General features: G+C 65.6%; 64 protein-coding genes (1 of these 64 only partly in view). 35 read left to right on the forward strand and 29 right to left on the reverse strand.

Features of this window, described 5'->3' with window-relative positions:
• The first annotated feature begins 171 nt into the window (after window positions 1-171).
• Window positions 172-708: a hypothetical protein gene (locus ITJ57_RS18565; RefSeq protein ID WP_194671541.1), complete on the forward strand. Its 537-nt coding sequence runs from the start codon at window positions 172-174 to the stop codon at window positions 706-708.
• A 110-nt stretch (window positions 709-818) separates the two neighbouring features.
• Here the strand turns inward: ITJ57_RS18565 and ITJ57_RS18570 are convergent, their stop codons facing one another.
• The 3 genes from ITJ57_RS18570 to ITJ57_RS18580 form a co-directional block, all read right to left on the reverse strand.
• The gene (locus tag ITJ57_RS18570; RefSeq protein ID WP_194671542.1) at window positions 819-956 is read right to left on the reverse strand and encodes a hypothetical protein; all 138 of its coding nucleotides are present in this window, start codon (window positions 954-956) and stop codon (window positions 819-821) included.
• A 17-nt stretch (window positions 957-973) separates the two neighbouring features.
• Window positions 974-1,342, reverse strand: a complete 369-nt coding sequence (locus ITJ57_RS18575; RefSeq protein WP_194671543.1) for a hypothetical protein — start codon at window positions 1,340-1,342, stop codon at window positions 974-976.
• A gap of 92 nt (window positions 1,343-1,434) precedes the next feature.
• Window positions 1,435-2,286, reverse strand: a complete 852-nt coding sequence (locus ITJ57_RS18580; protein WP_194671544.1) for a hypothetical protein — start codon at window positions 2,284-2,286, stop codon at window positions 1,435-1,437.
• Window positions 2,287-2,976: 690 nt separating this feature from the next.
• Between ITJ57_RS18580 and ITJ57_RS18585 the strand changes: the two genes are divergently transcribed.
• The 5 genes from ITJ57_RS18585 to ITJ57_RS18605 all read left to right on the forward strand — a co-directional run bounded on the left by ITJ57_RS18585 (window position 2,977) and on the right by ITJ57_RS18605 (window position 6,420).
• A complete protein-coding gene (locus ITJ57_RS18585) occupies window positions 2,977-3,291 on the forward strand; it encodes a hypothetical protein (RefSeq protein WP_194671545.1) in 315 nt (104 codons plus the stop codon).
• Window positions 3,288-3,614 carry a hypothetical protein gene (locus tag ITJ57_RS18590; protein ID WP_194671546.1) on the forward strand — a complete coding sequence of 109 codons (327 nt, stop codon included), beginning with the start codon at window positions 3,288-3,290 and terminating at the stop codon, window positions 3,612-3,614. Before ITJ57_RS18585 ends, ITJ57_RS18590 begins: the two co-directional genes overlap by 4 nt.
• A 340-nt stretch (window positions 3,615-3,954) precedes the next feature.
• Entirely contained in the window at window positions 3,955-4,797 is an 843-nt protein-coding gene (locus tag ITJ57_RS18595; RefSeq protein WP_194671547.1) for a ParA family protein, read from the forward strand.
• Window positions 4,794-5,204 carry a hypothetical protein gene (locus ITJ57_RS18600; protein ID WP_194671548.1) on the forward strand — a complete coding sequence of 137 codons (411 nt, stop codon included), beginning with the start codon at window positions 4,794-4,796 and terminating at the stop codon, window positions 5,202-5,204. The genes ITJ57_RS18595 and ITJ57_RS18600 overlap by 4 nt, the downstream gene beginning before the upstream one ends.
• Window positions 5,205-5,952: 748 nt before the next feature.
• On the forward strand, window positions 5,953-6,420 hold the full coding sequence (locus ITJ57_RS18605) for a hypothetical protein (RefSeq protein WP_194671549.1): 468 nt from the start codon (window positions 5,953-5,955) through the stop codon (window positions 6,418-6,420).
• Between the two features lie 67 nt (window positions 6,421-6,487).
• Here ITJ57_RS18605 and ITJ57_RS18610 read toward each other — a convergent pair whose 3' ends face one another.
• From ITJ57_RS18610 to ITJ57_RS18670, 13 genes are all read right to left on the reverse strand, one after another.
• Window positions 6,488-7,213, reverse strand: coding sequence for a hypothetical protein (locus ITJ57_RS18610; protein WP_194671550.1), 726 nt, complete (start codon window positions 7,211-7,213; stop codon window positions 6,488-6,490).
• The gene (locus ITJ57_RS18615) at window positions 7,210-8,817 is read right to left on the reverse strand and encodes a hypothetical protein (RefSeq protein WP_194671551.1); all 1,608 of its coding nucleotides are present in this window, start codon (window positions 8,815-8,817) and stop codon (window positions 7,210-7,212) included. Before ITJ57_RS18615 ends, ITJ57_RS18610 begins: the two co-directional genes overlap by 4 nt.
• Before the next feature lie 24 nt (window positions 8,818-8,841).
• Window positions 8,842-9,759 carry a hypothetical protein gene (locus tag ITJ57_RS18620; RefSeq protein WP_194671552.1) on the reverse strand — a complete coding sequence of 306 codons (918 nt, stop codon included), beginning with the start codon at window positions 9,757-9,759 and terminating at the stop codon, window positions 8,842-8,844.
• A 369-nt stretch (window positions 9,760-10,128) separates the two neighbouring features.
• Window positions 10,129-10,404: a hypothetical protein gene (locus ITJ57_RS18625; protein WP_194671553.1), complete on the reverse strand. Its 276-nt coding sequence runs from the start codon at window positions 10,402-10,404 to the stop codon at window positions 10,129-10,131.
• Between the two features lie 76 nt (window positions 10,405-10,480).
• Window positions 10,481-12,403 (reverse strand): type IV secretory system conjugative DNA transfer family protein, encoded by a 1,923-nt coding sequence (locus ITJ57_RS18630; protein WP_194671554.1) that lies wholly within the window; start codon window positions 12,401-12,403, stop codon window positions 10,481-10,483.
• Between the two features lie 173 nt (window positions 12,404-12,576).
• The gene (locus ITJ57_RS18635; protein WP_194671555.1) at window positions 12,577-12,873 is read right to left on the reverse strand and encodes a hypothetical protein; all 297 of its coding nucleotides are present in this window, start codon (window positions 12,871-12,873) and stop codon (window positions 12,577-12,579) included.
• 73 nt (window positions 12,874-12,946) lie between these two features.
• Window positions 12,947-14,122: a M23 family metallopeptidase gene (locus ITJ57_RS18640; RefSeq protein WP_194671556.1), complete on the reverse strand. Its 1,176-nt coding sequence runs from the start codon at window positions 14,120-14,122 to the stop codon at window positions 12,947-12,949.
• Window positions 14,119-16,146 carry a hypothetical protein gene (locus ITJ57_RS18645; RefSeq protein WP_194671557.1) on the reverse strand — a complete coding sequence of 676 codons (2,028 nt, stop codon included), beginning with the start codon at window positions 16,144-16,146 and terminating at the stop codon, window positions 14,119-14,121. Before ITJ57_RS18645 ends, ITJ57_RS18640 begins: the two co-directional genes overlap by 4 nt.
• The gene (locus ITJ57_RS19700) at window positions 16,143-18,710 is read right to left on the reverse strand and encodes an ATP-binding protein (RefSeq protein ID WP_304609477.1); all 2,568 of its coding nucleotides are present in this window, start codon (window positions 18,708-18,710) and stop codon (window positions 16,143-16,145) included. Before ITJ57_RS19700 ends, ITJ57_RS18645 begins: the two co-directional genes overlap by 4 nt.
• Window positions 18,710-19,336 (reverse strand): hypothetical protein, encoded by a 627-nt coding sequence (locus ITJ57_RS18655; RefSeq protein WP_194671558.1) that lies wholly within the window; start codon window positions 19,334-19,336, stop codon window positions 18,710-18,712. Before ITJ57_RS18655 ends, ITJ57_RS19700 begins: the two co-directional genes overlap by 1 nt.
• A gap of 3 nt (window positions 19,337-19,339) precedes the next feature.
• On the reverse strand, window positions 19,340-19,681 hold the full coding sequence (locus tag ITJ57_RS18660) for a hypothetical protein (protein WP_194671559.1): 342 nt from the start codon (window positions 19,679-19,681) through the stop codon (window positions 19,340-19,342).
• 20 nt (window positions 19,682-19,701) lie between these two features.
• Window positions 19,702-20,700, reverse strand: coding sequence for a conjugal transfer protein (locus tag ITJ57_RS18665; RefSeq protein WP_194671560.1), 999 nt, complete (start codon window positions 20,698-20,700; stop codon window positions 19,702-19,704).
• Window positions 20,697-20,963 carry a hypothetical protein gene (locus ITJ57_RS18670; protein WP_194671561.1) on the reverse strand — a complete coding sequence of 89 codons (267 nt, stop codon included), beginning with the start codon at window positions 20,961-20,963 and terminating at the stop codon, window positions 20,697-20,699. Before ITJ57_RS18670 ends, ITJ57_RS18665 begins: the two co-directional genes overlap by 4 nt.
• Before the next feature lie 263 nt (window positions 20,964-21,226).
• Here ITJ57_RS18670 and ITJ57_RS18675 point away from each other — a divergent pair, with 263 nt between their 5' ends.
• The 19 genes from ITJ57_RS18675 (at window position 21,227) to ITJ57_RS18765 (ending at window position 37,289) form a co-directional block, all read left to right on the forward strand.
• A complete protein-coding gene (locus ITJ57_RS18675) occupies window positions 21,227-21,952 on the forward strand; it encodes a hypothetical protein (RefSeq protein WP_194671562.1) in 726 nt (241 codons plus the stop codon).
• A gap of 104 nt (window positions 21,953-22,056) precedes the next feature.
• Entirely contained in the window at window positions 22,057-22,446 is a 390-nt protein-coding gene (locus ITJ57_RS18680) for a hypothetical protein (protein WP_228507582.1), read from the forward strand.
• Window positions 22,446-23,750: an IS607 family element RNA-guided endonuclease TnpB gene (gene tnpB / locus ITJ57_RS18685; protein WP_370582506.1), complete on the forward strand. Its 1,305-nt coding sequence runs from the start codon at window positions 22,446-22,448 to the stop codon at window positions 23,748-23,750. The genes ITJ57_RS18680 and tnpB overlap by 1 nt, the downstream gene beginning before the upstream one ends.
• Before the next feature lie 247 nt (window positions 23,751-23,997).
• On the forward strand, window positions 23,998-24,351 hold the full coding sequence (locus tag ITJ57_RS18690; RefSeq protein WP_194671563.1) for a helix-turn-helix transcriptional regulator: 354 nt from the start codon (window positions 23,998-24,000) through the stop codon (window positions 24,349-24,351).
• 209 nt (window positions 24,352-24,560) lie between these two features.
• On the forward strand, window positions 24,561-25,280 hold the full coding sequence (locus ITJ57_RS18695; protein WP_194671564.1) for an SAF domain-containing protein: 720 nt from the start codon (window positions 24,561-24,563) through the stop codon (window positions 25,278-25,280).
• A gap of 46 nt (window positions 25,281-25,326) precedes the next feature.
• The gene (locus ITJ57_RS18700) at window positions 25,327-26,118 is read left to right on the forward strand and encodes a hypothetical protein (RefSeq protein WP_370582507.1); all 792 of its coding nucleotides are present in this window, start codon (window positions 25,327-25,329) and stop codon (window positions 26,116-26,118) included.
• Window positions 26,118-27,740 carry a CpaF family protein gene (locus tag ITJ57_RS18705; RefSeq protein WP_194671566.1) on the forward strand — a complete coding sequence of 541 codons (1,623 nt, stop codon included), beginning with the start codon at window positions 26,118-26,120 and terminating at the stop codon, window positions 27,738-27,740. Before ITJ57_RS18700 ends, ITJ57_RS18705 begins: the two co-directional genes overlap by 1 nt.
• A complete protein-coding gene (locus ITJ57_RS18710) occupies window positions 27,737-28,609 on the forward strand; it encodes a type II secretion system F family protein (RefSeq protein WP_194671567.1) in 873 nt (290 codons plus the stop codon). The genes ITJ57_RS18705 and ITJ57_RS18710 overlap by 4 nt, the downstream gene beginning before the upstream one ends.
• Window positions 28,606-29,490 carry a hypothetical protein gene (locus ITJ57_RS18715; RefSeq protein WP_194671568.1) on the forward strand — a complete coding sequence of 295 codons (885 nt, stop codon included), beginning with the start codon at window positions 28,606-28,608 and terminating at the stop codon, window positions 29,488-29,490. Before ITJ57_RS18710 ends, ITJ57_RS18715 begins: the two co-directional genes overlap by 4 nt.
• A 14-nt stretch (window positions 29,491-29,504) precedes the next feature.
• Window positions 29,505-29,726: a hypothetical protein gene (locus ITJ57_RS18720; RefSeq protein ID WP_194671569.1), complete on the forward strand. Its 222-nt coding sequence runs from the start codon at window positions 29,505-29,507 to the stop codon at window positions 29,724-29,726.
• Between the two features lie 8 nt (window positions 29,727-29,734).
• A complete protein-coding gene (locus tag ITJ57_RS18725; RefSeq protein ID WP_194671570.1) occupies window positions 29,735-30,151 on the forward strand; it encodes a hypothetical protein in 417 nt (138 codons plus the stop codon).
• Complete coding sequence (locus ITJ57_RS18730) at window positions 30,148-30,594, forward strand: hypothetical protein (protein ID WP_228507584.1); 447 nt, start codon at window positions 30,148-30,150, stop codon at window positions 30,592-30,594. Before ITJ57_RS18725 ends, ITJ57_RS18730 begins: the two co-directional genes overlap by 4 nt.
• Window positions 30,594-30,977 carry a hypothetical protein gene (locus ITJ57_RS18735; RefSeq protein ID WP_194671571.1) on the forward strand — a complete coding sequence of 128 codons (384 nt, stop codon included), beginning with the start codon at window positions 30,594-30,596 and terminating at the stop codon, window positions 30,975-30,977. The genes ITJ57_RS18730 and ITJ57_RS18735 overlap by 1 nt, the downstream gene beginning before the upstream one ends.
• 24 nt (window positions 30,978-31,001) lie before the next feature.
• Complete coding sequence (locus ITJ57_RS18740) at window positions 31,002-31,637, forward strand: hypothetical protein (RefSeq protein WP_194671572.1); 636 nt, start codon at window positions 31,002-31,004, stop codon at window positions 31,635-31,637.
• Window positions 31,638-31,924: 287 nt separating this feature from the next.
• The gene (locus tag ITJ57_RS18745; protein ID WP_228507585.1) at window positions 31,925-32,623 is read left to right on the forward strand and encodes a hypothetical protein; all 699 of its coding nucleotides are present in this window, start codon (window positions 31,925-31,927) and stop codon (window positions 32,621-32,623) included.
• Between the two features lie 2 nt (window positions 32,624-32,625).
• Window positions 32,626-35,508, forward strand: coding sequence for a LysM peptidoglycan-binding domain-containing protein (locus ITJ57_RS18750; protein WP_194671573.1), 2,883 nt, complete (start codon window positions 32,626-32,628; stop codon window positions 35,506-35,508).
• Window positions 35,509-35,624: 116 nt separating this feature from the next.
• Complete coding sequence (locus ITJ57_RS18755) at window positions 35,625-36,086, forward strand: A24 family peptidase (protein WP_194671574.1); 462 nt, start codon at window positions 35,625-35,627, stop codon at window positions 36,084-36,086.
• A gap of 289 nt (window positions 36,087-36,375) precedes the next feature.
• Window positions 36,376-36,729: an Lsr2 family protein gene (locus ITJ57_RS18760; RefSeq protein ID WP_194671575.1), complete on the forward strand. Its 354-nt coding sequence runs from the start codon at window positions 36,376-36,378 to the stop codon at window positions 36,727-36,729.
• Window positions 36,730-37,106: 377 nt separating this feature from the next.
• Entirely contained in the window at window positions 37,107-37,289 is a 183-nt protein-coding gene (locus tag ITJ57_RS18765; protein ID WP_194671576.1) for a hypothetical protein, read from the forward strand.
• Window positions 37,290-37,321: 32 nt separating this feature from the next.
• Here ITJ57_RS18765 and ITJ57_RS18770 read toward each other — a convergent pair whose 3' ends face one another.
• From ITJ57_RS18770 to ITJ57_RS18805, 8 genes are all read right to left on the reverse strand, one after another.
• Entirely contained in the window at window positions 37,322-37,711 is a 390-nt protein-coding gene (locus ITJ57_RS18770; RefSeq protein ID WP_194671577.1) for a cytidine deaminase, read from the reverse strand.
• A 296-nt stretch (window positions 37,712-38,007) separates the two neighbouring features.
• Window positions 38,008-41,301, reverse strand: coding sequence for a DNA polymerase III subunit alpha (gene dnaE / locus ITJ57_RS18775; RefSeq protein ID WP_194671578.1), 3,294 nt, complete (start codon window positions 41,299-41,301; stop codon window positions 38,008-38,010).
• Window positions 41,298-41,570, reverse strand: a complete 273-nt coding sequence (locus ITJ57_RS18780) for a hypothetical protein (RefSeq protein ID WP_194671579.1) — start codon at window positions 41,568-41,570, stop codon at window positions 41,298-41,300. Before ITJ57_RS18780 ends, dnaE begins: the two co-directional genes overlap by 4 nt.
• Window positions 41,571-41,690: 120 nt before the next feature.
• Window positions 41,691-42,068, reverse strand: coding sequence for a hypothetical protein (locus ITJ57_RS18785; RefSeq protein WP_194671580.1), 378 nt, complete (start codon window positions 42,066-42,068; stop codon window positions 41,691-41,693).
• Window position 42,069: 1 nt separating this feature from the next.
• Window positions 42,070-42,261, reverse strand: coding sequence for a hypothetical protein (locus tag ITJ57_RS18790; RefSeq protein ID WP_194671581.1), 192 nt, complete (start codon window positions 42,259-42,261; stop codon window positions 42,070-42,072).
• 278 nt (window positions 42,262-42,539) lie between these two features.
• Window positions 42,540-43,118, reverse strand: a complete 579-nt coding sequence (locus ITJ57_RS19555; protein ID WP_228507587.1) for a hypothetical protein — start codon at window positions 43,116-43,118, stop codon at window positions 42,540-42,542.
• Complete coding sequence (locus tag ITJ57_RS18800; RefSeq protein WP_194671583.1) at window positions 43,115-43,366, reverse strand: hypothetical protein; 252 nt, start codon at window positions 43,364-43,366, stop codon at window positions 43,115-43,117. The genes ITJ57_RS19555 and ITJ57_RS18800 overlap by 4 nt, the downstream gene beginning before the upstream one ends.
• A 9-nt stretch (window positions 43,367-43,375) precedes the next feature.
• Window positions 43,376-43,594 carry a hypothetical protein gene (locus ITJ57_RS18805; RefSeq protein WP_194671584.1) on the reverse strand — a complete coding sequence of 73 codons (219 nt, stop codon included), beginning with the start codon at window positions 43,592-43,594 and terminating at the stop codon, window positions 43,376-43,378.
• Between the two features lie 133 nt (window positions 43,595-43,727).
• On the opposite strand from ITJ57_RS18805, the gene ITJ57_RS18810 reads away from it, so the two are divergent.
• Window positions 43,728-44,594: a hypothetical protein gene (locus tag ITJ57_RS18810; RefSeq protein ID WP_194671585.1), complete on the forward strand. Its 867-nt coding sequence runs from the start codon at window positions 43,728-43,730 to the stop codon at window positions 44,592-44,594.
• Between the two features lie 33 nt (window positions 44,595-44,627).
• On the opposite strand, the gene ITJ57_RS18815 is transcribed toward ITJ57_RS18810, so the two are convergent.
• The 4 genes from ITJ57_RS18815 to ITJ57_RS18830 all read right to left on the reverse strand — a co-directional run bounded on the left by ITJ57_RS18815 (window position 44,628) and on the right by ITJ57_RS18830 (window position 47,517).
• Window positions 44,628-45,515 (reverse strand): hypothetical protein, encoded by an 888-nt coding sequence (locus ITJ57_RS18815; RefSeq protein ID WP_194671586.1) that lies wholly within the window; start codon window positions 45,513-45,515, stop codon window positions 44,628-44,630.
• A gap of 43 nt (window positions 45,516-45,558) precedes the next feature.
• A complete protein-coding gene (locus ITJ57_RS18820) occupies window positions 45,559-46,374 on the reverse strand; it encodes an HNH endonuclease family protein (protein ID WP_194671587.1) in 816 nt (271 codons plus the stop codon).
• Window positions 46,375-46,495: 121 nt separating this feature from the next.
• Window positions 46,496-46,765, reverse strand: coding sequence for a hypothetical protein (locus ITJ57_RS18825; RefSeq protein WP_194671588.1), 270 nt, complete (start codon window positions 46,763-46,765; stop codon window positions 46,496-46,498).
• A 131-nt stretch (window positions 46,766-46,896) separates the two neighbouring features.
• Complete coding sequence (locus ITJ57_RS18830) at window positions 46,897-47,517, reverse strand: hypothetical protein (RefSeq protein ID WP_194671589.1); 621 nt, start codon at window positions 47,515-47,517, stop codon at window positions 46,897-46,899.
• 97 nt (window positions 47,518-47,614) lie between these two features.
• Here ITJ57_RS18830 and ITJ57_RS18835 point away from each other — a divergent pair, with 97 nt between their 5' ends.
• Complete coding sequence (locus ITJ57_RS18835) at window positions 47,615-48,043, forward strand: GIY-YIG nuclease family protein (RefSeq protein WP_194671590.1); 429 nt, start codon at window positions 47,615-47,617, stop codon at window positions 48,041-48,043.
• On the opposite strand, the gene ITJ57_RS18840 is transcribed toward ITJ57_RS18835, so the two are convergent.
• On the reverse strand, window positions 48,040-49,131 hold the full coding sequence (locus ITJ57_RS18840; protein ID WP_194671591.1) for a hypothetical protein: 1,092 nt from the start codon (window positions 49,129-49,131) through the stop codon (window positions 48,040-48,042). The genes ITJ57_RS18835 and ITJ57_RS18840 overlap by 4 nt on opposite strands.
• 62 nt (window positions 49,132-49,193) lie before the next feature.
• Between ITJ57_RS18840 and ITJ57_RS18845 the strand changes: the two genes are divergently transcribed.
• From ITJ57_RS18845 to ITJ57_RS18880, 8 genes are all read left to right on the forward strand, one after another.
• Complete coding sequence (locus ITJ57_RS18845) at window positions 49,194-49,664, forward strand: hypothetical protein (protein ID WP_194671592.1); 471 nt, start codon at window positions 49,194-49,196, stop codon at window positions 49,662-49,664.
• 28 nt (window positions 49,665-49,692) lie between these two features.
• Window positions 49,693-50,214, forward strand: coding sequence for a DUF1643 domain-containing protein (locus ITJ57_RS18850; RefSeq protein WP_194671593.1), 522 nt, complete (start codon window positions 49,693-49,695; stop codon window positions 50,212-50,214).
• Between the two features lie 111 nt (window positions 50,215-50,325).
• Window positions 50,326-51,300, forward strand: coding sequence for a DNA-processing protein DprA (locus ITJ57_RS18855; protein WP_194671594.1), 975 nt, complete (start codon window positions 50,326-50,328; stop codon window positions 51,298-51,300).
• A 216-nt stretch (window positions 51,301-51,516) separates the two neighbouring features.
• Entirely contained in the window at window positions 51,517-52,053 is a 537-nt protein-coding gene (locus ITJ57_RS18860; protein WP_194671595.1) for a DUF6611 family protein, read from the forward strand.
• The gene (locus ITJ57_RS18865; RefSeq protein ID WP_194671596.1) at window positions 52,050-52,571 is read left to right on the forward strand and encodes a hypothetical protein; all 522 of its coding nucleotides are present in this window, start codon (window positions 52,050-52,052) and stop codon (window positions 52,569-52,571) included. The genes ITJ57_RS18860 and ITJ57_RS18865 overlap by 4 nt, the downstream gene beginning before the upstream one ends.
• A complete protein-coding gene (locus tag ITJ57_RS18870) occupies window positions 52,564-52,893 on the forward strand; it encodes a hypothetical protein (protein WP_194671597.1) in 330 nt (109 codons plus the stop codon). Before ITJ57_RS18865 ends, ITJ57_RS18870 begins: the two co-directional genes overlap by 8 nt.
• Window positions 52,890-53,615 (forward strand): ATP-binding protein, encoded by a 726-nt coding sequence (locus tag ITJ57_RS18875; protein ID WP_194671598.1) that lies wholly within the window; start codon window positions 52,890-52,892, stop codon window positions 53,613-53,615. Before ITJ57_RS18870 ends, ITJ57_RS18875 begins: the two co-directional genes overlap by 4 nt.
• Window positions 53,616-53,800: 185 nt before the next feature.
• Window positions 53,801-54,279, forward strand: partial view of a hypothetical protein gene (locus ITJ57_RS18880; protein WP_194671599.1) — the 5' portion only. It continues 13 nt past the right edge of the window; 479 of the gene's 492 nt are visible here — the first part of the coding sequence; it begins with the start codon at window positions 53,801-53,803; its stop codon lies off the right edge, out of view.

Raw genomic sequence — 54,279 nt, forward strand, 5'->3', positions numbered from 1 at the left:
AACCCAACACCCGAAACAGAAGTAAAAGCAACCCCAAAAACAGAAGTGAACGAACCAAAAAAACGGCGGCAGGTCCGCACACTGCAGGGCCGGGAGCGGAGGCACGAGGGGCAGCCGACCGAGCACGCCGGCAAGCTGGCGAACCCGACGTCCCTCCCCCACAGTTGTCCCATGGATCTCACCGCCATCGTCGTAGACCTCATGCCCAACCTCGTCAACCTCGCCCTCAGCCTCGTCGGCACCGTTCTAGGCATCCTCGTCGTCTACGCCACCTTCACGCCCATGGTGCGGTTCGAGTCCAGAGTGCGCTGCGTGAAGACGCCCCAGGGCGAAGCTCAGTACAACGTCGTCTACTGGCGCAGCCGCTTCCTCGCTCTCCAAGACGTTCGAGTCCGAGCCTTGTTGAGCGTTCCGCCACTCTCAGGTAGCACCCATCGAAATCTCATCGACGTCCCCGTCGACGACGATGCCATTCCCCGGATCTCCGGACGAGGGAAGCAGCTGCCGCTATTACTCCTGGAACGGGTCGATTGGTCTCCCCTGGATCAGACGCGTCGACCCTCCGCGTCCGACGACCTCCGACTGACCATGTCCGAGCTCCAGGCTGACTTGCACGTGTTCGTCACAGCCACAGCGACAATTGGCGGGGTATCTCGCTCCTTCTACAAGGTGTACCGGCCCCACGAGATCGCCTTGCCGCTCAACTAGCCGCGTCCACGACCAGGGAGAATACCCGCGTAGGTCGGACAGATCCGTGACCACTCGACCAACACCCGCAATACTGGGGATAGAAGCTAATCAGGGAATGCGCAGCGGACTCAGGCTCGCTTAGCTTCGCGACGCGTGCCGGGTTCTTTCCCGAACCGGTTCATGTACACCTGCCGGAGTTCCTTGAGCTGCGCCCGCTCGCGATCGCTGATCGGTTCGGCCTTGCCCGCCGCGATACGACGCTGCAAGCTGCTTGCTCTCCTCGTCACTTCACCCACGGTGGCCACCTCCATTTGCTACTAGTTTCCGCCGATTCGGGCCCAATGTCTACGCCGCTCGCGTCCTGCAAGTTCTCGATCGTGCGGTAGATCATCGCACCCTCCGTCTCGGTCGCGTCGTTCAACAGAGCCACAAGTGCATCGTTGGCGACCTCGCGGTCAGTCTGATTGTCTGAACCGGCTTGGCCGAGCGCCCATTCCGCCCGCTTCCACCACTGCTCCCGTGCGGCATTCTCTCGCGCGATCAACGTCGACCGGTAGGCGGGGAAGAACGCGACCGCGGCCGCGACGATGGCGAACAGGCCAGCCACTGGCGGGCCCGACCAGAAGTCCCGCCAGAACGGGTCGTCGAGCACAAACGGCGGGAGCACGCTCCGCACGCTGGCCCCGACGATTGCCGCGCCCACTCCGACGGCAGCGAACTGGCCGACGCGCCTTCCGCGGCCAGTCAACTTGGATCCCAAGCTGCGGGCCGGAACGCGACCTTGGACAGGCTGTCAACACGCACGTACGGGCCCACTGCACTGCGCTTCCGTGTCCCGAGCACCAACAGCCGGCCTCCGCGCAAATCCTGCGGGTCCTTCACGCCGCACCAAGCGAGGAAAGACTTGATCTTGCCCTGGGTGACGAGAACTCGGAAATCACTGTCGTCGTGGCGCCCGATTCCCATCCACAGTTGCCCGGTCTTGGGGTTGATCCTCGCCCAATGGAGCTCACCCCACCAGCCCCGGGCCGCCTCGTCGTACCGCTCGTCCGAGCCGGCGTCGAAAGGTACGAAGAACCGCCGGACGGGAAGCTCGAGGTACCCGGCGATCACCACGATCTGGTTCGAAGCCCTGTAGTTGGCGCTCCGCACGACGTCGCGGAACAACGGCATGAGCTTTCGATGGCTGACTGCGTTGCGCTGACCGCCCTCGGGATGATCGACGACATGCCGCGGCGTGGCGTCACCTGCGCGCGACAACGCGTCGGGAGCGCCGTGACGCTCAACCTCGACGTCGGCATCGAGCTCGACCACAATCCGCTGTCCAGCGTTCCTTACGACGTCGACGGGATGCCCCATGTCCCCACCGACCTGCTCGCTCGGTGCCGACCTGTACTCGCAGTCCTCGCTGTGCTTCGCGCTGAAGTGAGCGCCTCGTCCGTCCGAACTCTGACGGACGAAGCTCGCTTGCGCCCTGCATGCGTCACTCGGGCAGATCAGCGAACGACGTCGTTTCGCAATCCCTGTAGCCCCGAGCGCGAGGAAGCCATCAGCCGTGTACTGCGTGCCGTCCGGGACGTAGATCGCGGTCTGCATCAGACATCCCGCCCCACAGGACACGAGCCAACCCCTCGGCCCCCTGCACCATCGCACCCCACGAAATCGGTCATGTTCGAGAGTGGCACGAACTCGGCGCACTTACACAACCCCCGGTTTGGTTCTATTCGAACCGAATCGGGGGTTTCGGCTTCTCAGAGTCTTGACGACCCGAAGACTCGAAGCGCCGCGCTACCGTGGTCGGGTGGCAGGGTCAGCGAAACGAAGGTTCGAGCTGGTCTGGGATGATTCGACTACCGCTCGAGTGCGTCGTGCCGACCCGCTGATGACGCGAGACCGTCCGCTCGCTTGGTTCAGGGCGACGAGGAACGAGCGTGGCGATGTCGTCCGCTTCGACATCTACGCTGACGCAGCTGCGATCGCCGATCGCGTCTGGATGGGCAGGGCCAGCACGACCCAGTCTGCTGTCGAGTTCTGCGCAGAGCGAGAAAGCCCGCTGCAGGAGATGGCGGAAGTTGCCGTGTGGAATCGCCTCGTGAGCGCGTCTGACCGAGGGGACTATCGCCGTCTCATCGAGGAAAGCCACCAGGAGCGCCTCGCGGGTTACGAAATGTTCTCGTGGCGCCCATGCACGCGGATCACGGTCGTTGATCCCGACGCAGAGCCCCTCTAGGGGGATCACTGCATGACGGGCCACAGCCGGCGGAAGCACAGAGCACCACGCATTTCATGATCGAGCCTGTTGTGGGTCGCTTTTTGTGGTACTCTTTTCCTATGGCAATCAGGTGGGCGGACAGCGCAGCGAAGCACGGTATCTCTCGCGAGGATGCTCTGTACGCGATGACGCACGCTGAGAAGGTTGCCGAGCTGGATGGTCAGCCTGGGGAGAAGGTGATGGTCTACCTTGGGCACCCCCACGGACAGACGGATCGCTACCTCGAGGTGATCGCTGCACACCGCCAGCCACGCGACGTCTTCGTGTTCCACGTGATGGAGCTCACGGACGTCTTCCGCTACCTGCTGAACGAAGGAGAGACGAAGTGACCAACTACGACGAGCTGTCCGCTAGGGCGGAGGCTGGCGAGCTTCAGGTGAAGCCTGGCACCACACTGAGCGGGGATGCAGCCGCAGAGTACGGCCGGCAGGCGCTGATGGACGCAACGGGCGCCGCGACCGTGGACGAGGCCGTGACGATCGCTCTCGGCCGGCCGCGCCTCGAGGCGGCCGAGAGCCCCGCCCCGGTGACGTGGAAGGTTCGCACGACGGCTGGGCTGGATCAGGCGGCCAAGGCGGCTGCTCAAGAGCGAGGCGTCTCGGTCTCGCAGCTGGTGCGGGATGCCGTCGCCAGCTACGTCCGCGCGAGCTGATTCACATCCACTGACGTAGTCCTCGGCCGCTGCGGCAGCCTGGCTCTCGTCGGCCGTCGTGGCTACGCTGAGCGGAAGGCGCGAGGCCACCCCCGTTTCCGCCCCATTGCTCCCGGTTGACCTTCCCCCCGATGGTCAGCCGGGGCATTTTTCTGCGTCCGGCGATGAGTCCGGTACACGCTCACCCAACCGCAACGTGGCATGTGGCACACCCTGTCCTGCGTGTACTGAGCGACAAGTTCCCCGGATTTCCGCGGATCTAGTGTGTACTGGTGCTTTACTTCTATTCCCTCTATTGGTAGCATTAGAAGTAATTACCGACTTAGGAGGTCTCGTGCCAGTGAACAGATCGAAGCTCAACGGCTTCGGGTGGAGTGAAGCGGCCGTTGTCGCCACCTGCCAACAGAAGGGCGGCGTCGGCAAGACGTTCCTCACGCTGAGCGTTGCCGACCAATTCGAGCAGATGGGGTACCGAGTGCTCGCGCTCGACCTTGACCCCCAAGCGAATCTCACCGAAGCACTGCAGCCCGATGCGCGTCCAGAGCTGACGATCAATGACGTGCTCGTCGGAGATCGCAGTCGCGGGGGAGAGGTGATCCCAGGAAGCATGAGGGACGCCATCTCGGACGCCGCGCCACAGTGGGGGACCATGCGCTATGTCCCGGCCGAACTGGCGCTTGCCGCTCGCGAGCAGGACCAACTGCTCGGCCGCGAATTCCGCATTCGCGAGGCACTGGACGGGGTGAAGGGTGACTACGACGTCGTTCTCATCGACTGCCCGCCCTCGCTCGGCCAGCTCACCATCAGCTCGCTCGTCGCAGCCGACTACGCCTTGCTCGTCACCGAGCCCCGCGCCGCGAGCGTGCAGGGCCTGGCTGAGATGACTGGCACGCTCGCATCAGTCCGCAAGCACTTCAACCCGTCGCTGCGGACCGCCGGCATCATCGTGAACCGGCACCGGGAATCCAGCAGCGACCGCCGCGAGCAGCTGGGGTACCTCAGGGAGGACTACGGGGACCGGATCCTCGAACCCATCCTGCACGAGCGGGAGGTCGTCCCTCAGGCGTACAGCGCAGCAAGGCCGCTGTCGTCGTTCAAATCGAAGTCGAAAGACATCACGGGGCCGCTCGGTGAGCTCACGGATCAGATCATCGCCACGTTCAGGAAGGACGCCAAGTCATGAGCGCCGAACCCACCCGTTCCCGTCGGAAGCCGAACCTGGAGGGCCTCGACGGCCCGGCGCCCGAGGAGCAGACACGGAGGGTCGAGAAGGCAACTGCGGTCGACCCGGTGATCGGTGTGACAACGGGAGGACGGAGCGAGCCTGAGTCGGTTGAGGTGCCGGCCGCTCCGCCGGTACCGGTCGACAAGGTCAAGAAGCAGTCCTACGACCTCCGGGAGTCGGTTGTGAATGCCGCTCGAGGCACGTGGGCGCTCACGCAGTTCCAGACCGGGTACCGCTCATTCAGCGCTTTCGTCGAAGCCGCGATCGAAGCCGAGACCGCCCGTGTGGCCGAGCGCTACAACGAGGGCAAGCCGTTCCCGCCGATGGAGCCGGGGAAGATCCCGGTGGGGCGGCGACTGGGCTGATGAGCTCGACGTTCGGTTCGGTTCCCTCGATCACTTCGGTTCGGGGGAACCCCTCGAACGCCCCGGTTCCCTCGAATGCTGCAGTTCCCCACAACCCCAACATTCCCTCTAATGCTTGCCCCTCGCTTGACAGCCCCGGTAGGATTGGCCACGCCTCGGCCGTAGGTTCAGAGGTTGGCCAAGTCCTCCCAGGTCTATCGCTCAGTACACCCTCGCGCTCGCCCCGTCCCGGCACCGTCTTGCAGCGTAGGAGTCGGCGACCAGGTCGACTTCGGCCGGCGTCCATCACGCCGACAGTCGGCCGCAGCACAGTGGTTCTTCGTCGCCAGTCTGCGCAGTTCCGCTCGGCTGCATCGGCAGCCGGCACCCCGCGGGGGAGCAGGTACCGGCACTTCCGAAGGCCCGCTGCCATCAGTCAGGTGCACCACCTCACCGCGGTTCCCGTCGACGAGCGTGTACTGGATCGACAGACGCCGACCAATGAGCGCTCCGACCGTCCTGAGTGGTGGGAGGTGATGGTGTGGGTCGCACAGCAACATCGTCTGGGTCTCGCGTAGGCCTGGTGCCCGCTCCCTGGTGGCGCTCGTTCCAGTTCGCAAGGATCTTCGCGTCCGGGTTCACACAGCACCGGGCGTCACCGTGGGGGCGCCGCGTGGCCCTGTTGCAGCTGCCCGTCGTGGCGCCCACGCTTGCGACGTCGGCTCTGCGCCGGCGGTTGTTCTGGAATGGGAGCTCAGCGATCGTCACGATGGCTCCGGTCGACGACCGACGACGCTCACGCCAGCTGTGGTCGGGATTGCTGACGATCATCCTCATGTACCTGCCTCTCGCGGTACTCGTCCCGGCCGTGATGTCGCTATGGGGCCCTGCTGGGCTTCTGGTGTTACTCGCCCTCTTCGCGGTTGTGTTGATGGGAGGGGCGCTCGGTCTCGCGGCTTCGTCGCGGCCTCGTTCGAAGGAGTCGATCGCGGATGAGCGCCAGGTGCTCGAGGAGCACTCGGGTACGCCGACGTGGATCCTCGCCAATCTGGTTCGGGATCCATCGGCACCGGCCGGGGCCGGTGTTGCACTGCTCTCCGCCGCGCTCGTCGACGAGCGGTTCCAGGGTGGGTTGATCGTGGCCACGGCCGCGGTGGAGAAGCTGGCAGCGCAATACGTGTCTGCCGGCATGACTCGAGCTCGGCCGGGAAGCCTCGTCGTCTACAAGCTGACCTGATCGCTGTAACACCACGAATCCCCCCAATGGAACCGTTGGGGGGATTCGTGGTGTCGGTGAGTGCGGATCAGATCATCGTCTTGGGGCGGACGGGGGAGAAGACCGTCATGGTGACGCCGGTGATCGGTGTGGAGTCGACGTCGAGGTTGGTGTAGCCGCGCTTCTTCGATTCGTTAACGAGCCAGGCGATCGGGTCGTTGGTGAACTCGGGGTGTTTCTTGTCCTCTCCACGAAGCTTCGACAGCAGGTCGCTGACGGCGTAACCACCCTTGGTGCCGACCTCCATGGTTCGCCCATTGGCGTAGGTGAGCTGGAACTTGATCTGCTTGTTGCTCCAGCGCTGGTTGCGGGCAGCTGCTCGCACCTTGCTGAGGATCTCCTCGCCGGCCTTCGCTCGCCCCTTCGCCTTCTTCGTCTTGGGCAGGGTGATGTCGTGAAGGCGGCCTCCCTCTGCGAGGTAGCTCGTTGATGTGAAGCGGCCCCGCTTGGGCTGTGAGACGTACCGTCCGCCGGTGTCTTCGGGAACGACGGATTTCGCTGGGCCCCCCTTCGGTGCCCGGACCGGGACGATCTTCCCTGCCTTTGTCCGACGCCGTGGCGGCACGGTCATGGCGTGGCCGGTGTCGACGAGCTCCTGCAGGGTCTTCACGTATGCGTCGCCGCGTGCCTCGCCGCGCAGGATCTTGCTGACCATGCGTGGGTCGCGCTGCAGCTCGTCGGCGATCTCCCTGGCGCTGACGCCTGAGGCGCGGAGCTCGCGAACGAGCTCCTGCGCGGTGAGCTTGGGACTCACGAGGCCATCTCCATTTCGAACGCCGATTCGGGGCCGGCCTTCTCAGCGCGCTTCTTCAGGCTGTCGCGTGCCCGGAGCGATGCCGGCGTGATCATGTTGCCCTCGACCACGCCTTGGAGGCGGAGACGGCCGGTCTTGCCGTCGTCACCGCCTCCGAAGCGTTCGGGGAGCGCCCAGCGGGGAACCTCGGTCGTGTAGATCGCGTCACCGTTGATGCCGATGAGGGTCTTCGGGTTCACCGAGAGCGCCCCACCGCGGGCATTGCCGTAGCTTCCCGCGAGGGGGGTCTCCAGGACCTTCGCTCGTCCTCGTGCCCAGATCTGCGATGCGAACTCGGGGTGGTAGAACGGGCGATTGCGCTCGGAAATCTGTCCGGGAATCGTGTAGGTGAACTCGTTGCCGTAGCGTTCGACGCTGCCCTGGTACTCGACGGGGATCTCGCGCGCTGATGAGACGCGGATGACGCGGTCGAGGCCTCGGGATGCGAATGCGCCAATCGCTTGGATCACCATGGCACGCAGTGCGGCGGAGACAGCCTTGCGCAGGAGGGCGGGCAGCTCGAGGTTGGAGTCGACTCGGTCTCGGGCGCGGATGATGCGCTCGGCGAAGGTGTCGAGGGGGCGCGCTTTCTGGAACTGGACGGCTTCGAGCGGTTCGACGGTCCATCCGTGACGGCGGGCGATGTCGATCTCTGCGGCATCGGCCCAGGTGTCTCCTCCGGTGCCGGGGATGTTCGGGTAGTACCAGCCGTCGGCGACCTTGAGGTGCTGCAGGGCGAAGATGCCGACGTGCTCCCAGTCCTGAGGGACGGTGAAGCGGACGAGGTACCGGGCGCGTGCGTAGCGATCGTTCTCGAGGAGGTCGAACGCTGCCGCGCGGTTGAGGCGACGCCCGGGTCCGATGCCGAGTTCGCGGCACAGCGAGGCATACATGAAGCGGCCGTCGACGTAGGCGAACTTGTCGATGTTCGGTGTCGTCTTCGGGTCGATGAGCGGCTGGCACATGGGCGAATTGGAGAAGTTCTCACCGGCGACGAGGTGCTCGAGGTGGTGCTGGCCGGCGGTCTTGTGGATCTCTTCCGCGATGTCGGCGCTGACCGGCTCGAGGTCGACGTTCTTCGGCAACGACAGGGCCCAGAGGTTACGGCCGGTGGCGGAGGGGCTGAGGAACATCGTGGCGCGTTCCTCGACGTTGCGCAGCGTTGTTGCGACCATGTCCCACGACTGCCGCGCCTGTTCGGGGGAAAGGTGGATGTCTCCGAACCACTCGGCCGCGGTTCGGACTTCGACCTTCTGCAGGGTCGTCTGACGGATGAAGGTCGCCGCGTCTCCCTTGGGGAACACGTTCGCTGCATCCCAGCCCTTCGTCGAGGCCATCAGCCAATGCGCCTTCCCCGGCTCACGGTCGGGGAGCTTGCCGGTGAACATGATCCGGCCGGCGCCGAGATGGGCGGCGGTTTCGAGCATGTCCAGCAGGTTCGGCTTCACACGGCCGCCGGCGATGCGGGGCTTCACTTCGGCGCCGGCTCCAGTGCGTCCGTAGCCGGTGGTGTAGTCCACCCAGATCGTCGGGATCTCCTGAGGGCTCCAGGGCTGGGGTCTCATGTTGGTCTCCTTGGTTCCGTCGCGTCAGGACGCGATCGCCGTCGCTGCAGCTCGAGGCGAGTCACAGCGAACGCAGAATTCGTAGTCGTCGAAGAACTTGTGGCCAGCGGTGGCACACAGCCCGGCGTTGGTTGCGATCGCGCTCGGTTTGGGCGAGCGTTGCCAGCTCGTCGGCGTCCGTTCGATCGACGCCGCGACGAACGAGATCGGATTCGCAACTGGGCCGCTGCGTCGCGCCCAGATTTCAGTTGCCGCTGCGGCGAGGTCCAGGGTGTCCACGGACACCACGCGACCGGCGCGCAGTCGCTCTCGGAGATCGTCGACGTCCAGCCGAGGATCCAGTCCGCTGAGGACGGCCCGGGTCACTCTTTCGATGACAACTTCCGGATCATCATCATCATCGCTGTCCGAGGGCGCCTGCGCCTCTTCAGGTACCTCAGGTACTGATGATGACGGGGGGTTAAGTCTTCTTAAAAGATCGTCTTCCTTAAGCACCGACGGAAAACCCGTCGTCTGGATACCCGTCCTACGGTCGCTCTCGGAGGCGTCCGAATTGTGCGTTTCTCCGGACGACGGGTTTCCCGTCATTCGGGAGTTATCCACAGGCTCGACACCGGACGACGGGTTTTCCGTCATCTGGTGATCTTCGATGCCTTCGACACCGGACGACGGGTTTTCAGTCGTCCGGCTGAAACGCCCAGAATCGGCCCTCTGAGCATGCTTACCCCCGTTTGGCTGGTCCAGGTCAAGCGCAGCCAAACGTGCCCGCTCCGCGACGTCTGCGGGGTCCTGGACGATCCAATCGATCTCTCCCGTGAATGCACCGGACTCATCGCGGATCGCCTGCTTGTGGAGGTAGCCGAGCGCGTAGAGCTCGTTCTTGATCCGTCGCAGCTTGTCCCGACCGACCTTCTTCGCGCGCATCAGCTGCGCCTCGGTCATCGTGAAATCGAATCGGTGCGAGCAGATGTACCAGAGCAGGCCTGCAGCCTCGAGACTGAGTCGCGGGTCCCGAGCCCACGCGTTAGGCATGGGCTCGTAGTCCCGTGCAACGCGCCACTCACCCTTGCGAATCGCCATCAGCGGTCACCCCCGAACGGTCGGCGGAGACCTCGTGTCGATTTCGAAAACAGAAAACGAAATGGGGTATGATCCATCTGATCGCTCCTAACGGACGCATCAAAAACGGCCCTCCTGGGGTCCTGGTTGAACAACTGAATGGGGCACCCGAGATTCGTGGTCGGGGGTGTTCCACCGAAACTCTCTGAGAGCCTCCACTGCTTGCCGGCAGTTGGAGGCTCTCGAGTTTTGCTAGGCGCTGCGTGCCATGGTGGGCAACTCCTCTTGCTGTCGAATGAGTCGCGCGCGTCGTTCCGCGCGTTCGATTTCCTCCAGGACGTACTGGGGAGGTTCTTCGTTGTGCGCTTCCGCCAGCTTGAGCGCGAGATAGCTCCCGAGTGGGATGCCGAGATCGCGGGCGCTGGACTCGTACGCCTCGTAGGTGTTTTCCGGAAGCCGGACGGTCGCTGCCTTGCGCGTTCCCCGAGGCTGTTGACCTGGTTTGGGTGCTGGAAGAAGAGCGGACATGGGATATGTCTAACAGAAAGATGATGCTGCATCAGCATTGAGCGCGTGCGTGTCGCGTGTCCGAACATAGTGGTTCCTACTTCTCGGGAGTTCTGATGGTGATGGGTTCGTCTTCGGGGAGCGAGATCGAGCTGGGCTCACCTGTGCCGAGGTCCCGATAATCGAGCGCGACGTACCCTTCGTCGAGGTCGGGTTCGACACCGTCGATGAGTCCCCAGATGCCGTTGTCGGCGTCGACGAGCGCGATCGCCCCGTTGAAGCCTTCCTCGGAGTCAACGAGGTCGACGAGCGAGATGCTGGAGCTTGCGCCGTAGCCGGCGAACAGATCGGTGTCGTCCTCTTCGACCTCCTGGCTCGCGATCTGTAGCTTGGTCAGCTCGCTGGACTTCTTGCGCGCATAGACGCCGGCGGCCTTCCTGACCGGCATCTCGTCAGCTGCGGACGCGGCGATGATGCGGGTCGCCATGTAGTCGTTGTAGTTCGGGGCGTCCTGGTCGCTCTCACCGTCGAGGTCGACGAAGTCGTCTGGGTCCACGATCTGTTTGAGCTGGTGGATGGTGACCCGTGGGCGCATCCGCTCGACGATCTCCAGGTCGCCGGGGGTGACCCAGTTCTCCGGCGTGGCAGGGTCCGTCTGGTAGGGGTCGGGCGTCCAGTACGCCTGTACCTCGACGGGGATCCCTTCCTGGTTGTACGCGGTCCCACGGCCGATGGCTTTGAGCGGAACGGTGACGCCGATGTTGTACGAATCCCACATCATCTTCGCGCCGTCGGGGGAGAGGCGGCCGAGGGAGATCCGGCAGCCGAAGTTGTCGCGCATGTCGCCGGTGAGGAACTCGGCGTCGGGACGTTGGGTGCCGAGCACGCAGTGCATGCGCACCTTCCGGGCGAGGCTCATGAAGTCGGAGATCTCGTCGAGAGCCGGCGGTGTGGCGAGGCCTCCCTTGGGCTTCACCGATCGGTACCAGCGCGTGAGCGCGTTGCGGAAGGTCTTGTATTCGTCGATGAAGAACAGCACCGGCACGAAGTCCTCGAGCCTGACACGGCCCGCCTCGTAGTCCTCGAACCGTTGCTGCATCATCGTGTAGACCTGGTGGGCGACCCTGGCCTGGTGGTCGATGCGGCCCGCGATGAGGCTGACGTTGGGGTAGCTGCGCAGGCCGAGGAACTCGATGCGCTTCCCGTCGATGCCCCAGATCTCCCAGCCCATCGCTGCGAGGTAGCCGACGATGCCGAGCTCGACGACGGTCTTGCCCTTACCGGTCTTGCCGACGATGAGCATGTGCGGGTCGCGCTTCGGCCGCCAGGTGAGGACGTTGCCGTCCTCGTCGACGGCGTAGGGCACCTCGAGGGAGTCGTAAGTCGCGAGCGGATCCACTTCCTCCGGCGCGACGGACGGGTTCGGGATAATCCCGGGGAGCGCCGGCCGGACTTCGAAGCGGACGCGATCGTGCTGCAGATCCCAGTGCGCCCGCCAGCGGCCGTCGAGAGCGGAGGACAGGTTCATCTCCACGCGATGACGGAGCGCTGAGGAAGCCAGCCGCGGCGTCACCTCGTAGCCGACGGTGATGTCGTGAAGGCCGTCCTTGTCGAAGCCGGTTTCCACCTTGCATCCGGGGCCGAAGATCTTCGCCACCATCGTCTTCACGCGCTCGATCTGGAAGTCCTTGCTGCCCGCCTCGACGACCTTCTCCACGAACGTGACGTAGGTCTTCCTGGCGTCGTGCTTCTCGACGGCGTACGTGGTTCCGAGGCGTCGCTTCGCGTGAGTCGCGATGTCGGGCAGGAACGTGGGGGAGGTGTCATCGAGCACCTCGCTGTAGTGCACACGGAACTTGGTGGGGTGGCCGATCCATCGGCTCGACCACTTCTTGACGCGCAGGACGTCACGAGACGGTTCCCGCCATCCGAGAGTCGATGACACGGCCAGGATGAAGCGATCCGTGAGCTCGGCGCGCCGGCGCGTCCTGATGCCTGCAGTGATCGCTGCAGCGCTCATGAACGGAACACCCACGACACAGCCGGCCAGGAGCTCCCGTTGATCCGTCAGGACGGCGACCCCGCCCACGACAATCCCCAGCAGCGTCGACGTCGCTGTCACCGACACCGCGTGAGTGCGGACAGGTGGCAGCGACGCGTTGGTTGCGGTCGGGCGTTGGGTTGTGAACGGGTTCATCGGGCGCTCCGCGCTGCACGGCGTTCCTTGGCGCGACGGAGGACGAGGACCGTCAGGAAGATCACCAGGGCGAAGAATGCGCCGACGATCACGATTCGGAGGACGTCGAGGCCGGCCCCATTGCCGATCGGAATGATCACGCCGGTGGTGGTGATGATGCCGTGTCCGATCAGCCACACCTGGACTGGGGCGAAGAACGATCCGGCGAGCGCCGGCAGGGCCGGTAGGAGGAATACGCCGAGGAGCAGGTAGGCGAGGACGTCGTTGTCGTCTGTGGCGTTGGTGGTTGTCATGGTGATCTCCTTCGTGTGCGTCTACCTAGGAGGGGTACACGTGGGGCGTCGTTTGGGACATCGGGGGGTGAAGTTAGTAGTTGCGGGCGCAGTCGGGGCCGCAGAGTTCGAGGCCCCAGACCTTGGTGAAGAGTTCTGGGTTGACGTAGCCGGCGCCGTTGGCGTCGAGGGGGAGTGCGGCGACTTGGGGGTTGGTGTTGCCCTGGACGTTGATGCGGACGTCGAGGTGGCAGCCGGTGCTGGGGGCGACGTTGCCGGTGACGCCGATCTGTTGGCCGGGGACGACGGTGGCGCCGACGTCGACGAGGCGTTCGGACTTGTACATGTGGAGGTAGCTGACGACGAAGCCGTCGGGGTGTCTGATCGAGAGGTAGAGCTCGCTGCTGAGGGTGACGGTTCCGGGGAGCATCGCGTAGACGGGGCGGCCGCAGGGGTTGGGGTAGTTCTGGAGGTCGACGGCGGGGTGCCAGGTGCTGGCGCCGGTTCCGGTGTCGGAGCGGGGGCCGAAGTCGTCGGTCATGCTGAATGGCACGTCGAGGGGCATTGCGATTTCGCCGGTGGGGCCGGAGGTGCAGCTTGAGGCGGATCCGCCGAGCTGCTGCAGGAGTTGCGTGGCGGCGGGTTCGTAGTTGGCGTAGCGCTCGGGGTGGGCGCTGACCTGGACGGTTTGTGCGAGCTCGCCGACCGGCATGGTCTCCCAGCCGGGGATGTCGAGCAGGCCGCGCGGGGATCCCGCGTTGGGTCCGTTGGGTCCGCCGAGGAACGCTCTGGTGGCGTAGGAGACATCCATGAGTTCGGCGACGGTTCCCCATCCGCTCTCTACCCGCTGTTGGAAGGGGTTGAGGCTGTCGTGGTCGGATCCGTCGCCATCGTTTGGGTAGTTCGCGGACTCGGGGTAGGCCTTCACGTTGGACAGGTTCCGGCCCTTGGCCTCGACGAGCGTCGTCGCGAACATGGTGATGATGCCGTGGTCGGAGATCTGCTGGGAGTTGGCGACGCCGAGCATCGTGCGCAGGTTGGACAGCTGCGCCTGGTCGAGCGTGAAGCTCGTACCGTCGGCCGTAGTGAGGGTGGTGGTCCCGTCAGAGGTGCCGGCGGGCTGCGCGTTGGTCTCGGAGCTGGGAGCACATCCGCCTCCGGAGAGCGAACTGACGGCACCCACTATCGAGAGGGCCATGAAGGACCCGAAGCCGCCCAGCGGCAGCGCGACCGCGAGCACGCATGCGGGGATCAGCAGACGCTTTTTCATGATCCGTTGGGTCGGGCGATGCGGGCGAGCTCGTTGCGTAGCGGCGACGGGCGGGCGGGTGCTGGTCGGCGGGGCGGCAGGGAGGAGATGTCGTGGACGACCTCGTTCCGTTCAGCCTGGCGTTCGATGTGTCCGTGACCTTCGGCGTCGACGATGATGCGCCGGCCGAAGGGCTGTGAGGCGGGAGCGTCGCCGATGATGTCGATCGGCTGCCGGCCGGCGGGCTCCTCGACGGACGAACGCTGAGCGATGTGACGCTGCAGGATCGTCTGACCCGCCATCGTGGTCGCTCGGAGCGCAACGGAACTGGTGCCACCGGTCGCTGCCGCAGTTGCGAGCTCGGTGGCCGCGAGCGCCGCGCCGAGCATCTTCGATCCGGTGCGGCCTCCGGCAGGGCGTGCCCCGTTGCCTCCGGTGGGTGCGTCCGAGGGGGAGCCTGCTTCCAGCGCTGCGGGACTGGTGTTGTCGCGAGTGGCGTGCATGTAGCCGGCGTCGGCGGTGGGAGCTGGTTGCTTGGCTCGTGGGGCAGCCGGTGCGAGTTGGCGGTCAGCAGTGGGCTTGCGGCTGCTGCGCAGCGCGCTAGCGACGTAGTGTTCGCCGACGCGCATGGCGGAGGAGAGGACCGGTGAGGGGCCGGCGCCGAGCTTGGCGTTGCCGAGGCCGATCTTGGAGAGACGTTCGGCGAGGGTCTCGCCGGCCTTCTTAGCCCGGTGCCGCGCGACGATGAGTGAGACGAGGAAGACGGTGTTGAAGAGGTTCACGATCATCATCTGGGATGCGAGGTTGAGGCCAGCATCGAAGGAGAGCAGGTAGATCAAGAGCCGCAGGTAGACGGCGAGTGCGACGACGGTCGCCGCGAGCGTGAACGCGCCGATGTACGTGCCGAAGACGGACTTCCAGAGGGCAGCGCGGCCGAGAGCGGGGAGGACGGCGACCTGGACAGCGACCATCGACTTCATGGCCTGCCAGAGGGTGTACAGGATCGCTGCGAAGAGGAAGAGCGCGAGACCGATGCCGAGGATGAGCAGGGACAGCGTGCCCATGCTCATGCTGCCGGCGGTGATGACCTGGTGCACGCCGGGGTGCTGGACGTGGTCTTTGGCCGCCGGGTCGCAGTCACCGACCCTGTCACGGACCTCGGTGCTGTCGAGGTCGTAGGGCTTGGCGAGCGCCATGGTGTCGGTGAAGACGGCCTCGCAGTCGCCGGTGAGGGGCTTACCGAAGACGACGATCTGGGCGCCCTGACGGACGAAGAGGTCGACGAGTTGTCCGGTGATCGCGGTGGTGATGACGTTCTGTGCATCTGCCGGCCGGACGGCGGTCTGGCCGATCTGATCGTCGTCGGACACGATGCTGGCGGCGAGGTTCGCGCCGTACGTCTGGCTGACCTCGAGGGCACCACCTGGCCCGGTGATAGTGGCGACCGGGTTGGCCAAGAGCCCGCCGGCGAGGACGGCGCAGACTACCGAGACGGCGATCTCGGCGCCGCCCGTGGCGTACCGGCCGCGCATCAACATGATGCCGGCTGCCAGGGCCGTGACCATCAGCGCGAACGGGATCCAGTTCAGTTCCCCGAGGAAGGTCTGGAGGAGCGTCGCGATGCTGTTGAGAGGTGTCGCGAGCCAGCTCACCCACTCGAAGCCAAGGAGCCACTGGAACAGCCAGAGGACCCAGGAGATCACAACCACGCTCGGGATCCAGGCGAAGTCGATCGCAAACCCGACGACGCCCTTGTCCCACCGGGGCGGGAACTGTCCCTGGCCACGGTCGAGCGGCAGCGTGATGTAGTGCGTGAGCGAGACGCCGGCGGAGTCCGTGATCGGGGTCGGCGGCAGGAGCGGGAACTCTGCAGTCTCCGTGCCATCTGCGGCATGGGCCGGAGGTGCGAGAGCGATGCAGGCGATGAGGTAGCCCACCGTCACGATCAGCGCTGCAGTCAGGCGGGGATGGAGGATGCACCACAGGTGGAGCCTGCGGGCACGGTTCTGGAGATCGCGGATGGCCGTCGCGTAGGTGTGGATCATGATGCGGCCCCCTCGAGGTGGAGCGCATGCTCCAGGGTCTGCGGGGTGGTGAGTGTTGCTTCGCGGCGGTGGGGGCGAAGTGACAGGGTCTTGCGGATCTTGCCCATCCGGCCGCGGGCGTCTCGCATGAGGCCCTCTCCTCGGCGCTCGAGGGGCACCTTGCCGTCGTTGCCGAGCGGCGAGAGTTCTTTGGTCACGAGGTGCACGAGGTTGTCGTTGTTGGAGAAGCCCTCCTCGAACCATTCGAGGTTGCCTTTGGCAAGCCCGATGTCGGTTTGGCGCATCAGTACGCGGTTCTTGATCATGCCGCGCAGCTCAGCGGGGCCGAAGTGATGGCAGTCCTGGCCGGCGATGCACAGCGGAGCGCCGTGCTTGCGGCCGTCGAGGAGGAACACGCTCAGTTCCCTGCAGCCGACGATCGAATCGGTGACGTGCTTGACCTCGTCGATGACGAGGAGGGCGAGCTCGTCCGGGTTGGCGAAGCACACCTCGCGGGCCAGGCTCATGAGCAGGGCATACATCGCGTGACCGAAGAGCTTCGGGAGGGACATCTCGGCGTTCATCTTGTCGTTGAGCAGCTCGTGCTCGTCCGGCAGCTCGAGACCGTGGGTGAGAAACACGATCGTGTTGGAGTCGACGTCCAGCGGGGGAAGCGTGGCGTCGAACAGGACGGCGCCGTACTCCTTGTTCGCGTAGAGACCCATCAGGCCGGCGAGGTTCTTCGCCTCCGCATCCTTCTCGCCGAGGACGCGGACATGCTGCAACAGTGCCCCGGCATCGTGGAGACCGTTTGCGACGGCGTACTCGGGTTCGAGGAGTTCGGACAGCATGACGCCGCCCGGCGAGCGCGCGGGGACACCGAGCAGCGACGAGAGGAGCCCCTGCATGTGGGAAGCGCCGGTGCGCGCACCGAACACCCGAAGTGGGTCGAGCGAGAACGCCGGGTTGACGATGTCGACGATGGTCGTACGCTCGGGATCCAGCGAGCGCGCGAACTTGCCGTACTCGCGGCTGGCCGTGCGGTCGATGATGACTGCGCGGCCACCGCGGTCGTGGTTGTCGCCGACGATGCCCTTCAACGCGACAGACTTGCCGGCTCCGGGTTCGGCACAGATCGCTACGGCAGCGGAGATGTCGGAGCGCACCTGGCCGTGGAGGTCGAGGAACACCGGTCGGTTGGTTCCGCTGGTGATGTTGTCGGCGAAGTAGATCCCCTGGTCGTCGCCGAGCTCGCTGGAGGTGCAGGGGATCAGCGACGCGAAGTTGCGGCTGGTGGTGATCTCGGTGAACTCGCGGATCACCCGGTCCGTCGGCACGCCGGGGAGCATGCCCCACCACAGTGCCTCTTGGGCGCCGTAGGGGGATTCGAAGATGAACTCCATCCCCTTGAAGTCCTTCGCGATGAAGTTCGCCTTGCGGCGGGCATCATCAGCGGTCTCGCCGCCCACGGCGACGATCAGAGTCGTCTGGATCTCGACTTCCTTCTCGGTCCGGTTCAGCTCGCGTACGTACTCCTGCAGGGTGGCGGCGGAGTCCTCCATCTCGCTCCCGGATCCGGTGATGGTCTGGGTGCCGCTGCGCTGCTCGAGCTGATCGGTGATGTTGGCCTCAGCGCGAGCATTCCTGCGCAGCGCGACGGAGGCGCGGACGATGTTCAGCCGCAGCGCCCAGTCGGCGTCGACGCCGAGCTCGTCCAGGCGTTGCATCCACTCGACTCCGGGAGACTCCCACCCGCCCTTTGGCGTGCCGGCCAGCGCGAGCATCACCTGGTAGGAGGTGGTGTCCTCCCGCGGGTTGATGACCTTGAGGAACCGCTGCGTGAGCGGGTTGAGCTTCTCCGTGATCCGCTTCGGGTCGGTCTTGCCGCCCTCGTCGAAGAAGGGGTTGGGGAAGATGGCCCCGTTCGTTCCCTGAGTACGGCGAGCGCCGTCGTGGAACTGGTGGGCGACTCCGCCGCGGACGCCGGTGGGTGCGGGGGCGCCGTTGTCGAGGGAGAGGCCGCGTTGCATGGCGTGACCGAACATCCAGAGCTGCTCGGAGGCGGTCGCTCGGGTGGGCTGGAAGGCGGCTGGGATGGCTTCTTCGATGCGGCCGGCGGCTTGGAGGGCGTCTTCGATCTCGCGTTCGGAGGGGCGTCGTGGGCCGAGGGCGAGGAGGTCGAGGGTGGTGGCCTCGGTGGTGCGTCGGAAGGCTTTGAGCTGTTCGACGACGTTGCCGGAGCGGAGGGGGACGGCGAGCCAGTATTCGCGGGTGCCGAGGGGCCGCTCGCGGAGAGCGTCGACGGTGAGGAGGGCTTCTTCTGCCCATCCGGTGTGCTCGGTGATGTTGACGCCCTCGAGCATCTTGTTGACGATGACTTCGGGTTCGATGTCTGCGGTGAGGCCGAGGATGAGGGCTTCGCCGAGGATCGATTGGAACAGGTCCTGGTGGTGTGCGCGGGACCAGCCGTAGGTCTTGCCGCCGCCGAAGCCGCGAGCGAGGCCTTGGATGCGCCAGGTGGCCCAGATTGTGCCCTGGCGGGTCCACATGAGGTGCTGGTTCAACGCGAGGATGGGGACGCGCATTAGTTGGCCTCGTCTTTCCGAGCTTGTTCGAGGAGCCGGCTGAGCCCGCTGGAGGGCATCGTGCGGCGGGTGATGGGGATGACGTTGTCCGGCAGCGGTTCCGAGACAGGTTCTGGTTCCGGCAAGGTCGCCTCTGTTGCTGGCGCCGGGGAGGGCTCCGGTGTCACGTCGACGACGGCGACCGGTGCGACCGGTGCGGCCGCGATGGCCGGTGCGGTCGTGGGGGTGTCCATGATGAGGACGCTTCCGCCGACGTAGTGGGGCTTGAGCTCGCGGACGGTGCGGCCTTGGTAGGTGCCGGTTCGTGAGGCTGAGGCGCCGATTGCGACGTCGAGGGCGATGTTGCCGAGCTGGCGGCGGCTGGCGGGGATCTTGCCTGAGAGCCAGAGTGCTGCCGCCCCTGTAGTGATGGTGATGACGAGATCGGTGATGATGCTGCCGGTGCTCCATACGGGTCGGATGAACCAGCACAGGGCGATCGCTCCGGTCCCGACGCCGACCTGCACGAGCGTGTACGGGCCACCCCAGACGCGGCCGCCGTTGGGCAGCTTGCCGAAGAGGATGGGGAACCGGCGGGCGCTGGTGTAGAACTTGGCGACGTCGGGGCCGTGAGCGTGCTCGGACATGGGTCAGGCTGTCCAGGTGTTCGCGGGAGCGTCGACGGAGATCCCTGCCTGGAGCTGGCCATTCACCTGGTCGGCGAGCCACCCCATGCCGCCGTTGAGAGCGAAGAGCACGATCCCGCCGATGAACAGTGCGCCGATGATGGCGCCGACGCCCAGCTTGCTCTTGATGGCCGCGGCGAGCAGGAGCACGGTCACGGCCAGGCCGCCGAGGTTCTTGACGAGGTCGCCGAGCTGGTTGGTCTGGTCGTTGGCGGTGTCGATGATGCCGGCGCGGGGGATGACCGCGGCGGCGGCCTGGACGTTCGTTGCCAGGTCAGGTGCGGTGAGGACTTCGATGATGGACATGGTGTTGTTCCTTTCGAGCGTTACGGTGCGGTCGGGGTTGGGGTGGACGTCGGCTCCGGGGTCGGTGCCGTCTTCTTCGCCGAGTCGGAGCTGAGGGCGGGGGAAGTGGCGATGGCAGTGACTTCCCACCGGCCGCCCCGGGCTTTCAGTTCGATCGCGTAGGTGGCCTGCAGGGACTGCTCGAGCGCGTTGGTGACGGTGACGGTGGTCAACGTGCGCAGCTCGGTGCCGTCGGCTGGGGTGACGGGTGCTTCCTTGTCGGCGGCGATGTTCGCCGTCGTGATGGACACGTACGGTGCCGGCGTGACCGCGGCGATCGTCGCCTCGGGGGAGATGTACCGGTCGAGATCTCCGGACCCGGCCAGGTAGGCACCGAGGAACGCCTCGACCGCGGCGCCGGCCGCGTCTGAGACACCGAGGGTGACGGGGTACGCGTACACCGGCTGTGTCGTCTTGATCGCGGGAGCCGCGATCGGTGCCGGCAGTCCGAGCGGAGTGAAGGTGGTCGCGTTCGCGATGACGGCGACCTGGAAGTACCGGCGGGGCCAGTTGCTCGCGTCGACGTTCTCCGGATCCGCAGACGGCTCCTGCACGTTCGCCGACACGACCACGGTGATGACGCCGTCGGTGGCGCCAGGGGTGACGGAGGCCACCGCGATGTCACGGTAGGACCACGGGGCGTCGGACAACGACGTCGACGAGAGCTGCACGTACCGGTCGAGTTCGGTGTGCGCCTTCTGCGACGCACCGAGCCATGCTCCGACGTACCCGACGGCGAAAGCACCAGCATCCTGCTGCGTCGTCGTGAAAGCACCGTCGTTGCTCGCCGCTGCGGCCTGCGGCCTTGGGTCCGGGAGCAGATTCCCGGCGAACGCGACTGCGCCTGAGGCTGCCCCGACGACGATCAGGCCTGCGACGAGACGTTGCCGGAGCACGGCCCCCTGCGTCCATCGGGAGGTCAGCGCGACGCCCTGAGGAGCCTCCTCCTCAACGCTGTCCTTCTGCTTGCTCTTCTTCATCGGGTGCCTTCCTTTGTGGTGCCCCAGCTGGACTCGACAAGTCGCGGAAACGTGGCCGCTGCCGAGGCGTACTGCTCGGACTCCAGCCAGCTGAGGAACCGGCTGCGAGCGTCCTCGTCGAACGGGTGCTGGTACAGCTCCACGGCGTGGAGCTCGGTGCGTTCACGTGCCTGGAGCACGCGTCCCGAGCCGCTCGCGAACGCCAGGAAATCGTCATCGATTGCCGGCTGCGTGGACTCGGGTTCGGGGTTCGGGTGCGTCATGTGGCTCTCCCTTGAAGCGGATTGGGGGGCGAAGAAAACGGGTCTTACCTACAAGGGGCACACCGGGAGGACGAATTGGGACAGCGGATCCCCAACTTTTTTCGACGGTCGCGGATCCCAGTCGGCACAAGGGATCGGCGAGGGCAGTACACGGCCGCAAACGACGCTCACCGCAGAGCAGGGCGGCTCAGTACACGGTCGAGTACACGCCGCCTGAGGACGGTGATCAGAGGTACCGCCCACCTCTACGCACCAGGAGCCTCATGTCCATCGAAGCCACCTCCCCGTCGCTGGCCATCACCCTCAACGACGACTGGGCGACGCAGCACGCGAACCGCGAGCGTCACTACGACAGCCTCGGAACGTTCACCGGTGCGGAGCTCCTGCAGGCCATCGCCACCGCCCGGGGCGAGGAGCAGGACCGACTGCTCTACACGCTCATCACGCTCGCGCACGACGGCAACCAAGCCGCAGAGCGGGTGCTCCTCCAGGAGCTCATCGCACCGGCCCGCGAGATGGTGCACCGGGTCACCGCGATGGACACCTACTCACGGACGGACCGCGTCAACGTCGCGATCGGCGCAGCATGGGAGAGCATCCGCTCCTACCGCCTGCACCGCACCGCCCACGTCCGCGGCAACCTCACCATGGAGACCCTGCGCCTGCTCGCTCCCCGCCGCCCAGCCGCCGAGACAGCCGCACACACGATCACCGTGTCGAACGAAGACCTCGCCGAGATCCTCGGCACCTGGGACCCAGAACCCACACCGGAGATGGAACTCGCGAACCTATTCCAGTGGGCGCGCGACACCGGCATCCTCAACCGCGAAGAGATCGCCCTGCTCGCTCGCGTCGAGCTCGGCACCGAGAGCAAGCGCGAGATCGCAGCAGACCTCGGAATCGCCTACGACGCGCTCCGCAAGCGCGCACTCCGCATCCGCACCAAGCTCGCCCAGGGCGTGCGCACCAATCTCCTCGAGTGCGTCTAGAACAGCAACAGCACCCGCCCGCCCTCTGAAGGCGAAGGCTTAGCCCGCTCGACGGGTTGTGATTATGGGTGTGATTTGCGGTGTATTAACCGTATGCTGTCAGTATGGAGATGATCACACCGACTCCCGGACTCGATGTGTTCCAACGATCCATTCGCGACGGAGTCCCACAAATCGTTGACCAGCTCCGTGGCCTGCTGGGCGCCCAGCTCGTCGCCTACCTCGGCAACGTGCAGGAAACCCGTGCCGTGCGTTTGTGGGCAGAAGGAGCGCGCACGCCATCTACCGCCACCGAGCAACGCCTGCGGCTGGCCCTCCAGGTAGCGGGTGTCTTGACCGAACGAGACCACCCGCGCGTGGCTCAGTCGTGGTTCCAGGGCATGAACCCGCAACTCGACGATGAATCGCCCGCTCGTCTCATCCGCACCGGCGAACTCGAGAAAGTCGGACCCCGCGTCCTGGCTGCGGCCCGATCATTCGCTGCGGTCGGCTAGTGGCGCTTGAGGGTGTCAGGGTCGCATTGGACCCCAGTCCCCGGCAGGAGGGCTTGTTGCTCTCTCATGCAGGTGCTGCCCGGTTTGCCTTCAATGCTGGTCTTGCTCATGTGAAAGAGCAGTTAGAGGCGCGTGCTGCAGCGAAGGCCGCCGGGGTACCCGAGGCTGAGCTCCCGGGCGTGGATTGGAGTCTGTACACGCTACGCCGGTGGTGGAACGCCGAGAAAGCGGTCCTCGCGCCGTGGTGGGCGGAGAACTCGAAAGAGGCGTATTCGTCGGGTCTTGACGCTCTGGCGCGGGCGTTGAAGTCGTGGTCGGACTCACGGCGTGGGAGACGGCGCGGCAAGCATGCCGGATTCCCGCAATTCAAGTCCCGTGCTCGCGCTCGTGCGGCGTGGGCATACACGACCGGGAGCTTCGGGATTGCTGACCGGACTGGTGTGCAGCTCCCGCGGATCGGCCGGGTCCATACGCACGAGCAGGTCCAGGGCCGGATCGGTGAGGACCGGATCGTGCGTGCGACAGTCTCTCGAACGGGCGGTCGCTGGTTCGTCGTCTTCACCGTCGAGCGTGCAACGAGAGTCCCCATTCCGCCGTCGGGTGCGCCTATCGGGGTGGACCTGGGGCTGAAAACTCTCGCTGTCATCTCGGACGGCCGGGTGATTGAGAACCCGAAGCATCTGGCCGATGCGCAACGCAGGCTCACAACCGCATCTCGCGCCTACGCGCGGACCCAGCCAGGCTCCTCGGGACGGCGCCATGCCGCCGACCGGCTCGCGAAACTGCACGCACGGGTGGGGTACCTCCGGGAAGACGCCCTCCACAAATTCACCACGAACCTTGCCTGCACCCACGGCACGATCGTGATCGAGGACCTCAACGTCGCCGGCATGATGAAGAATCGCTCCTTCGCCCGTGCAATCGCGGATGCGAGTTTTGGAGAGTTCCGACGCCAGCTGGCCTATAAGGCCACCAAGTTCGGCTCCACCCTGGTCGTCGCTGACCGGTGGATGCCGTCCTCAAAGACTTGCTCGAACTGCGGGACAGTGAAAACCAAGCTGTCCCTCAGCGAACGCACCTTCCGGTGTGAGCACTGCGACCTGATCCTGGATCGCGACCTGAACGCGAGCCGGAACCTCGCGCACCTCGTAACACCCAGCGTCGCCGGGAGTGGCCCGGAGACCGTAAACGGCGGCAGAGCCAGGCAGAAGACCCAGCAGGCTGGGCAGCAGGCGACGAAACCGCAACCACGCACCCTCACCGGGTCAGACGTGGACCGGCAGCCAGCAACGGCTACCACCTAAGCAGAAACACACAGTTTAGGGACGGGACAGAGATGCTTGAAGCGGTGCGTATTGTGCGAGAACCTTCACCTGGGCAGGAGCGATCGATGGCGCCACACGCCAGCAGAGCCCGCTTCGCTTTCAATGCCGGACTGAGCCACGTGAGGTAGCAACTCGACGAACAGGATGAAGCTGCGTGCCGCAGGTGTGCACGACGAAGCACGCCCAGGGTGCGCGTAACCGCAGCCCCTGCGCCATGATTGTCGGGATGCCCCCTACCCCAGATCCCCGAGACGACCTTGCTAACGCCGACATCGCCTGGCTCCAGGACGTCCTCGGCGCGTCACCACTCCGCGTGAGCATCCTCCGATACGCGTCGCAAGCTGCCGGAGCATTCACCGCCCGCATGGTCATGCAAGCGGTCGGCGGAAGCCGCAGCACCGTCGGCGACCACCTGCAGGCGCTGACCAACGCCGGCGTCCTTCACCACGACTTCCGACTCCAGGACCGAACTGGGCGCGGCTCTGAGTCACAGTGGACCTGGCAGCCGGAGGCACTCAGTGCAGGCCTCCGCAAGATCCTCGATCTCCTGGAGAATCCGCCTGCCACTTCCGTCGATTAGCATCATGGTCGGCTTGTCTCCGCGTCTCTTGGGCGAGCCTGCGAAGTAGATTGGTTTGCGGTAATTCCGTAAAGCAACTAGCTTGAAAGTGCACGCACCCAGGGGGGGGGTGACCGTCGTGTAGAACTTTCTCGAAAGAGATTTGTCCCAAACGACCGTCACCGCGTACCCCTTCCAAGTAAGAGCATCCGCTCACGAAAGGGGTCAGCTTGACCACGGCAGAATCGGCACGGGCGAAGAGCCGCCGCACGTCAGGTGACCGCCCGACGAAATCGGCTCCAAAGGAGTCGAAGACCAAGGTCGCGAAGGCTGAGGTCGGCGTCGCCGCGGTGAAGCGGACCACCAAGCCCGCCGCTATCTTCGGCGCGGTCGCTCTCATCCTTGCCGGTGGGCTCGGAGGCGTGTACCTCTATTCGTCCAGTGCCGACGTCTCGCAGGTGTTCGTGATGAGCACCGACGTCGTCCGTGGCGACACCATCGAACAGGACGACCTCACCACGATCGACATCGCGGCCGGCCAGAGCACCGCCGGTTACACCGTCGATCAGGCCAAGGATGTCATCGGACGGGTCGCCGCCGTCGACCTGCCAAAGGGGAGCCTGCTCACCGGCGGCTCGGTCACCGACCAGCTCCCCGTTCCAGAGGGCCAAGCTCTTGTCGGTATCGCACTCACCCCGAGCCAGATGCCAGCGACACCGCTCATCGCCGGTGACAACGTCCGAATCGTCCCCGTCGCCGGCACGAACGCTCCGGTCGGCAGCACCGGTGACTCGGGTATCACCGCAACAGTCTCGAACACCCGATTCGACGACATCGCCAACATGACCATCGTCGACGTCTACGTCGACGAAGCCCTCGCCGCCGACCTCGCGTCACGCGCAGCAACCGGATCCGTTGCCTTGTACGTCTCCACCGCGGTCACGGAGTAGCCCCGTGTCAGTCATCGCATTCGCCTCCTTTGCAGGCTCACCCGGTGTGAGCACCGCTGTCCTCGCCGCTGCCGTCCACTGGCCCCGCCCCGTGCTCGTCCTCGAGGCCGACATCGCCAACGTCTCTTCCGCCATGCCTGGCTTCTTCCGCGCGAATCTCACCAGCGACGCCGGTATGCACAAGCTCGCCTACGCGCAAACCCGCGGATTGCTGAACGCGACCAACCTCATCGACCCCGAGTTCAAGCTCGCGATCGCCGTCCACGAACTCCCCACAGTCACCGACGTCCCGATCCCCGCACTTCCCGATGGTCACCGAATGTGGGTTGTACCCGGATTCCTCGGACTCCAGTCCGTCGACGGGACACAGGCCCTCTGGCGCAGACTCCCCGGACTGCTCTCCACGCTCAGCGAAAGCGGAATCGACGTGCTCGTGGACCTCGGCCGCGTCGGCCGCGACGACGTCCGTTCCGCGATCATCGACGCCGCCGACCAACTCGTGGTGATGGCCAACAGCACCATGGTCGACCTCAACCGCCTCCACAAGCGCTTCCAACTCCCCGACATGTCCGTGCGAACCGAAGGCGTCGGGCGCGCCGAGCGGATGAGCCTCATCCTGGTCAAGTCCCGCCACGAACCGCTCGCCAAACGAGACTTCGACAAGCACATCCTCCCGGTCCTCGCGGAACTGCCCTTCGACCCGGATGGCGCAGCCGTCTTCTCGCTCGGCCGACAGGACCCGAAACCCGAGCGCAACGAGTACCGACAGGCCATCCGACGTTCCCTCCCCGCCCTGGTCAACCGTTCAGCACAGAGCGCAGAAAGGATGGTCGGCTGATGTCAACCAAAGACCAGAACGCCGCAGACGAGGTCGACCTCTCATCCCGCCCCTTCCTCGCGGACCTCGGACACACCGCCAACTCCGCCCCCGAGAGCCACGCGCGCCTGTTTGCCGCAGCCACCGGCGCCCAACTGCACCTCGTGGAACCGGAAGAAGTGGCCAGCGAGGAAACCGACGTCGACCAGCACCTCACGTCGCTCACCGCCGACCCTGCATCCCTCCCCAAAGCGTTCAGCCAAACCCCGACGACACGCGGACGCCGGGCGCGGGAGGACGAGCCCTCGACTGAGGACGTCGACGGCATCAACTGGAAGGTCATCGACACGACTGTCCAGGCGCTGACCACGAACGCCCAAGAAGCCCGCTCGAAGCAGACCTTCGACGTCGCCATCGCTGACGGCCCTGAGACCACGATCGAGCAGGCAGCCTGGGACGAGATCTCCGACCTCATCGACCGTCACGTCGGCCGCATCATCATCAACGAAGGCGACGCGGCCGGATGGTCAGACGAGCGGAAACTACGCCACGTACAGGCAGCGTTCGACCAAGCCTTCCGATACGGACGCCTCCAGCAGCTCCTCCGCGAAGAAGACGTCGAGGACATCAGCATCCAGGGCTTCGACAACGTGCTCGTCACGAAAGCGGACGGTCGGAAGGAATCCCGCCCCGCAATCGCGTTCAACGACGAGGACCTGCAGAACCTGATCGCGAAGATCGCCAGCGACCGAGGTCGAGTGTTCTCACGCCCCAACGGCACCGTCGACTGCGACCTCGGCGGAGCCCGAATGTCAGCTGTCGCACCCTCGATCACGAGCGTGCCCCACCTCACCATTCGCAAGCACAACCACATCGATATCACCCTCGACAAGCTCGTCCAGATGAAGACCATCGACTCGCACATGGCGCAGCTCATGACCGCGCTCGTCCGCGCCAACCGCTCCGGCCTGATCTCCGGATGGGCCGCAGCGGGCAAGACGACTTTCCTCCGAGCGCTGATGTCAGCGGTCGATCCCGAAGAGAAGATCGTGACGATCGAGACCGAGCACGAGCTCTACCTGAACAAGCTCTCCGACCAGCATCACCAGGTCGTGGATCTGCAGTACCTGCCGAGCACGGCAGACTCCGGCCAGGCCGCCTACACGCTCAAACAAGCATTCGAGCAGGGGCTGCGAATGAGCGCCCAGATGATGCTGTTCGGCGAGCTTCGCGGCCCAGAAGGCCCCATCGCGATCAAGGCGATGCAGGCAGGCAAGGGGTCCCTCTCGACCATTCACGCCCGCAGCGCGGATGACGCAATCCACCGCTTCGCGGACATGTTGATGAGCGAGGAGAAGCTCGTCAACGACAACGTGCCGCTGCGACAGATCATGCGCAGCATCGACATCGTCTTCCAGATCGAAGTGCTCCCCGCGACAACCACCCGCCCCCGACGCCGCGTCGTGACGCAGATCGCCGAGATCCAGTCGACCGACGACCAGCTGCCCATGGCGGTCGACCTGGTCCGCTTCAACCGCGACACCGAGCAGTGGGAATGGGACGAGAAACCGACGGCCGAGCTGCTCCAGGCGCTCGTTCGCGCAGGCCTGGACTCTGACTTCTTCCCCGGAGTCGCGCTGTGAACGCCCTGCTATTCGGCGTCATCGGAGCCGTGACCGCCGCCGGACTCGTCCTCCTCGCCGTCGCACTATCACCGAACTACCGCGACCCCGAGTTCACGCGCACCCGTTCCCTCAGCTCACGGATCCGGAAAGCGTTCGTGCAAATGAGCCGGCGAACCCGCATGCTCGTCATCATCGGCGTCGCGGCCGGCATCATCTCCGCCGCCGTCTCCGGCATCATCGTGACCGCGTTCATCGTCCCAGCCGCCATCATCGGCCTGCCCACACTCCTGGGAAAGCAAGACACCCGCGAACGAGACCTCCTCAGCGCGCTCGAAGCATGGTCCCGAGCGCTCTCCAGCGCCACGGCGACGTCGAGCCTGACCCTCCGAGAAGTGTTCGGCGTCACCCGCGAATCGACACCAGCGGAGCTACGAGTCGGAGTCGACCGGATGTACCGACGCATGTCGAGCTCCTGGACCAACGCCGACGCGCTCCGCGCATTCGCCGACGAAATGGACGACGTCTGGGTCGACGAGGTCGTCATCTATCTGATCCAAGCGGCTCAGTACAGCCCGGGAGGTCTCGCCGACGCGCTCGAGGGCATCGCCGACAACCTCGCCAACCAGGTCAAGCTCCGCATGAACATCTACCTCGAGCGAGAGAAGCCACGGCGAGTGCTGGTACAGATGACCATCATCACCGTCGTGGTCCTCGCGGGAACCGTCCTCCTCGCGAGAACCCCACAGCTCGAGATCTACTCGACCCCGTTCGGGCAGATGATCCTCCTGATCATCGCCGCGAGCTGTGCAGCGCTCCTGCTGTGGGCCAAGGGAAGCACCCGGGTCACGCCCGAGCCTCGGCTGGTTTCAGAGCGAGTCAGCGCATGAGCACCCCGCTCATCGCCCTCTTCCCAGGCCTCCTCGTCGGCCTAGGAGTCGCTGTGCTCGTGCTCACCTTCGCTCCCAAGTCGATCCAAGCAACCGACGCCCTGGGCCGTTTGGGTCAGGGCTCCATGTTCGAGGACGAGATCGCCGTGGCAACGACGCGCGACGAGCGCATCGGCGGATGGATCCACCGGCACATCCCGAACATCCCGATTCTGCTGCCGCCCGTGAAGCAGCTGGATCTCCTCGAGGTGCCCATCAGCACCTTCTACGCGAAGAAGCTCATCTACGCGATCATCGGCGCGCTGGCACCGCTGCTGATGAGCGTCGGGTTCGGGATCCTGGGGTACCCCGTCGCTCTCCCGCTCCTACTCAGCCCCGTCTTCGCGATCGCATTCTGGTTCACCCCCGACGCCACGTACCGTGCGCAAGCTCGACAGCGTCAACGCGAGTTCACCCGTTTCGTGACCGTCTACCTCGAGCTCGTCGCCGTGTCCCTCCTCGGCCAATCGACCGCCGACAACGCGCTGGCCGCCGCAGCGGACGTGTCCGACACCTGGGTCTTCCAACGCATTCGCCGCGAATACGCCTACGCCGAAATCACTCGGACTTCAAAGTGGGATGCCCTCGCGCGACTGAGCGAAGCCGTCGAGGTCCCCGCCCTCGGCGACATGGCCCGGATGATGCGACTCAGCGAAGCGAAGGTAGGGATCCGCGACCAGCTGCGCGCAGCCTGCGACAAGCTCCGCCGCCAGGTCGCCACCGACGACGCTCAGGCGGCGACGAAAGTCACCGGCCGCATGCAGGTGCCCGTGTTCCTGCTGCTGCTGCCCATCTTCGCCCTCGTCACCATCCCCGCTCTCGCTCAACTCGTCACGTTCTAACCAAGGAGAAACCCATGCAGAAGCTCGCCCGTTCCACCCGCTCCGCCCACGGTGCTGCACTCCAGCTCGCCGAGGACATCAAGACCCGTGCCGCCCAGCTCCGGGAAGACCCCGAGGGAGGCTTCGACGAGCTGCCCTGGAAGATGATCCTCATGGTGGGCGGCGTCGTGCTCGCCGGCCTTCTCGTCGCCTGGGGCATGACGTACCTCAACGGCAAGCTCGGCGAAATCAAGTAGTCGCACCCATGACCATCCGAACAGCACTGAGGGCGCGCTGGGCGCAGCTTCGCGCTGCCCTCAAACGCGAAGACGGATTGGCAGCGACCGCCATCACCTACCCGCTGTTGTTCGTGCTGGTCATCGCCTTCATCCAGCTCGCCCTCTGGTTCCTCGGCAACGACGTCGCGCAATCCGCCGCCGTCAACGCCTACAACCAGTCACGCGCCTACCAGTCGAACGACGCCGCCGGCGTCCAGGCAGGGACGGAAATCGTCGCCGCCAACGGCGAACTCCTCAACGCCCCAACCGTGCGAGTCACCCGCACTGCGGAATCAGTCACCGTCACGGTTACGGGTCGACCACTCTCGCTCATCCCGGGCCTGAACCTCCCCACGATCAGCCGCTCTGTCACCGGCCCCATCGAACGGTGGGTGCCCAGATGATCCGCCGCATCCGATCCCTCATCAGGAATGAGCGAGGGGAGATCGAAGACATCCCCACCATCGCGGTGCTCTTCGTCGGGGTGTTCATCCCGCTCCTCGCCGTGCTCTTCTTCGTCGGCAGGTACTCCAACGCCAGCAATGTCATCCAAGGTGCGGCTTCGGCCGCTGCACGAGACGCTTCCATCTCGCGCACAGCCACAGATGCCGCCGCCCACGCCACAACGGCCGCCCAGACCTCGCTCAGCGGCAACGTCCGGTGTGCGAGCCTCGGCATCGACATCGATGACAGCGGCTTCCGCACCGCTCTCGGAGTGACTGGCACCGTGAGCGTCACCGTCACCTGCGTGGTCCGCTACGCAGAGTTCGGAGTGCCCTTCATCCCCGCGACGACGACCTTCACCAAGACGGCCGTCAGTCCCATCGACCCCTACCGGGAGCGCTGATGAAATACCTTCCAGCGGCCGTGGTCCTCATGATCGCGATGATCATGTTCTCCGCCCTCGTCGTCGACGGCGGAGGACGCATCCAAGCCAACCAACAGGTGACGACGATCGCCCAGGGCGCCGCACGTGCCGGCACGAACGCCGCCGGCGGCAACGCCATCAACGGTGACGCGTTCCGGCTGAGCCCTGGCGCCGCGCGAGCCGCCGCCGAACAGTACCTCGCCGCAGCAGGCGTTGACGGTATCGTCACGGTCCGGGACCAGCGCGTCATCGTCACCGCCACAAGCACCTACCGCACGAAGCTCGCGTCGATCATCGGCATCCTCCAGCTCCCAGTCGAGGGAACGGCATCCGCCCGACTCATCGACGCCACAACCAACTAGCCGTCCAAGAGAAAGAACAGATCCATGACACGACGACTCACCACTCTCGCGGTGGCCGCCCTCGCGACAACTCTGCTCCTCACCGGCTGCACCACCAACGGCGGCGACAAGCCGGCCCCTTCACCCTCGGCATCAGCATCCGCGGCCCCGACGAAGACGGCATCAGAGAACGAGCCCGGACAGATGGAACCGCCCAAGACCGCGTCGGAAGCCATCGCCGTCTCGAAGGACGCGATCATCGACTTCCTCACCGCCCGCGCGGAGATCATGGAAGACTCCGGCGCCCAACCCGAGCGCATCGCCCCCTACGCCACGGGACCTGCACTGGAGCAGCTCAACGGAGAGGCTGCGAGTGTCGCCCAGCTGACCGCCTCGATCAAGGGACTCCCGAAGTGGACGGTCGACACCGCCCAGACCACCGCAGGATCGATCACCCAGGCAGACGGCACCGTGACCGACAACGGAGTGACCTACATCCGCGGCTGTTTCGACACCAGCACACAGGTGGGCACACGGGCTGATGGTGGCGAGCTGACCCGCCCGAACCGTCCGAACACGCCCATGGAGTTCCAGGTCCACTACTCACCAGAAGCGAAGTCGTGGCTCGTGTATGCGTTGATTTCGCTGACTGACAAGGAGGGCGCCCCAGTATGTGGTTGAACAGGACGCGGCGAGCGCGGATAGCGGCGGGCCTCGCTGTCGCTGTTTCCATCGTTCTACTGGGTGGCGTAGCCCCCGCGGCTGCGGGGAACGGCTGCGAGGAGAATCCGAATCCGTTCTGCGAAGTAGAGGTGCCCAACCCCGGAACCCCGGGCCCCGGCGGTGGAGATCCCGGCGCAGGTGGAAGCGAAGGCGGTGGGTTCACCCCGGGCCCGACGACATGCTCGTTCAATGGTGCTGAGGTGCCGTGCACGTCGGCCGCTGGCTCGTGGAATGGCAGCTGCTACGTGGCGCTGCAGGAGCCTCAGCCGACTCCGCCGGCGGGCGGACAGGCGGGTATCGGTGCGTGGTACACATGCACGCCGTCAGATGCCACCGGTCTCGTCACCACGTTCTGGTCGAACAACCCTCCTCCCGGAGTGGTGACGTACACGCCAGCTCAGGCGGCCTTCCGGTTGGTGCAGCGGTTCCAGCTCGGACCGATCGATATCGGCATGGCGCCGGCCAGCAAGGTGCACGACGACGACGCCCCTGGCACCGCCCCGTACCGGCGCACCTGGGTCGGGATCCCCGTGTGGCTCTGGGTCGAGAACCCTCAGCCGCTGACCTGGGGTCCCTACACCGAGACGGCAACGCTCGGCGGTGTCACTGTCACTGCGACTGCATCGGTGAGCAGCGTCACCTGGACCAGCGACGACGGCAGCAGTGCAACGTGTGGGCTCGGAACCCCATTCGATATCGAGGCGATGCGGGATCAGGCCGCAGTCGACTCGCCAACCTGTGGGTTCCGGTTCCAGAAGACCTCGGCGAAGGAAGCGGATGGCACCTTCACCGTCACGGCGTCCACTCAGTGGACTGTGGCCTGGACGGGTGGCGGTACGGACGGGACGCTCGTCGCGCGGAACACGTCAACGTCGGCCGAAGTCACTGTCGGCGAGCTGCAGTCCGTGAACACGCCCAACCAAGACGGCGACAGGAAGAAGTAATCATGCGCAGATTCGTCAACGGAATCGCGTCGCTCATCGCGATCGCAGCTGTCCTCGTCGGAGTGCCGGCCGCGCTGATCCTGGTGGCAGGCAACCCGCTGCCGACGCCCGAGCAGTGGTCGAGCATGATGAGCTTCACGCCCGACTACGGGTCTCAGATCCTGCTCACGAAGTTCCTCCCGTGCATCGCCTGGTTCGCCTGGCTGCTGTTCGCAGTGCCCTTCCTCATTGAGCTGTTCGGTGCCGTGTCGGGGTGGTCTGCTCCTCGTCTGCCCGTGTTCCGTGGACAGCAGCAGCTCGCTGCCACGCTCATCACCGCCGTCGCTCTGATGTTCGCCGGTGGCCTCGCGATCGGGGGCCCAGCCCCAGCCGCCAACGCGAACGAAGCGCACGGCCCCTCGGCATCAACCACAACCGCGGCCCAGGCGCTCGAGGACGCCGTCGAGGACGTCGAGGCGCCAGCGCCGCCGGCAGCCGCTACTCCGGCGCCAGCGCCGACGGTGGACGAGGAGCGCGTCGTGCAGTCTGGTGACACGCTCTGGGGAATCGCCGAGGAAGAACTCGGGGACGGGAACCGCTACCCGGACATCGCAGCGGCGTCGAACATCGCTGACCCGTCGTACATCTTGCCCGGGTGGAACGTCACGATCCCGGGCGCGGCAACCGCCGCCCCAGCACCGGCACCGACACCCGCGCCGGCGCCTGCGCCGGCCCCGGCCCCGGCCCAGACGCCGGAAGCAGCGACTCCGGATGCTGCGGCCCCCGCAGATGCTCCGGTCGCCCAGGGGGGCACGGGTGGCGTGGCCGGAGGTGCCGAGCAGGCCGCGACTGCGACACCCTCGCCGTCTTCTTCCGCCACCTCGAGCGGGGTAGGCGATGACGCAGCAGACGTCGATGAGATCGACGAGTCCATTCCGCTCCGCACTGCTGGCGGGATCGGCGGGATCCTCGCCGCGGGTCTCCTTGGGGCGCTCGGCATGCGCCGCCTCGTGCAGCGTCGACGTCGCAAGACGAACGAGCGCATCGCGATGCCAGACCCCGAGAGCGAGATCTCCTCGATGGAGATGGAGCTGCGGATGGTCGAGAACCTCGAGCTCGAGGACATCGACCACGTCATGCGCGGCCTGCAGATCTGGGCAGAGGAAACCGGCACTGCGCTCCCGCACATCCTCGCCGTCCGCCTCGAGGCCTCCGAGATCGCCCTGTACCTCACCGAGCCGGCCGATCTGCCGGCTCCGTTCGTTCTCGCGGCCGAGGACCGTACTGCGTGGATTGTGAAGCCCGGAACTGCGATCGCGCCCGTCCGCAAGGTCGTGTCCCCGTACCCGGCGCTGGCGTCCATCGGCACTGACGCTGCAGGTGGCGTGCTCCTCATCGACCTCGAGGAGCTCGGTGCTCTCAGTGTCACCGGTGATGAGGAAGTCGCTCGCGGGATCCTCAACGCTCTGTCCGTCGAGCTCGCGGAGAATCCGTGGTCGGATGAGATCCAGGTGACCCTCGTGGGGATGCCTGCAGGTCTCGCTCGCGACCTCAACGCGTTCCGTGTCAGCCACGTCGACGACGTCGACACGCTCATGAAGCACATCCGCGCGGATCTCGATCGGCGCGCGGAGATCTTCGCTGAGGACGACCTCGACGGGGCACGCGACGCCCGCGTGACTTCGAACACCAACGAGTCCTGGGCGCCGCACGTCATCATCCTCGGGGAGGTCCCCGGCGCCGAGGTGCAGGAGGAGCTCGCCGAGCTCGTCGCACGCGTTCCCCGGCTCGGCCTCGCAACGGTGTCCAATTGGCTGCAGGCCAAGAGCTCCGAGCTGCACGTGGAGTCGAGTGAGCAAGCCACCCTGACCACCGCAGGTGGTCCGCCGCTCCCGTTCATCCCTCAGGTTCTGATGGGACGTGAGCTGGAACTGATCCACGGCATGTTCGCCACCACCACCGCCCCGGCCGCTCCTGCTCCCGCTCCGCTCGTCGAGGTCGAGGTCGAGGCGCACGATGTCGTCCCTGAGGCCGTCACCGGCGCGGAGACGCCTGCAGAGGCGTTCCCAGTCCCAGAGGGCCGGGAAGCAGAGGTCGAGACGGAGGCGGCGTTTGACGGCGCGTCCGATGACGACGTCGACAACGCCGCAGCTTCGTCAGCGCCGGACTGGATCCCGCCGTACGTGAGGATCCTCGGTCCCGTCGACGTCAGTCCCTTGGCAGACCCTGACGCCATGCCGGAACGCGGTCCTGAGGTCATGGCCTACCTGGCTCTCAACTCGCCCGTGAGCGGCGCCACCTTCGGCGCGGACTTCTACCCGAACTCCAAGTCGCAATCCAACAGCCTCCGCCAGGGAGTCAAGCGCGTGCGCAATGGCATCGGCCGGGCTCCTGACGGTGAGAGCCTGATTCCGGAGAACAACGCCCGCAAGGGATACCGCATCCACGACGCCGTCCGCAGCGACTGGGGCGACTTCAAGCAGCTCATCGGCCCCGACCTGCGGAAGACGTCCAACGACGACCTGGTGGCGGCCCTGCGCCTCGTGCGCGGCCAGCCCTTCGCCGGTGTCAACACGCAGCGCTGGTGGCACTGGATCGGGATCCACCAGGAGACCATGATCGCCGAGATCCTCGACGCCGCGGACGAACTCGGCCGACGCGCACTCGAGAACGAGGACGTCATGCAGACCCGGTTCGCCGCGAAGGTCTCGCAGACGGTCGAACCGGCCGCCGAATCAGGCTGGCGCAACGAGATGCGCGCCGCTTGGCTTTCCAGGGACATCGCCGAGTTCCAGACCATCGTCACGAAGCTGAACTCCTTCCTGGACAGCTTCGACGACGACTACGACATGGAGCCCGAAACCCAGGAACTCGTCGCCGAAGCTATGGCAGACCTGCAGCGATGACTGCCGCCACCGCCGCCGTTCGTCGGAGATCGCTGCAGCCTGCGGCCGTCTCCGGCGCAGCGGCTGCGGTCTCGGCAATCCTCGCCGCGGTGCTCCTGCCTCTCGGCCTGGCGCCCGTGTACGTCGCCACCTCGACGTCGGCAATCGTGGCCCTCGCGATCGCTGCAGCCGTGATTGACGCACGCAGCCGGCGCCTTCCCAACGCGCTCGTTGCCCCGATCGGGGCCCTCGCCCTTGTTCAAGCCGTCGCGCTTTCGCTCGAGCGAGGGCACCCGTCGACACTCGGCGCGGCGGTGATCGCTGCAGTCGTGCTCGGGATCCTCTACGCGGCCATGGCGTTCGCAGGGTGGATCGGCGTGGGTGACGTCAAGTTCATATTCGTTCTCGGGCTGTTCATCGGTACGTTCGTGGGATCAGCCGCGATCGCGATCGCACCACTGGCGATCCTTCTGGCAAGCGCCCACCGAGGCCTCGCAGCGCTTCTCGGCCGGGAGACAACACAGCGACTCCCGCACGGCCCCACGATCCTCATCGCGGCCGCGGTAGTCGCGTCATTCATCCCGCTCGGGTTGGTCTAGGGGCCAGCTGACTTCGTTGGCCGTCGCGGGTTGAGCGGCACGCGGTGCACCGCCTGTGCAGAAGCGTCGGCCGCAGTTGATCCGATCTGCACAGGCGCTACACGGTCAATGGGGTGGGTCTGGACGCATATGCAGTCCCCAACCTCGACTGGAGCAGACCCCAACTCAGCGGGTCCATCGCTACAAGGTCATCCGGTGACAACAGCGACGAAGGGCATATCGCGCGCCGACGACGGATTAGGTGATAGTGGTGCCACGCTCACTGCCTATCACGCCCTATCATTGTCGAATGGCTATCAAAACTACGACCACGTTCATCGATGACTTCGATAACTCGGAGCTTGACCCAAACGTAAAGCCCACGACATTTGCGCTCAACGGCACAACCTACGAAATCGACCTGAACGAGAAGAATGCGGCGGCGCTCGCGGATGCGCTCGAACCTTTCATCGCAAAGGCGCGTCCCATTCGCGCATCACGTGGGTCGTCTAAGGGTGGTTCCAAGAGCGCTGGGTCGAATGCCGCTCGACTCGGGAAAATCCGTGACTGGGCTGCGTCAAACGGACATAACGTGAGCAGCCGAGGGCGCATCCCGGCGGTCGTCGTCGAAGCATACGAAACGGCCACCGGCGACCGAAGCTGATCCCATAGAAACCGCCGGACGCCGTGACTTTCCTGCAAGTCACGGCGTCTTTCTGTCTCTTGCATGCCCAATTTCCACCGTGGGCCGTCGAACCAATGTCGCCGGTCGATCAGGAAGAGAGAAGGTTGGGTGCATGGATGAGAATGCGGTCGTGCAGCTGGCCCGTGAGATTGCTGCACGCGCGCACGACGGCCAGGTTGACAAGACGGGGCACCCCTACATCGAGCACCCCGAGCGAGTGGCCGCACGGGTCTCGACCCCGTTCGCCGAGGCGCGTATTTCAGTCGGTAGTTATCCACAGGCGGGGCGGCTTTCGAGCCGCCCCGTTTTCGTGCCCGGCACCCGCGTCAGTCTATGCGCACCGGTAGGGTCGAATCATGAAGAACACACTGGTCGTCGTCGCTCTCACGTCCATGTTCGTGTCCCTGGTGCTTCGGCTTGTGTGGCCGCAGGTGGAATTCCTCGCCGGGCTATCTCTCGCGCTGCAGATCGCTGGAATCCTTCTTCTCGTGATCTACATCGCCGGGTACGTGCGTGGCCGCGCACGATCACGGGCCTGAGACACCAACCGCCGCATCAGTACCGCCGAAGATCAAGCTCCGACGAAGTAGCTGTCCGGAAGGAGTTCCCGGATCGGCCGCATCACGGGTCCATCCCCACCGGGGACCACGACCAGGATGTTGGGGTGCTGGTCAAGAAGTACCTGCCTGCAACGCCCGCAAGGAGGTATCAGCCCGCGTCCGCGGTCGCCGGCTGCAGCGATTGTGAGGAGCTGGGTTGCTCCTGCCGTCGCGGCCACACCGAGCGCTACGAGCTCCGCGCAGGGACCGCCGTTGAAGTGGTAGACGTTCACTGCCTGGTGCACCCGACCATTCAAATCCATGACAGCCGCCGCGACCGTGTGGTTCGGATTGTCACCGAGGGTCCGAGCTAGCGCCTCGGCCGCGTCGATGACCTGTTGTTGAGCTTCGAGTGGTTGCACAAGGGGTCACCGTAGCAGGGGACCTTCGCTTCAGTCTTTCGAGTGTCCTACGGGCACCGGGGCAAGAATGGCGCGCCGTGCATCGACATTGTGCGCGACGAATTGCGCCGTTGATGACCAGAAGTCACCATGCCCTTCGAGGAACATCGTCGCCCAGGGTTCGCGGCCGCGAGCGTGAGAATCGCGAAGCAGCGCGTGCATCGACTGAGTCCGCTGGACGATCGCATCCGGCAGCGCAGTCCGAAGCTTCGCAGTCCATCGAGTGCCGGCCGCGGTGCATCCGATCTGCACGGGCGCTACGCCGTTCTCGCCGTCTTCCGACGCAGAGGAGTGACCTCAGCGAGCGTTGCGCCGCGGTCGGCGTGCTCGCGCTGGACGTGGAGCAAGTCCCACGCTGCGTCTCCGGTGACCGACACCCCTCGGGCGCCCGAGCGGCGGGTCTTGCCGCGAACGAGCATGTACTGCGTCTGGAATACTCCCGACCCGATCTGTTCCTGGACATCGTGGAAGAACACCACGTTGGACACCGGCCCTGTGCCGTCATCGAGTGAGACGAAGACGACACGTTTGCCGCCGCGCATCGGTGGCGTGTTGGTGGCCCGTCGAACGCCAGCGATGATGACCTCGGTGCCGCCGGGCAGGCTTCCAAGATCTCGTGCCGGCGTCACCTGCAGCTCCCGGAACAGGGGATAGAACCGCTCCATCTGATGCCGGTTCACCGCCAGACGCATCTCCTGCAGTTCAAGGTCCGTCTGCGTGCGGCCGCGCAGTTGCAGGGAAGTGACCGTGCTGCGATCGGGCAACGGGAGGTCGAGATCGAACGCGAGCTGCGTGGTCGGCACGTGCTGCGCCTTCGTTGTCACGCCTGCCAGGTGTGCGAGGAGCTCGTGCCGGCGGCGCGGCTGGTACTCGATGAAGGCATCCAGTGCGCCCACGCGTGCGAGGGACTCCATGGTGGTGCGCCTGGGTCTGACGCGATCGCGGAAGTCCTGCAGTGATGAGAACGGCTGATGCTGGACGATGCGGTCCCGTTCGACGTGGCTGCTGCCAACGACTTCCCCCAGCGCCATCCGGACTCCGAGACGTCCATGCGTGGCGGCTTGCTCGACGAGGTACTCGTGGGTCGAGTGCTGCACGTCGATCGGGAGGATTGGCACGTCGAGGTGTCGGGCCTCGGCGAGGATGAGGTCCTTTGGCCACATTCCGGGATCGTGGGTGAGGAGCCCGGCCATGAACTCGGCGGGGTGATGCTGTTTGAGCCAGGCTGATTGGTACGTGGGAAGCGCGAAGGCGGCGCCGTGTGCTTTCGCGAACCCGAACGAGCCGAAGCCGGCGAGGATCCGCCACGCCTTCTCGATGACTGCGTCGGGGAAGCCGCGTTCGAATGCCTTCCCGCGCACGAATGCTTCGATGCCGGCGAGACGGCCGCGGTCGGCGAGCTGGCGCCGCAGGACGTCTGCGGTTCCGAGCCCGCACCCTGTGAGCTCGTCGATGATTCGCATCACCTGCTCATGGAAGATCACCACCCCACGGGTCTCCTGCAGGATCCTCCGCAGCCTCGGGTGCAGGTAGTCGGGCATCGTCTCGCCGTGCCGCGCCTGCAGGTACTGCAGCGGCATGTTGTTCTGCATCGGTCCAGGCCGGAAGAGAGAGATCTCCACGGTGAGGTCGTTGAAGACCTCAGGTTGCAGCTTGCCGACGAGTTCCATCTGCCCGGGCGATTCAAGCTGGAACACACCGAGCGTGCGGGTTGATCGGAGGAGCTCGTAGGTCGGCTCGTCGTCGAGGGGAAGGGCGTCCAGCTCGATCCGGTCGCCAGTGATCCGCTCGTGCTCCTTGACCGCGTGTGCCATCGCGGATTGCATCCGGACGCCCAACACGTCGAGCTTGATGAGTCCCATGTTGTCCATGTCGTGCTTGTCGTACTGGCTCATCGGCAGCCCCATCCCGGACATCTGTGTCGGGGTTCGGTCGAGGAGGCTCGCATCCGAGAGGATCACTCCGCACGGGTGCATGCTCACGTGTCGGGGGAGTCGATCGAGGCGTTCTGTCACGTCGACGAGGAGATCGAGCTCGCGAGATTCACGGACGGCGTCGGCGAGGCCGGCGAGCTCTGGTTTGTCTCGGAGCGCGTCGCGGAACTCGCGGGCGTTGAACCGCCACATCTGCTTCGCGATGACGTCGATGGTCTCTTCGTTCATCCCCAGCGCCAGGCCGGCATCGCGGACGGCACCCCTGGATCGGTAGGCGTTCGTCATCGACATCAGCGTCGCGCGGTCGGCACCGAACTCCTGCACCAGTCTGTGATTGACGTCGTGCCGGCGGGCCGATTCGACGTCGAGGTCGATGTCCGGCATGTTCGGCCGTTCGAGTGCGATGAATCGCTCGACGATCAGCCCATTGCTGATCGGCTCGACTGACGAGGTGTGGAGGGCGTAGTTGAGAACCGACCCGACGCCAGACCCGCGTGCCTGAATGCGGATGCCCATGCTGCGAATGATGTCCGCGGCCTTCGCCACGGTGAGGAAGTACGACGGCATGCCGAGCTGCTCGACGAGTCGCATCTCGTGTGTCAGGGCTCGGTGAGCATCGTCCAGGGATGGCATGCCCGGACGGTCGTATCTCTCGTCGACGCCGGCGCGAGCTCGTTCCCACAGCGCCACCAGCGGATCGCCCGAGATCCCGATCACGGACGCTTCCGGCATCCGGGGGCGTTTCCAGCCGACGTCGCTCACCGGGTCGAGGGCGCAACGCTCAGCGAGGCGTTCTGTCACGGTCAGTAGCTGCTGCACTGCGCCAGGGCTGTGCGAGCCAGCGTCGACGACCATGCGCGCGATCTGCTCCATCTCCAGAGCGGGTTTCAGCCAGGCTTGTCCGTTCGCCTGCAGCTGCTCGCCCGGCGTGAGTGCGTCCAGTGGTTGGAGGTGCCTGACCGCGTCGAGAAGGTCCGCAGTGGCCGCCTCCTCCGGGACACCGTAGCGAACGGCGTTGGTCAGGACTGCCGGGATGCCCGCCGATTCGGCGAGCCCGAGCATCCGGGTGGCCGGCGCGAGACTGCCGCGACCCTGTTCTGTGAGGTGGCACACCACCTCGAGCATCAAGTGGCCGGCGGGGATGACCTGGCGCCACGATTCCAGGGCCCTCCGCGCACCCTCGCCATCCCGCGCGGCGATCGCTACGCCCACATCGGATTCCGGGCCGAGGAGCACCGTGAGTTGAGGATCCTCGGACAGCAGAGCCCCGAGGCGCGTCCTGGTCAGTGCAGGATGCTTGGCGTGTGTGTGCGCGTCGGAGACGGCGCGGCACAGCTGCGCGAAGCCGCGGCCCTCGTTCTGGCCATGGGCCAGCACCACGCGGCCGAGCGATCCGTCCTGGTCGTCGACGGCAGCCAGATCTGCGCCGAGTCCGGGCGAGATCCCCGCTGCGAGGCAGGCGCCGACATGCTTCGGCCCGCCGTAGAGACCATCGCGGTCGGTGAGCCCGAGGAACCACCCACCGTCAGAAGCGGCCAGGCCCGCGAGCGCTGGGCTGGAGGTGGTTCCGTAGTGTGCGGAGAGGTGGGATGCGACGTGGAGGTGGGAGAAGGTCACGTCCAGGCGATCGCGAGGGTCCACCTCCCGTCGGCGTCGCGCCGCAGGTCGTATCGGGTGGGTTCGTCGTCGTCCCGTACTGCGTCGACGCGCCAGAGCTCGGTGTCGATTCGTGCGGGTGATTCGGCGTTTCTCCACCAGGCTGTGCGGGTGAAGAGTGCTCGGGGTTGTCCGACGATGACGTATTCGAATCGATCCCAGATGAACGTGGCGGGGTCCCCGTTGTCCGCAAGGGTGACTGACACCGCAGCGTCGATGATCGTCGACATAGCACCCTCCACATTCGAACGTATGTTCGATTCATCGAGTGTACGTCAAGCGATGAGGGTCAGGGGGTGGCTGTCTTCGAGGGTCGCCTGTCGGGTAGGCCGGCGCGCTGGTCGAGCGTCTCAGCCGCCGCTGATCGGGCGTGCTTCGTCGGGTGGCTCGCTCGCAGGGTTGATGGGGCGTCGGGGTGACAGCCCGATCTCCTCGGAGGTCTTGGTCGGCTCTGCTTGGAGTTCGGCGATCAGCCAGTCCATGTGATCCGCCATGGCCGGCTGTGCGTGCATCGCTTCCTGGGCTGTGCTCTGGTCTACGGGTTCGAAGACGATGTCGTCGTCGAACGACGGGGCAAAGTAGGTGTTCTCGAGGAACACGGTGCGATGCCAGCGGCCTGTGTCCGTGAGCCATCCGAAGATCCGGTACTCATCGAAGTTCTCTTGGGCTGCCACCCATTGCACGACCTGGTTCTTGCTTCGGACCAGGTAGAACGAGAATGAGCTCACGTCAGCGTGTTGATCCGTCGGAGCGGTAGTAGGCGCGGATCGCGTTCCGGACGGCTTCCTCGCGGGTAAGTCGATTCCCGAGCTTCTTCTCACGCTCAACCGCGGCCTCGATGAGGGACAGGGCATCTGCTGGAAGCCGATAGGTCGCCGGGCGTTTCTCGATTCGGGTGGTCGACTTCTGCACGTCCATCATCATTCGATTGTGCCAGGCGCCCCGGAGGCTCGCATCTGCCACGTATTACGTGATTTGAAACATTGCTTGAGCCTGAATGGGCGCGGAACCTGGGGCCAGACCTCCCGGTCTAGCGAAGCGGTGGAGCGAGTAGATATGTCGATCGCGCGACGGAACGGAGCTCGGCCTCGGAGAAGGCGAGACGGCATCGACGGTCGGAGCTATGAGATCGACTTGTCCGATGAGAATGTGGCTGAACTGCGCCGGTCGCTAACCGCTTGTGTCCGTGGCTCGAAAGGTCAAGCCGACGCGTCGGCGTCGCCCCTAACCTGTGCGGCCGACGCAGCCTCAGCTGCTCGGGACTCCTGGTAGGCGAGGATGTCCTCCCGGCGCCACCAGTGGGTCTTCTTCACATAGAAGGGCTCAGGGAACTCTGGATCGGCGCGGCTGTACTTCCGCACGGTCTGCGTCGTGAAACCGAGGATTTCGGCGATGTCCTCGACGGTAACGAGCTGGGAGAAATCGATCTCGGAGGCGACCGGCTTCGGTTTGCGGCCCGATTCAGATCTGGCTCGCTTTGCTGCCGCTGCATCGCTCAACGAGCGCCCGCGCTTGCGCTTGATCGCCCGGCGTTCCTTGTACGCGACGATGTCCGCTCGCCGCCACACAGGAGAGCGAGTATCGGTGATGGGATCCGGGAAATCCGGGTCCTTGATCTTGTAGATCCGCACCGTCTGCAGCGAGAGCCCGAGGATCTCGGCTGCCTCTTCGTAGTTCACGAGGTCGCGTGCACTGATCGTGCTCGCGGACTTGGCTGTGGTCACGGTGATCTCCCTGGATTGTCCCGGTTCGAGTCTAAACCCCACGTTTATTTTCATGGAGTGGGTGTGTGGTGTGTGTTCGCGACTGACTGAGCGTCCAGAAGATCCTCGAGGAGCATCATTCGCAGGTGTGCGTTGGCCTGGATCATCGCGATCACTTCGCCATGCGTTGGTTCGCGAAGAGCGCCCGCGAGAAGCGCGCGCAACTTGCCTGACTCCATTGCGTGCGTGGCGAGCTTTCCGTCGTCGAGAGAGAGCTCGCCGCGATGCGTTGCTGTATCGGACCACTCGATGATGTACCGCATCGGCCGGCGTCATTCATCATCGGAAGCGAGGTCGCGAAGCAGCGCGGCTGCCGCCCGAGCTGTGGCAATGACGACCACGAGTGCCAGGACTCCTGTGCCGGCGACCTGCAGCGCCCGATAGACCGATGGGCCCAGCCAGACGCAAACGACGGCGAGCGCCGTCAGGGTGAGCAGGCCGATGGCGCAGGCCGTGGGGCTGGGGGTGGTTGTGGGTGTGGTGGTGCGCATGGATACTCCTCCGCAATAGTAAATCTGACGTTTATAACGCTATCAGAGTGCGAGAGGGAAGCCAAGGGTTTCGAGGGTCGAAGGTCTCCAAGATCTGCGTTCGGGGAGCGAGGTGGAGTATTACGCTCGCGGGATGACTTCATCGGAGCCTTTGCCGCTTGCGGATCGCGGCGTTCTTGCCGTCGCGCTGACTGGAACTGCCGAAGCGCTGGTGGACGTTGCATCGGGCTTGTGGGAGGTTGTGCCTTCTGACGGGTCGAGGGCGCAGGCTTTGCTCGATGGTTCGCTTGGTGATTCTCCTTTCGCTGACGTGACGATGAGTCTCGCCGCGGCCAGCGATGAATTGAGTGCGTTTGCGTGGATCCTTGGCGGGGATGGGGCATATGGACCGTCGCTGGGCTCGCTGCTTCGCAGCTGTGTTGAGACTCTGGGTCGTGCATGGTGGTTGATCACCGCTGAAGATGCTGCGGTCCTCGCTCACAGAGCTGCCCTGTTGGCTCTCAATGAGGCGGGGTACCTGGCTTCGAATGACGCTGAGGCTGCGATTCGCAGAGAGGACGGTGAGCTTCGACGCCTGCGTGGGTCTGAGATCTCGGATGAAGCGGAGAGGAAGTTCGAGGAAGTTCGGGTGGCCGGCCTTTCAGCGAGAGCTCCGGGCTACCGGAAGCTGGCAGTGGATCTTCTCGACGCGGTCGATAGCCCGAATTCTGGTCGCGATTATTCAACGATGTCTGGGGCGTCTCATGGGGAAAGGACGACTCTCGCTGCGTTTGGAAATGCGCGGCCGGGACAAACGGGATTGGCGCGGGGCGGGCTCGATTTGCCCATCAACGTCGCGAACTTGTTCATCTGGATCTTGCTGGAATCGGTCCATCGGGTGATGACGACGTTGTTCGACATGTGGGGGGAATCAAGTGACGAGCTGCGGCGTCGTTGGAATACCGCTCACGACGACACCGTGCAAATCGTGGCTCCGACCTTTGATCGACTGATGCGGTGAGGAACACTCCAGGGCGGTGGCTCCGGCGAATCGTTACGTAGAGCCGCCGGTGTTCCGCGGCGACGCACTGAGTGTGCCTGTTCGTTGGCTTGCGATACCGAACATGAAGGTGAGGGCGAAGACGCCGGCGAGCGCCAGGGCGAGTGCTGCGTACCCTGCGGGGTTCCCGATGAGCGCGCTGTTGCCGACGATGACGGCGTCCATGATGAAGTGGGCGAGCATCAGTGGGAGGACTGAGCGGTAGATCGCGAATAGGGCGAGGAGCCCGCTTCCCCAAGCCAGGGCCAGGAGTGAGGATGCCCCGCCCTGGTAGAGGTGGTCGATGACTCGCGTGATCAGGCCGATGCCGCCGGCGAGGAGCGCCCATCGCCACAGGGAGTCGGTCGTCCATTCCGGCCTGCCCGTCATCCGGCGGTCGCGATTCAGGACGGAGAGCGCGGCGAAGGCGACGCCGACGGGTATGGCGATGTCGAGGGTCTCCTCGCTCAGGCCGGCGTGCAGAGCTCGCATGGCGCGGTCGGCGATGGTGAGCTCGTCCCAGGAGGTGGTGACGGGTCGGAACTGCCAGCCGAGGAGGGCGGCGATGGGGCGGTTGAGGAGGCCGGCGGCGATGAAGATCGACACGGCGAGGACTGTCGCTCGGACGAATCGGGCGAACGGTGCTCGTGGTTGCTTCCAGTGGAAGCCGAAGCCGCGCATCCCTCGGGCCCACCTGGACAGGATCATGAGCGCGATGATGAGCGCGATGGTCACCCAGCGGACGAGATCCTCGCTGCCGGAGCTGTCGTAGCTCGCGGAGTCCCTGCGGGCGGCTGCGATCCCGCTGACCCAGTGCAGCAGGATCATGCCGGCCAGCATCACGACGAGGAGCCAGGCGGCGATTGTGGTGGCCCAGGTCGCGGAGCGTTGCAGGGAGTTCACGGTCGAACGCTATCGCTGGTCTCGGTCGGCGCCCGGCGGAGCTCTACGGGGCGTCGCATGTGGTGATCGTCGAGGCGAGGGAGTCGCGGTCGGCGGTGTTGATCGTGAGTGGGTATTTCGTGAGGAGGTAGACCCATCGGAACGTGTACTCGCATCGGTATGAGTCGGCCGGCGGCATCCATTCGGCCGGCCCGGAGTCACCCTTGGAGGAGTTCAGGGCGCTGGTGACGAGTTCCAGATTGTCGAGGTCGTTGGCGACGGTGATGCGCAGCTCGTCGGTCCACGAGGCGGCGCCCTGGCGCCAAATCCAGGACTTGGGCAAAACGTGATCGGCCTGGACGTCGGTGCTGAGCGTCTCGGTGGTCAACTCGAGGCGTTCGCCGGAGTAGGGGTCGATGAGGGTTCCGCTGGTGACTTTGCAGCCGTTGGTGCCGGGCTTGTGGGTGACGTCCTGGAGGACGCGATTGATCAGGTCGGATCGTTGATCACAGCCGTTCCTATCGATGTCCTTCCACCGCTGGCCAAATGCGTCGGAGTCGTACGTGTCGGCGTGGGTAGGGGTGGCCACGGGGACTGCGGCGAGTGCTGCTCGGGCGGCCTCGACGTTGTAGGTGGTGGTGTCGTCGACGACGGTGATGAGGCCGGCTTCCTGCAGGGCTGCCGCAGCGGTCGTGCTGGCCTGGGGTGAGTGTGTGAACGGGTTGTCGAGCGTGGTGAGGCTGGCGATAGCGGCGATGCCGGCGGCCGTGAGGACGAGGAGGGCTTTGAAGCGTTTGCGCATGGTCATGATGACGGTCCAGTCAGGGATGGTCGACGCCGCGGCGTCGACGAGGTGGCGATGTTCGCGTGGGCGATGCATCTCGGGGGCTCGGAGGGGACTCGACGAGCTCTAGCGGCGCGAGGGCGCGAAAAAGGCACCCGGCCCAGAGGAGAAACTGTCAGATTTACCCGCTCAGGGGGGCCGGGTGCCGGGTCCAAGGCTACAGCTTCGGAGCGGGCGGGTCGAGCTTCACGCCCCAGAGAGCGATCGCGCGTTCCGGCAGTGGGATGGTCGTGTCGAGGCCGGTCTGGTCTGCGAACTCTGCCGGCGTGAGCACGATCGGGTCCGGGCTCATGGGCTGGCGGAGCTCGTCGACGTAGTCGGCGTAGTCCTCAGCGAACCGGTCGACGTCGGTCCCGAGCGGCAGGTGGACCGTCGCCCAAGCGGCGGCCTGGTCGTTGGGTGTGGGGTGTTTGGTGAGGGTGCGCATGTCTCTCTCCTCTGGGTTGGGCGTGTACTGCCTTCACCTAGAAGGGGCACGCCAGAGAGCGAATTTGGGACAGAACCAGCGGGAAACTGACCGGTGGGTCGACCCGGGGGTGCCGGGCCGACCCGAGGCCGCTACTCGCCCGGGGGGAGTGCCGTGAGGTTGAACGGGGTGTTGAAGTCGCTGTAGATCGCCGTGCCGTCCTCGGCTTCGCCGCTCGGGCTCCAGATCCCCGCAGTCGCTCCGTCCGCGGCGGCAGCCGTGGGGATGATCAACGACTCCGACGAGTCCTGCAGCACGGCCGTCCCCTGTGCATTCGCGGCGGCGGTGGCGAGCTGCATCGCCTGCTCGGCGGTGAAGAAGTGGTCGCCGAGATCTCCGTCGAGCTGCACGCCGTCGAGGGCCACGATGGTGCCTTCGACGTCGAACGCGATGGACTGGACGGTGCGAGTCGCATCGACGTGCCAGGTGAGGTCTGACAGGGCGTACAGCGAGCCGTGGTGCCCCCGGTCGATGACCGAGTCCCAGAACGCGAACGCGATCTTCTGGTCAGCTCCGATGAACGCGAGGACGATCATGCTTCCCTCGGCATCCGGCACGGTCCACGCGCGCGAGCCGGTCGTGTCGTCCACGATCCATGCGTTGAGGGCGACCTCGACGGCGTCGTATTCGAGCAGCCAGTTGTAGTCCTCGTGCTCGGTAGCGTTGATGTCGACCTGGCTGCCGTTCGCGTGAGTGATGGTGACGTGTGTCATGTGCTTCTCCCTGCGTTATAAAGTAAATCTGACGTTTATAACTATATACACGAGTGGGAAGGAACACAACACGGATCTCGCTCAGTACGCTCGGACCATGGACATGCAGCTCGACCAGGCCTGGCAAGAGCTCCTGCAGGCCCAGGAGCGCCCTGTGGGTGGCCTTGTGTGCTCAGATGTGCCCGAGGTGCCAGGCGTGTACCTCTGGCGTCACGACGGCGCGCTCAGCTACGTCGGAACCGCCTCGAACCTCCGCGGCCGCGTCTGGTCGACGCACCTCGGCGGGGGCACGTCGCTCGCGGGCTCGTCGCTACGACGCAACGTCGGTGAGCTTCTCTTCGAGATCCCGCCGTCCAGGACCGCGAAACCGAATCGACAGCTCGTCACCGCTGCGCAGGCTGCGGAGATCCGAGAATGGCTGTGGGAGGGCACAGTGGCTTGGGTGGAGCGACGGACGAGACATCAGGCTGGCGCGTACGAGGCGGAGCTGCGTCGTTCCCACCTGCCGCCGCTGAACCGGGTCTAGGCGCCGAGGCGCCAGTCAGTTCGGGGCGGCGGAGTGCTGAAAGCATGGAGGATCGCGAGCCGGAGATCTTCGTCGTCCCGTTCGTCTCGCCATCGAGTGACGAATGCCCGATCTGCGACCGGGGTTGTGCGACCGAGACCGGACTTGGGAATCGGTGCACGAGTCACAACCAATCCGCCCCCTTCGCTGTCGAGCAGGATCGACAGAGCTGAGCCCGTCGCGGCCATCAAACTCGTGGCAGTCGAGGGGAAGATTCTCACACGGGCCCCTTCCCTGCTGACGGCGATGACATGCGAGGAGTCACTTCCTGGCAGGACGTCGAAATCGGTGCCTGATATCCGACTCACTGCCTCCGTTACCTGCAGGTTGTAGAGCTGTGCCTCAACGGCCAGTGAACGGCCAGCACCATCGGCGGTCAACTTGGCGTAGTTCTCCAGTGTCGAGCGCGCGCGCACTTCGTTGAGGTCGTCGTAGCGGTACGAGACGAATGTGTTTGGCAACTTGCGGATGCGGGTCACGAGTGGTGACGGAGGATCGTCGGCGTGCTCAGTTCCGTCGTCGCTCGGGGGAGACGTTGGGGTACTCGGCTCGGTCATCTCTGCTGCCTCCACCACGGTGCCTAGCGTGGCGAGATGGTCCAGGAACGCGCCACAGATCCGTTCCTGCGTCGCGTTGCTTGCAGAGTCCACGAGCGGAGCCAGCATGTCGACGGCAACCAAGTACGGGAGCCGGTCTGCTTCGTCCCGGGGAAGAGCCCGGTCCGTCACCCACTCGAAACTCTTCCACCAGGCGGCATCGCGCTCCACGCCCTTGTTGTGGCGTAGCTGACGAGCAATAGCCCAGAACCCGATGCCAGCGGCCACAACCGCGGCAACGCCGGCCGCGCCGGGGCTGGTGGAGAAACGTTCCACCCACCCGGCGGCCCCGGCCTGGTCGACTCCAGTCGCGAAAAGCACGCAGACAAAGCCGATGATCACCGCACCGGTCAAGAGCAACAGTGGGTGGATGACTTCCCACGCGCGATCGCGCCTTCGGACCATCGGCCGGGCCGGCGTCGACTCGGAGGGTGGGTCAGCCGCATTGGTCACCGACACAGCGTGGCACACCGTCCACCAAGCGCGGGGGTGTCAGAGCCGGAATAATCGGCACCGTGACGGCGGCCAAAGTAACCACGACCCAACACATCGGTGCTGCCGGTGAACTCCTCGTGCAGTACCGGCTCTTGAAGATGGGCATCGACAGCGCTCGGCTCACTACCGATTCCGGCATCGACCTCGTCGCCTATGCGCCGGCCACCGGGTCTGCGACCACGATCCAGGTCAAGACCGTCGAGCGCAGCACGGCCGCCGGCGGACGAGGGCGCTCGGCCATCGGCTGGAACTTCCCCCACGCCACCCCTGCGCAGCTGCTCGCATTCGCCTACCTGGAACTCGACCGCGTCTGGATCTTCACAGCCGCTCGGGCGCGCGAGCTCGCCCAACAGCACACCCTCGGTGGGATGCGGCGTCTGTACTGGTACACCGACCTCGCCACGCCCCAACGTGCCGGTGTGCCTCTCCTCATGACCGACGTCGACGAGTGGCTACTCGAGGTGCAAGCCCCGCGACTGTTCGCGCGCTGACGCGGATCACTGCCGAATGGAGGACAGCGTGGACCGGCAACCATGGGTGTACGAGAGGTCGGCAGACGGCTCTGCGCGCTTCGTGCTGGGAACGGTCGGGTCAAACCCGCTCATCTGCTTCGGCATCAACCCCAGCACAGCCACGCCGAACGCTCTCGACCGCACGGTCACACGTGTGAGCAGATTCGCTGCCCGCAACGGCTACGACAGCTGGACGATGCTCAACGTCTACCCCCAGATCGCAACCGACCCCAGGGATCTCGACCGCGAGCAACGAGAGGCCCTGAGGGCGGAGAACGAGTCGCGCATCGCGACTGCTCTCGGTGGCCAGCCACGCACGCTCCTAGCCGCCGGGGGTGGACTCATCGACTCTCGGACGTACCTCTCCAGCTTGCTCCGGCCCATCGTCCAGCTCACCGCGGATGCGGGTTGCGACTGGATGTCCCTCGGCCTGCCAACCAAGCTCGGGCACCCCCGGCACCCGTTGTACGTGCGCGGCGATACCCGCCTGCAGGTGTTCGACATCGAGCGGTATCTGCGCGACCTCTAGGAGATAGCTGTCGTCGCCACCGGGCGCCGACGGCGGTGGATCGCGCTTGCGCCAGAAGCAGAGGCGCGTATAGTGATAAACGTCAGATTTATCATTATCGCTTGGAGAATCATGCGCATTCAGCCTGCCCTCGGCCAGCTCGTCCGACTGCTCCCGCCGTCCCATCCGCTCCGTGACGACCCCGCGCGACTGGCGCGCATCGCGCTCGCCTACCGTCACACCCCCGGAGATCCCGCCCTCGCCGAGCGCCTCGAACACCTGGGCGCGATCGCCTTGGCCCAGGAGCTCCTCGATGCCCCCGACGGTGCCGAGCTCGCCCAGCTGATCGCCACCGACATCGCCCGCACCGATGCCGTCAACGCCATCACCCTGATCCCGGGCGACGACACCTGGCCCACCGCTCTCGACGACCTCACCGACGCCGCACCGTTCGTCATCTGGGCCCGCGGCAACCCCCAGCACCTCGCCACGGCAGACCGCGTCACCCTCGTCGGCGGACACGAGCCCACGAGATACGGGCGCGCGATCGCCAACGACTTCGCCGCCGGCCTCGCTACCCGCTCCTACGCGATCTGCACTGGAACAGGCACCGGCACCCACCAGGCCGTCGCAACCGCGGCGCTCGCCGCAGGAGGGCCCCTCATCATCGCCCTACCCGGCGGGATCGGCTCAGCTGCAGCCGACGTCGACGAGACCGTCATGGAACAGATCCTCGACGGGCACGGCTGCATCATCAGCGAGCACCCGCCCAGCGAACCCGCCACGCGCCTCCGCGGCATGAACCGCAACCGCCTCCTCGCCGCCCTCACGTCCGCCACCATCGCCCTCGAATGCGGCGAGCGCAGTGATGCGATACAGGTTGCCGGTCACGCGCGGGTGCTGGGTCGGTTTCTCGGGGCGGTGCCGGGTTCGGTGTACAGCCCGGCTGCGGGTGCGCATCGGTTGATCCGTGGGTTCGGTGCGGAGTTGGTGACGCATGTGGACGACGTCGACGAGCTCGTGCGTGGTGTGAGTGAGACGTGGCGGGATCTGGGGTCGTGGTCGGGGAAGGCGCCGACGTCGGCGGTTGGTCGGCGGGTGCAGTGAATCGCCGTGGAGGCGATCTCGGACCGTCGTGTCCCAGTTCGTCCGATCGGTGTGCCCCTTCTAGGTAAGGGGCGGCGATTCGGCTGTTCCTGCTGGCTGTGGCAGCCGGGTGTTGATCGGGCGGGGTGTGGGCATGGGTTCTATCGGTGGCGACGTCGTGAGGGCGTCAGCGAGGCGCTCGGGCGCCTTGTCTGCGGGTTCCGGGTGGTGTGGGCGATGAGTCGTCGTCGTGAGCTCACGCTGTCGCAGGCCGTGTCCGAGGGGGTCGCGTGCACGCGTCCCTGGGGGTACTTCTTTCCCCCGGTGCCGTTGGTTTCGCCCGAGGCGCGGCTCGTCATCGTTCCACCGGGGACGACTGCCGGCCGACACCGTCTGTGGCTGCTGTCCGCGACGTGGCAGCGCTACGCCTGGGTCCTCGCGCTGACGGTGTTCGCAGCGACGCTGCTGTTCACGCGCGCCGAGTGGATCTTCGTCATCACGGCCGCCGTCGCCGTTTGGTTGCTCGGTTCGACGCTCATCCACGTTCTGGCCAGTCGGCAGCCGCAGCGGCCGCGCGAGATCCGCTCTCCCATCGCCCGCACGCGCCGTGGGTTCCACCCCGCCGACGGGCCCTTCATCGAGCTGCAGACGCACCTGAACTTCCTCGACGCCCTCGAACGAGAGGGCCGCATCAGCCCAGCCCAGTACGCACAGGAGTGGGCCGCGATCTACCGCGCCCTGCCCTCCTCAGAACGAAAGGCGACACGACCATGACCACACCGCTGCGCATCATCACCATTCGTGAGCCCTGGGCGCACCGCCTCATCCACGACGGCAAGGATGTGGAGAACCGAGCCCGCAACATCGTCGGCGCCTACCGCGGACCGATCCTCATCCACGCCGCCGGCCGCGTCGACCACGATGCCCTCACCGGCGCCGAGCGCCAGAAGATCAGACCGGGCCGGCTCCTCGGCGTCGTGGAACTCATCGACGTCCACCACGCCTCCACCTGCGCCGACACCACCAACGATCGAACCTCCACCGGCCTCTGCTCCGAGTGGGCCGAAGACGACTGCTTCCACCTCGTCATGCGCAACCCCCGCACCCTCACCGAACAGATCCCCCACGCCGGCGGCCTCGGCCTCCGCCACGTCACCCCCGACCTCGCCGCCTGGGTATGGGACCACCTCAACGACCCCGCACCCTGGCTCTGCGCCCAAGACCACGGCCCCACCCGCTGCTCCTGGTGCGGCCAGACCACCGCCGCCGAGGGGGTGCGTCGTTATGCCTGAACTCGGCCGCGCCGCCCTCTTCACCCTCCTCGCCGACGGCCGCCACTACGTCGACATCTTCACCGAAGGCGAACTCCCCGACGACCCCGAACGCTGCGCAGAACGCGCGCTCGCCGCAGCGGCCACCGTCGAGCCCGACGCGATGTTCTCCATCGCGGTGAACGAGCGGGCACGCGATCTCATGATGGGCCGGCGGATGCGGGCTCTCGGGTTCTCAGACCTCGACTACAGCCCGATGTTCCCGCGCGAGCGCTACATGGCGGGGCCGGTTCCATCGTCCCCATCTGCAAACGAACACGTCCACGAACGGAGCCTCGCATGAACCTCGATCGCACTCCCAACCCCCGGGGCGGGGTGCCGCGCGCGTCCTGCGACAACGTCAGCTTCCCCTTCGCGAACGTCGGACGCGGGGAACTCATGTGGGTACCCAAGCGGGACCCGCATCTCCTGGTGGCAGGTTCCGACGGAAGCGGGAAGACGTTCCTCGTCCGGCACCTGCTGGATGAGGTGCGAACAGCCGGCTGGGAGACCTGGATGGCCGCAGGGACGGCGAACGCCGTACGCGACGATGCGGGCGTCGACCGGCTGGCAGAGTCGGAGAACGACCGCCAAGCGCTCGTCGACGACGCCCACACCGTGATGGTCGACCGCTACCGGCGCCGCACCGAGACGCCGCTTGAGTCGGTGCGCCCGATCTTGTTTGTGATCGAAGAGCCCTCCCGCCTCCACGAGGAGGCGTTCGAGAACCTGACAGCGCTGGCCATGTACGGCCGATCCGTGGAGGTGCATCTGCTGATCACGATGACCGACCTCGATGGCCGACTCCTCGCCGGACACTTCCGTGACGTCCTCTCACCGTGCATCGGACTCGGCCAGCTTTCCCAAGCCGCTTCACGAATGCTCTTCGGAGATCCCTTCACCGGCTCAATGGCCGGCCCCGGTACCGGGCACATCATCGGACACCACGGGCGGCCCCGCCCGATTGGCATCGAGGCGAGAGGCTCCGGGATGGCAGAGGACGCACAGGAGGGAACGTCATGGTGACGGCGAACCAGGCTCGAACGATGCTCGAACCTCATGGCTTCGTCCACCACGAAGCGCCAGGATTCATCGGATTCCACCGCACACACACGGACGGCCGCAAGCAGCTGCTCCACCTGTTCAGCTGGTCGAACCCGAAGCACGCAGACGCCCAAGGTATCCCGCACTCCTACGTCGTCATCGCACTGATGATCGACGCCTCCAAGCTCCCCGGCGAGAGCGGATTCCACGTCCAGGAGGACGGCCGATTCACCGTCATCGTGAAAGGCTTCGGGGGACACCCTGTCCGCACCTGGGCGGAGGTCTCCGACGAGATCATCGAACGGATCCTCCCCGCGCTCGACCTTCCTGAGCCGACCGGCAGAGCGCTGCTCACCCGACTGCACGAGACGAACCACCTGCCTCCGAAGAAGGAAGACGCCATGAAGAACCTCGACTGGGATCCCTGCATTGTCGACCCGGAGAAGCCCGCGGCGCCGCATCTCATCCCGGTCGAAGAGCGCGAGCGCCTTCAAGCCAGCTGGCTCGCCAACCTGCGCCCACACAGGCCTGAGGACATGCTCAGCGACGGTGATCGATCGGACGTTTTCGATCTCATGGTGGCGCAACCGGGTGTGCTCCATGGCCGGCTACGCCATCATCCCCGGCAAACGAGCGACGCGTCACG

Source organism: Plantibacter sp. VKM Ac-2880, from assembly GCF_015351235.1.
In the GTDB taxonomy this organism is placed as follows: Bacteria; Actinomycetota; Actinomycetes; order Actinomycetales; family Microbacteriaceae; genus Plantibacter.

What these genes read in the sequence shown, in the direction of transcription:
- ITJ57_RS18565 (WP_194671541.1), top strand. Translation starts at nt 172, where the DNA reads ATGGATCTCACCGCCATCGTCGTAGACCTCATGCCCAACCTCGTCAAC.
- ITJ57_RS18580 (WP_194671544.1), bottom strand. Translation starts at nt 2,286, where the DNA reads ATGCAGACCGCGATCTACGTCCCGGACGGCACGCAGTACACGGCTGAT.
- ITJ57_RS18585 (WP_194671545.1), top strand. Translation starts at nt 2,977, where the DNA reads ATGATCGAGCCTGTTGTGGGTCGCTTTTTGTGGTACTCTTTTCCTATG.
- ITJ57_RS18600 (WP_194671548.1), top strand. Translation starts at nt 4,794, where the DNA reads ATGAGCGCCGAACCCACCCGTTCCCGTCGGAAGCCGAACCTGGAGGGC.
- ITJ57_RS18605 (WP_194671549.1), top strand. Translation starts at nt 5,953, where the DNA reads ATGGCTCCGGTCGACGACCGACGACGCTCACGCCAGCTGTGGTCGGGA.
- ITJ57_RS18615 (WP_194671551.1), bottom strand. Translation starts at nt 8,817, where the DNA reads ATGAGACCCCAGCCCTGGAGCCCTCAGGAGATCCCGACGATCTGGGTG.
- ITJ57_RS18620 (WP_194671552.1), bottom strand. Translation starts at nt 9,759, where the DNA reads ATGACCGAGGCGCAGCTGATGCGCGCGAAGAAGGTCGGTCGGGACAAG.
- ITJ57_RS18625 (WP_194671553.1), bottom strand. Translation starts at nt 10,404, where the DNA reads ATGTCCGCTCTTCTTCCAGCACCCAAACCAGGTCAACAGCCTCGGGGA.
- ITJ57_RS18630 (WP_194671554.1), bottom strand. Translation starts at nt 12,403, where the DNA reads ATGAGCGCTGCAGCGATCACTGCAGGCATCAGGACGCGCCGGCGCGCC.
- ITJ57_RS18635 (WP_194671555.1), bottom strand. Translation starts at nt 12,873, where the DNA reads ATGACAACCACCAACGCCACAGACGACAACGACGTCCTCGCCTACCTG.
- ITJ57_RS18640 (WP_194671556.1), bottom strand. Translation starts at nt 14,122, where the DNA reads ATGAAAAAGCGTCTGCTGATCCCCGCATGCGTGCTCGCGGTCGCGCTG.
- ITJ57_RS18645 (WP_194671557.1), bottom strand. Translation starts at nt 16,146, where the DNA reads ATGATCCACACCTACGCGACGGCCATCCGCGATCTCCAGAACCGTGCC.
- ITJ57_RS19700 (WP_304609477.1), bottom strand. Translation starts at nt 18,710, where the DNA reads ATGCGCGTCCCCATCCTCGCGTTGAACCAGCACCTCATGTGGACCCGC.
- ITJ57_RS18655 (WP_194671558.1), bottom strand. Translation starts at nt 19,336, where the DNA reads ATGTCCGAGCACGCTCACGGCCCCGACGTCGCCAAGTTCTACACCAGC.
- ITJ57_RS18660 (WP_194671559.1), bottom strand. Translation starts at nt 19,681, where the DNA reads ATGTCCATCATCGAAGTCCTCACCGCACCTGACCTGGCAACGAACGTC.
- ITJ57_RS18665 (WP_194671560.1), bottom strand. Translation starts at nt 20,700, where the DNA reads ATGAAGAAGAGCAAGCAGAAGGACAGCGTTGAGGAGGAGGCTCCTCAG.
- ITJ57_RS18670 (WP_194671561.1), bottom strand. Translation starts at nt 20,963, where the DNA reads ATGACGCACCCGAACCCCGAACCCGAGTCCACGCAGCCGGCAATCGAT.
- ITJ57_RS18675 (WP_194671562.1), top strand. Translation starts at nt 21,227, where the DNA reads ATGTCCATCGAAGCCACCTCCCCGTCGCTGGCCATCACCCTCAACGAC.
- ITJ57_RS18680 (WP_228507582.1), top strand. Translation starts at nt 22,057, where the DNA reads ATGGAGATGATCACACCGACTCCCGGACTCGATGTGTTCCAACGATCC.
- ITJ57_RS18690 (WP_194671563.1), top strand. Translation starts at nt 23,998, where the DNA reads ATGCCCCCTACCCCAGATCCCCGAGACGACCTTGCTAACGCCGACATC.
- ITJ57_RS18705 (WP_194671566.1), top strand. Translation starts at nt 26,118, where the DNA reads ATGTCAACCAAAGACCAGAACGCCGCAGACGAGGTCGACCTCTCATCC.
- ITJ57_RS18715 (WP_194671568.1), top strand. Translation starts at nt 28,606, where the DNA reads ATGAGCACCCCGCTCATCGCCCTCTTCCCAGGCCTCCTCGTCGGCCTA.
- ITJ57_RS18720 (WP_194671569.1), top strand. Translation starts at nt 29,505, where the DNA reads ATGCAGAAGCTCGCCCGTTCCACCCGCTCCGCCCACGGTGCTGCACTC.
- ITJ57_RS18725 (WP_194671570.1), top strand. Translation starts at nt 29,735, where the DNA reads ATGACCATCCGAACAGCACTGAGGGCGCGCTGGGCGCAGCTTCGCGCT.
- ITJ57_RS18730 (WP_228507584.1), top strand. Translation starts at nt 30,148, where the DNA reads ATGATCCGCCGCATCCGATCCCTCATCAGGAATGAGCGAGGGGAGATC.
- ITJ57_RS18735 (WP_194671571.1), top strand. Translation starts at nt 30,594, where the DNA reads ATGAAATACCTTCCAGCGGCCGTGGTCCTCATGATCGCGATGATCATG.
- ITJ57_RS18740 (WP_194671572.1), top strand. Translation starts at nt 31,002, where the DNA reads ATGACACGACGACTCACCACTCTCGCGGTGGCCGCCCTCGCGACAACT.
- ITJ57_RS18750 (WP_194671573.1), top strand. Translation starts at nt 32,626, where the DNA reads ATGCGCAGATTCGTCAACGGAATCGCGTCGCTCATCGCGATCGCAGCT.
- ITJ57_RS18760 (WP_194671575.1), top strand. Translation starts at nt 36,376, where the DNA reads ATGGCTATCAAAACTACGACCACGTTCATCGATGACTTCGATAACTCG.
- ITJ57_RS18765 (WP_194671576.1), top strand. Translation starts at nt 37,107, where the DNA reads ATGAAGAACACACTGGTCGTCGTCGCTCTCACGTCCATGTTCGTGTCC.
- ITJ57_RS18780 (WP_194671579.1), bottom strand. Translation starts at nt 41,570, where the DNA reads ATGTCGACGATCATCGACGCTGCGGTGTCAGTCACCCTTGCGGACAAC.
- ITJ57_RS18790 (WP_194671581.1), bottom strand. Translation starts at nt 42,261, where the DNA reads ATGATGGACGTGCAGAAGTCGACCACCCGAATCGAGAAACGCCCGGCG.
- ITJ57_RS19555 (WP_228507587.1), bottom strand. Translation starts at nt 43,118, where the DNA reads ATGAAAATAAACGTGGGGTTTAGACTCGAACCGGGACAATCCAGGGAG.
- ITJ57_RS18800 (WP_194671583.1), bottom strand. Translation starts at nt 43,366, where the DNA reads ATGCGGTACATCATCGAGTGGTCCGATACAGCAACGCATCGCGGCGAG.
- ITJ57_RS18805 (WP_194671584.1), bottom strand. Translation starts at nt 43,594, where the DNA reads ATGCGCACCACCACACCCACAACCACCCCCAGCCCCACGGCCTGCGCC.
- ITJ57_RS18810 (WP_194671585.1), top strand. Translation starts at nt 43,728, where the DNA reads ATGACTTCATCGGAGCCTTTGCCGCTTGCGGATCGCGGCGTTCTTGCC.
- ITJ57_RS18820 (WP_194671587.1), bottom strand. Translation starts at nt 46,374, where the DNA reads ATGCATCGCCCACGCGAACATCGCCACCTCGTCGACGCCGCGGCGTCG.
- ITJ57_RS18825 (WP_194671588.1), bottom strand. Translation starts at nt 46,765, where the DNA reads ATGCGCACCCTCACCAAACACCCCACACCCAACGACCAGGCCGCCGCT.
- ITJ57_RS18830 (WP_194671589.1), bottom strand. Translation starts at nt 47,517, where the DNA reads ATGACACACGTCACCATCACTCACGCGAACGGCAGCCAGGTCGACATC.
- ITJ57_RS18835 (WP_194671590.1), top strand. Translation starts at nt 47,615, where the DNA reads ATGGACATGCAGCTCGACCAGGCCTGGCAAGAGCTCCTGCAGGCCCAG.
- ITJ57_RS18855 (WP_194671594.1), top strand. Translation starts at nt 50,326, where the DNA reads ATGCGCATTCAGCCTGCCCTCGGCCAGCTCGTCCGACTGCTCCCGCCG.
- ITJ57_RS18860 (WP_194671595.1), top strand. Translation starts at nt 51,517, where the DNA reads ATGAGTCGTCGTCGTGAGCTCACGCTGTCGCAGGCCGTGTCCGAGGGG.
- ITJ57_RS18865 (WP_194671596.1), top strand. Translation starts at nt 52,050, where the DNA reads ATGACCACACCGCTGCGCATCATCACCATTCGTGAGCCCTGGGCGCAC.
- ITJ57_RS18870 (WP_194671597.1), top strand. Translation starts at nt 52,564, where the DNA reads ATGCCTGAACTCGGCCGCGCCGCCCTCTTCACCCTCCTCGCCGACGGC.
- ITJ57_RS18875 (WP_194671598.1), top strand. Translation starts at nt 52,890, where the DNA reads ATGAACCTCGATCGCACTCCCAACCCCCGGGGCGGGGTGCCGCGCGCG.